The following is a 57,671-nucleotide window of genomic DNA, read 5'->3' on the forward strand; positions in this document are numbered from 1 at the left end:
GAAGTAAGCCTTCAATCTCTTCAAATTTTATAACATCGAAGTATTCGATTAAGTATTCAGGCAATAATAACTTGAGTAGGTCTTCTGTTTTCATCCTCTGCAAAAATATCAATTTTTAATATTAATCCCCAACTTTTGAAACTGATCCAAAAACCTTGCAAATGCTTTATTTGCAAGGTTTAATATAATAATAGTCTGGAAATTTTTTAAGTTTTGAAAACTGCAGTAACAAAAAGATTATCTTGATCTTCAAACATGTAATGAATGCAGATAGGGAAGTTTTCAGAATGATACATTTGCATTTCTTTGCTTTTAATATGTTTCTGTTCGGATTCTTTTATAATTTGCTGTACAGAATCTTTTAGTTCTTTTAAAAATAAACGATCCTGATCTTTTTTTTGAGCATTGAGCACTCTCATCAGAAGCTGAATGTCATTCTTTGCCATGGAAGAAAGTAAGACTTTCATTAGGCACAGTTTTTTTCAAGTTCAATAATGTTTTCAAAAAAATCTAGTTTTGTGGAAGGGTTTTCTGTATGGAAGCTGATTCTGTATTGCAATTCTTCCTGATAAAATTGTGGAATATCAACAGTTGCTAATTGATTCATGCTTTCAACTATTTTAATGAAAGCTTCAATTATTTCTGGACTGAAACTTTCAATTTTGCTTTTTAAAAAATCAACTCTTGAATCCATTTTGTATAATTTTAAGTATTACCCTTATTTTTGATGAGGTAAAATTACAAAAAATAATTTATTTTCAAAACTAACCCCTTTAAATTTGAATAAAAACTTTAAAAATTAATATAAAATTAAATTGTACCCCTATTTTTTTAAGGTGTATTAAATGAAAAAGCACTTATTGTAAGTAAGTGCTTTGTTTTTTGGTTTTATACAATGTAAAAATCCTGAAGTTTTTCTTCACATAAAGTTTTAATAACCGAAATCCATCGGTCTTCATCATTCAAACAGGGGATATAATGGAAGTTTTCTCCACCTGCATGTGTAAATTGCTCTTTTCCTTCTACCGAAATTTCTTCTAATGTTTCCAAACAATCTGAAACAAATGCAGGGCAGACAACAGCAAGATTTTTTATTCCTTTCTTGGGGATGGTTTCCAGGGTTTCATCGGTATAAGGTTCAATCCACTTGTCTTTACCTAATCGTGACTGAAATGAGACGATTGTTTTTTCTTTAGAAATTCCTAGTTTTTCGATCACCATGTTGGTAGTTTTGTAACATTGATGACGGTAGCAGAATGAGTGACTCGGATTGTTTTCCCGAGAACAGCAGTCGTTAAGATTGCAGGTTTTTGTAGGATCTGTTTTATAAATATGTCTTTCCGGAACTCCGTGATAAGAAAACTGTAATGCATCAAAATTTTCCGGAAGTTTTTCTTTTATGCTTTCCGCTAAACAGTTGATGTAAATTTCCCTGTTATAAAAAGGCTGTATATAATTAATTTTAATGCCCGGAAACTTAGCTTTTCTTACTTCTTCTGCTTTTTCAATAACGGTTTCCGTTGTGCTCATTGCATATTGCGGGTAGAGTGGAAAAAGAACAATTTCCGTAATCCCTTTATCAACAAGTTTTTGAATTCCGCTTTCAATACTTGGTTGTGCATACCGCATACCTATTTCTACAGGAACATCTACAAGCTTCTGAAGTTTTTTCTGAATTTGCTCTGTTATTACAATGAGAGGAGAACCTTGGTCTGTCCAAACTGTTTTGTAAGCTTCTGCAGATTTGGCAGGTCTTGTATTTAAAATAATTCCGCGAACCAATAGTGCACGGAAAAACCAGCGGTAATCAATCACTTTTTCATCCATAAGAAACTCATCAAGATATTCCTTCACATCGGGTACGGATGTAGATCTTGGTGATCCGAGATTGACTAATAATATTCCTTTCATATAATTTAAAAGTAATTGGTAATAAGTATTTTGCTATATTCAGCGAAGATTATCCGTTTACGGCTTCTACTTTTTCTACTAAATCGGGAATGAATTGTTTTAAAATATTTTCAATTCCGCCTTTAAGCGTTGCGGTAGAACTTGGGCATCCGGAACATGCTCCCTGTAAAAGCATTTTGGCTGTTTTGGTGGCTTGGTCGTATTCCATTAAAGAAATTTTTCCGCCATCATTTTCTACGGCAGGAGCAACATATTCGTTCAGAATGTCTGAAATTTTCTGCTCATCATCGGTATATTCTCTGTTGATGATTTTTTCTACAGGATTCTCGTGTTTATGAGCTTCTATATTTGAAATTTCTCCTCCATTTTGAAGGTAATCTGCGATAAGTGCTCTTACTGTAACCATTACCTGATGCCATTCTACACTGTGGTCTTTCGTAACAGCAACAAAATTGTCGGATATAAAAACTTCTGTCGCGAAATCGAATTCTTTGAAAATTGCCTGTGCTAATGGAACTCCTTCTGCTTCGTTTCTGGATTTTACTTCAACAAAACCTTCTAAAAGTAATTTGTTAGAAACAAACTTCATCACATTCGGATTTGGTGTCATTTCAGCATAAATCTGATACATTTCCTTTTTCTTCTGCAGATAAATTCTTGGGTTGGCGAGAAGCTCGTCCTCAATTGCGTTTTTAAGACTTTCGGCAACGTGTTCCCATTCTACGGTATCTTGTTTGGCAACTGCAACAAAATTGGCTGTAATGAAAATTCTTTCCACAAATGGATAATTGAAAAGTTCCTGCGCCAAAGGAATTTCGGATATATCTGAATCTCTGTCTAACTCCAAAGAACCCGGAATTAAATTGTAATCGGCTACAAATTTCATCACTTTTGGGTTTTCTGTTGGTTCTATAAGGATTGTACGCATTTTTTATTTAAATTTGAGAGTACAAAAGTACGGATTTAGAAGTTAGAAGCCAGATGCTGAGATTTAGATTTTTGCTATCGCTGTAATTTGTAATGACAAGATTCGATTTCAAAAATGGCTTATGATTAAATTTTTTAAAATATGGCACTTATAAAAGAACTTTTAGGGAAAACTCCGCAAATCGGTAAAAATACTTATCTGGCTGAAACTGCTACAGTGGTAGGAAATGTGGTAATGGGAGAAAATTGCAGTATTTGGTTTAATGCGGTAATTAGAGGAGATGTTAATTATATAAAAATGGGGAATAAAGTAAATGTGCAGGATAATGCAATGCTTCACTGTACTTACGAAAAATATCCATTAGAAATTGGCAATAATGTTTCTATCGGTCATAATGCGATAGTTCATGGTTGTACCATTAAAGATAATGTTTTAATCGGAATGGGTTCTATTGTGATGGATAATTGTCTTGTTGAAGAAAATTCTATTGTAGGAGCTGGTTCGGTGGTAACACAGGGAACGCATATTAAATCCGGTGAAGTTTGGGGTGGGGTTCCTGCCAGAAAAATAAAAGATATTTCTACTTCCTTATTAGAAGGTGAGGTTAATAGAATTGCAGATAATTATGTAAAATATTCTTCTTGGTACAAAGAATAATCAGGATAAAACAAAGCTCCACAATATTCTAGAGCTTTGTTTTATTTATTGATAAATTAAAACTGCATTACCGTTATCGCATCTCACACCAGTGGGTTCTGTGGTCATCATACAATCGGAAGTAATGTTGTATTTCTTATTATATTCAGACATTTTTTGGGTATAATTGCTGATTTTGGGTTTGATGGTGTTTTCGAGTTTTCTAGGATAGGCAATATATTTTGTGGGTCCGCCACATGCTTTCGATCCCATTGCAGAAAACGTCCATTCAGAAGATTTTGTGCAGTTATCTTTAGAAATAATAGATTCTATATCATTTCGGAGTTCGTCCAGTAATGCTTCATCGTATTTTTTACTGTTTTCGTCTGAAGGTCTTTCGGAAATATCTTTTGGTAGAGTGGAATCGTCCAGGTTGCTGGTAGATTTACACGAGACGAATATTGCTAAAAGAAAAATAGATAAAAATGTGGCTGTAAACAGTTTTTTTTTCATAATTAAAGAATGAATTGTGTGCAAAACAGGTTTCTGGAAATTGTTTTTCTTCAGGATATACAAAAATGATAATATTTTTTAATTGAATCAAAATTTATTCCCTAAATACTTTTTCTGTAATTTTGTGGATGATGAACAATCATTTTTTTGAACTCATAGAATTTACCAGCAGAAGTGTTTTTTTAACCGGAAAAGCAGGAACGGGTAAAACAACTTTTCTCAACGAATTTGTAAAAAAAACGAAAAAAAAGCATATTGTAGTGGCTCCTACCGGGATTGCTGCGATTAATGCGGGTGGAGTAACCATACATTCTATGTTTGGTCTTCCGCTTCGTACTTTTTTGCCGACTTCAGAGCGTATAGACAGCAATATTGCGAATAATATTGTAGATCTTCAGCAACATTTTAAGTACCGTAAAGATAAACTGAAGCTTTTGCGTGAAGTGGAAGTTATTATTATTGATGAGGTTTCTATGTTGCGTGCAGATGTTTTGGATATGATGGATTTTTCTCTTCGTTTCATCCGCAGAAATAATCATCGTTTTGGAGGAGTTCAGATGTTGTTTATTGGAGATTTATATCAGCTTCCGCCGGTGGTAAGAGATGAACATGTGTTGAAGATGTTTTATAATTCGCCATTTTTCTTCGACAGTTTGGCAATTAAAGATATTCCGCTTCTTACGATTGAACTTACAAAAGTTTACCGTCAGACAGATGCTCATTTTCTTGAAATTCTGAATGCAATTCGCGATGGTGATGTCGCAAATATTGATTTTGATGAGTTAAATACAAGATATAATCCCGATTTTAAAACCGAAGATGAGCCTTATGTTTATCTCTGTTCTCATAATAAAATGGCAGATGATATCAACCAGGAAAAGCTTAAAGATATTAAATTAACATCCGGAGTTTACGAAGCGAAACTTTTTGGTGAGTTTAAAGAAAATCAGTTTCCGAACGAGCAGTATCTTGAGCTGAAAGTTGGAGCTCAGATTATGTTTATCCGTAATGATATTTCGGGAGAGAAAAAATACTATAACGGTAAACTTGGTGAAATTTCTGCTTTAGATGATAATGAAATTAAGGTTGTTTTAGACGGAAGTGAGCGGGAAATTACGGTAAAACGAGAGGTTTGGGAACAGAAAAAATATTCTTTAGATTCTGATAAGATGATTAAAGAAGAGGTTTTGGGAAGTTTTGAGCAGTTTCCTATCAAGCTTGCATGGGCGGTTACTATTCATAAAAGTCAGGGACTTACTTTTGATAAGGTGATTATCGATGCCGGTAGAAGTTTCACTGCGGGACAGGTTTACGTGGCTTTATCCCGTTGCCGTACGTTAGAAGGAATCGTTTTGAAATCCAAAATTACTCCCGAAGTTATTTTTAAAGATAATAGAATCCTGAAATTTCAGGGAGAAACCCAAGCGAATGATCATATTGAAGATATTCTGAATCAGGAAAAATATGATTATTCTATTCGGAAGCTTTTGCGAACATTAGATTGTAAATGGATGATGAAAGAAGTAGAGCATTGGAATAATTTATCTCTTGTAAGCAAAGGTGTAGATCGCAATAAAGCCAATCAGCTTTATTTGCAGCTAAAGCATGAAGTTCAGAATCTTGCTAAGATTTTTGATAAGCTCGAAAGGGTTATTTTTCAAAAAGTGCATCTTTTTATTCAGAAAAAAGAAGAATGGATAGAGATTGAAAATAAATCGAAAGGAGCGGTTAATTTCTTTTTCAGAGAGATAAATGATAAGATTTTTAGTCCTTTAAAAGATTTTTATTCAGAAATTAAGGGTTTAAAAGGTTTAAAACAATACAACGAAGAACTTAGAACCTGGTTGGAGGATATTGAAGATTATCTGAATGGTTTAAAAGAATTATATCTTCTCGAAACAAAACTTTTAGAGGAAAAAAACAATAAAGAAGTAAGCATGAAAATTGCAAAAGTTCCTTCTCAGGTTCTTACTTTTCAATTATTTGAAGAAGGGAAAACGGTTTCTGAAATTGCTCTGGAAAGAGGTTTAGTAAAAGAAACTATTTTGGGGCATCTTGCTAAATTTGCAGAACAGGGTTTGTTGAATATTTCCAGAATTATTACTTCAGATAAAATTAAAGCTTTTGAAGTTGAGTTTTCTCAAAATTCCCATGAAACACTTAACGAATGGAAAAATGCTTTGCCAAAAGATTTTGAATTCAATGAGATACGCATTCTTATCAATCATTTTACTTATCAAAAGACAAAAAATAATGCTTAGTTAATTATTAGGTTGCTTTTTTATAAAATTTTCTAAATTTTCAATTCTTTTCAGGATGTCAGAAAATACATTTTTTTGATGGAGCGAGAGATGTCCTGCTATTTTGTAAATTTCCTTTTCTTTCCATTTTTTTTCCGGAATTTCGGAAAGGTTATGGATGTTTTCATTTTCTAAAAAGAAAAGTGTTTCGTTTCTTTCTGAATTAAAATCGGCTTTTACTAAAAAAAGAATATCTCCAGAATTGTAAAAAGGAAGAGTTTTTTTCTCATCGGTAAATTCATATATAAAATCAACGGTTGCTAATATTTTTTGCAAAATTTTATTTTTTGATGAATTTGCATCACTCAGATTTTGCTCTGTTTGGGTTTTCTTAAAATTTTCGATAGGAGAAAACATTAAGGTATCTATCACCGATCCGCTTACTAAATCGTTTACCTGTAGTGGTTTCGTTAGAAAATCGTCAATATCTAAATTGAAGTAGTGGGCAACTTTCAGCAAAGTTTCAATCTTGGGTTCTGCTCTTCCTTCTTCGTAGGCACTTATTACACCTCTGTTGAGTTCAAACAAATCTCCGAAAGCTTTTTGGCTCAAACCTTTAACGTGCCGTATTTTCTTAATATTGGTTCCGAAAAAACTCATAAGTCTAATCTTTTTTGCAAATGTAAGTTTATTTATAATAAATTTTGCTAAAAATATTTGCAAATTGTATTATTTTTATTATTTTTGTGGAACTAAAAGCTAAAACTCACGAAATATGGGAGAAGATAATAAAATATTTAACAGAGTTAAAGAATGGTTGTTGGATTATGAATTCAATATCAGTTTTGAAGATGAAAATCAAAAAGTGCTGATTATCGAAAAAGAATCGAATGGTATTAAAAATATGATTCTAATTGTTTCAGATTCAATTTTAATTATGGAGCAGTTTCTTTTTGAAATTAAAAATCCTTCGTTAGAAATTTATAAAACCTTACTTCAGAAAAACAGAGATATTGTGCATGGTGCTTTTGTTTTGGATTATTCCGGGATGAAAGTGATCTTCCGAGATACTTTGCCAACCGATAATATGGCACAGAATGAATTAATGGCTTCGATAGATTCTCTTGGGATTTTGGTGGGCGAATTTAATAGTGAAATGATTAAAATGAGTAAATAAAATCTCTACGGAGTGGCGAAATCTAATAAACATCAAATTATAAAACAATAAAAATCTAGTTATGAATATTTTTAAAAGATTATACGCAATAGGAAAAGCTGAAGTTAATTCGGTATTAGAAAATTTTGAAGATCCTATAAAACTTACAGAAGCAGGAATTGCCGATATGAAAGATCAGCTTACCGAAAGTGTCGAAGCTTTAGCTCAGCTGAAAGCACTTTCTATTCGTAAAAAAAATGAGGCGGAAGCAGAAAGTCTATCGGCGAAAGATTACTATGCAAAAGCAGTACTTCTTATTCAGAAATCTGAAAAGGGTGAAGTGGATGCGGCAGATAGTGATCGTTTAGCGAAAGAAGCTTTAAAAAAACAGACTGAAGCCCAGAAAAATGCTGAACTTTTAAGATCAGAAACTGAAAAACTTCAGGACGAGTGTGAAAAAATGCAGACCAATATCCACCAATTGAAATCTAATATTTCGAAATGGGAAAATGAACTCCGCACTTTGGAAGCAAGAGTTCAGGTAAGTGAGGCAACTAAAGATATTAATCGTAAAATGACTCAGATCGACAGTAGCAGTGCAGTTTCTATGTTGGAAAAACTAAAGGAAAGGGTAGTGCAGCAGGAAGCTGTTTCGGAGGCTTATTCCGAGTTGGCAAAAACTGATAAGTCTGTGGATGAAGAAATAGACAGTCTTGTAAATAATGCAGATACTGAAGCGGAAAAAGCTTTACAGAAATTGAAAAAAACACTTAAAAAAGGCTAAAATATGACCTTTCAGGAATTTTTACATATCGCTTTTACTCCGGTAAATACTGTTTTAAGTGTTCTCCTTATTCTGGCGGTAATCTATTGGATTTTTACCATTATAACGGGTTTGGATATTGATATTGGCATCGATGCTGATTTCGATGCAGATGCACCTGATGGTCATGTACATGTTCCTGATGATCCGTCTTCATGGATTCAGTTCTTGAAATTCCTGAATCTGGATATTGTTCCGGTAACTTATTTCCTCACAATTTCTCTACTTTTTACGTGGCTTACTTCATTTTACATCGAAGTATTTATTTCACCGGCTTTTTGGCTTGCGGCAGTATTGGTAATTCCTTCCTTAATCATCAGTATTTTGATTACGAAAATTATTTTGAAACCATTAAATCCTTTTTTCAAAGAAATTAATCATAAAGGTGAAAAAGCACACGATTTTTTAGGACGCGAAGGAAGAATGAAATCTACAATTCATGGAACTAAAACAGGGATTTTAGAGGTTTTTATCGGAAGTGATCCTATGACTTTAATGGTGAAAAGCAAAAATGGCAAAAGAATAGAACACGGAACGAAAGTCATTATTGTGGATGAAGGTCCTCAAAAGAAATTTTATTATGTGGCTACAGAAATTCAATTTTAATAGAATGAAAATATGATTGCCTTTTTTATAATGATTTTCAGTTATATTCTTGGAGTAATGCTTGCATGAAATAATGGTCTGTGAAGCAGGTTCTCATCATAACTAAAATAGAAAAGCTTTGTATAAAGCAAAAAAAATAAAACACATTACAATAAATAAACTAAAAAAATATGAACACCACTTTAATTGCAGGAATTGTTGTTATAGCAATAGCTTCTATAGGTTTAATTTTCTGGATTTTATCCATGTACAAAAAAACCGTACAGGGAATTGTTATTTTACGTACAGGATATGGAGGAACCAAAGTATTCTTTAATGCAGGAATAGTTATTCCGGTCATTCACCGAATGGAATCTATGGATATTTCCGTAAAAAAACTGGAAATTGCCAGAGAAGGAAGAGCAGGATTAATCTGTAAAGACAACATGAGAGCAGATATTCAGGTGGCTTTCTTTATCAGAGTTAATAAATCGGTGGATGATATCGTGAATGTTGGACAGACAATCGGCTGTCAGAGAGCATCAGACATTAACACGTTAAGAGAGTTGTTTGAAGCTAAATTTTCTGAAGCTCTAAAAACCGTAGGTAAAAAATTTGAATTTATAGAATTGTATGAAGCGAGAAGTGAATTCCGTCAGGAAATTTTAGATATTATCGGGACAGATCTCAATGGATATGTTTTGGATGATTGTGCGATTGATTATCTGGAACAGACTAAAATTGAAAATCTAGATAAAGACAATATCTTAGATTCTGAAGGGATTAAAAAAATTACAGAACTTACAGCAAATCAAAATATTAAAGCCAATCAGGTTCGTAGAGATGAAGAAAAAACAATTACAAAACAAAATGTAGAAGCCCGTGAAGCGATTTTAGAACTCGAAAAGCAATTGGCTGAAAAAGAAGAATCTCAAAAAAGAGAGGTTGCGAATATCAAAGCCCGTGAAAATGCAGAAATTCTAAAGGTGGAAGAAGAAGAAAGGCTGAAATACGAAACCGTACGTATATCTACAGAAGAAAAACTTCAGATTGCAGAAGAAAATAAACTGCGACAGGTCGTTATTGCTGCTAAAAATAAAGAGCGTGCAGATTTGGTAGAAACCGAAAGAGTTCAAAAAGATAAAATGTTGGAGGCAACCGAAAGAGAGAGAATTGTTTCTTTAGCTCAGATTGAAAAAGAAAAAGCCATCGAATTAGAAAAGAAAAATATACAGGATGCTATTCGTGAGCGTTTAACAATGGAAAAAACGGTGGTAGAGGAGCAGCAGGGAATTAAAGATCTAGAAGCTTTCAAAACTGCAGACAGAAATAAACAGGTAGAAATTACTTTGGCAACTCAGGAAGCAGAGAAAAAATTAATTGAAGAAACCAGAGCTGCAGAAGCCAGAAAATTGGCGGCAGAGAAAGATGCTCAAAAGTATGTTATCGAAGCTCAGGCGAAAAGAGATGCTGCAGAAAAAGAAGCGGAAGCCAGAAAAATTATTGCGGATGCTAAAGCTAAAGAAGAAGCTACTGTTGGTTTGTCTGAAGCACAGGTAATGCATGCTAAAGCAGAAGCGCATGAAAGACAGGGGATTGTAGAAGCGGTTGTTATCGAGAAAAAAGCGGATGCTGTTAAAAAAGAAGGAATTGCTCAGGCGGAAGTTATTAAAGAAAAAGCTTTTGCGGAAGCTGCGGGAATTACCGAAAAGGCAGAAGCGATGAAGAAATTAAACGATGCAGGAAAAGATCACGAAGAATTCCGATTGACTTTAGCGAAAGAAAAAGAAGTAGAATTGGCTCAGATTTCAATCCAGAAAGATATTGCTCAGGCACAAGCTGGAGTTTTGGCGGAAGCATTCAAATCTGCAAAAATTGATATCGTTGGCGGAGATAATACATTCTTTGATAATGTAATTCGCCAGGTTTCTGCAGGAAAAGGATTAGACAAATTCATTAGTCACAGTGAAAATGCCACCTTGTTAAAAGAAAATCTTTTAGGCGATGGCGAAAATATCATCGGAAAAGTGATGGGAATGGTAGAGAAATACAATGTTTCTTCGGAAGATATCAAAAATATGAGTATCGCAAATCTTATTTTTAAGCTCAATGGTGTTGCAGATCAGCAGGAAAGAGGAATTCTTGGAAGAGCGATGGATATGGCAAAACATCTTGGAGTAGATCAGAAACCTATCCGATAAAAAAGCAAACTATATTATATTGTAAAACTCTCTTTGTATGATTTTCAATGATGCTTAGAGAGTTTTTTCTAAGAAAATAAATGGTTTAAAAAGCATTTTACAGTACGATGATAGTCTAAATCTAGCATCTAACATCTAATATCTCAAAATATGTCAGAACAATTAAATTCAGGGACATACGAAATTATACAAAACCGTCTGAATGAGCAGAAAAACGATCTTATTCTCAGGCTTTCTAAGTTAAATGAAAATCGGAAAGAAATTTTTGGCGGTGTAGATTTTTCACTCATAGCCAACGAAAGAATTTCTACAGAGCACAACTGCATAGCCAAAGACATTTTTTCGTTGAAAGATGTGCTGATTTTCGGATCGAATGCTCATCTGGGATTGCAGACGGAAATTAATGTTTCCGATGTTTTTTCGGTATATAAGATAAATAACAAACGTTTTGAACCTCAAAATGATTCATTAATTAATGATGAAATTTTCGTTGATGAATTTAAAAATTTATACAAATATTACAGAAATACATTCTTTGCACGTTTCCATTTTAACGAAAACTATCTGTATATGGTTTTTCAGTTATCAGAAAGTTCATCTGATATCAAAGCGTTCAAATGGCTGATAAAAGACGGTAAATTAACCTACATCGATTCTCGAAGTGCTTCGGAAGTAAACTATCCGCCGCAACATGGTTTTTCGTGGACAAAAGCAACCAGAGATATGCAGCGAAGCGGTAAATTTCCGCATGTTTCTTTAGGAGATAAGGTGTTTGTTGAATCTATTGGCGGAGATTTAACCATTAAGATTGAAGATAATACCGATACCGGAAAAGGAATTTATTCTGAGGATGTTATTCACAAAGATCAAAATCTGGATGATGCTGAAATTCATTTCTGCGATCTGGATAACTTGGTTTTGTTTAAAATTAAACCTTATCAGGAAACCGAAAGGTATTTTATTTACAATCATAAAGAAAAAACGGTTTCCAGAGTAGATACTTTAAAATATTCGGCAGTTTTGCTTCCCGAAAATCAAGGGGTTTTATTTTCGAATGGTTATGCTTTGCAGACGGGAGGTTTGAAGGTGATTTCTCAGGATGCCAACAGGCTTCATTATCTGAAAACGATTTCGGAGCCCAATGGTGAAAATTTCATGTATGTTTTCTACGATGATAAAACCAATAATTATCAGCTTATTTCATATAATATCATTTCTCAAACCATAGAAACGCCTATTCGTTGCAGCGGATTTTCTGTGTTGAATGATGGTAAACTTATTTATCTAAGAGAAAGTGTGGAAGCTACCAAACATCATTTGGCTCAAATCTGGCAGACTCCGTATTCTAAAGAAATGCTGCCCAATACAGAAAAGTCGAATACGCTTCTTTATAAAATAGGAAATAAGGATATTGTAAGAGTAATGGCAGAAAGCCAGGAGCTTATAACACTTTTGAATAAAAAAGATTCTTATAGCGGTTTGTATGATGATATTGTTAAGCTTTCTACCACAATTCTGGATGCATATTATTTTCTTGGAGATAAAGAGGTAGAAAATCTGGAACAGCCGTTAAAAGAAATAAGAAAAATTGCTCATTCTGCTATTAATGAATACGAAAAAGTTGTAGAGCAGAAAAAAAATACCGCCGAGGCTGTTGAAAAAATAAAAATTGCCTGTGAGAAAATTTTAGATGAAACTAAAAGAATCAGCTATTCTCAGCTTACGGAATATATCGATATGCTTTCTCAAATAAGGGTATTACGGGGAGAATTTACCGGAGCAAGAGATTTGAAATATGTTGATACTGCTATTCTGGATTCGTTAGAAAAATTATTGGCTGAAAGGTCAGAAGAACTTTCCAATGCTTGTGTTAATTTCCTGTTGCAGGATGATGCGCTGCTTCCATATCAAAACAGAGCACAGCAGATTTCAGAAAATATCATCAGTTTACAGAAAGCAATCGACGCAAAAACGATTGAAGAAGAAATCAATAATTTATCTGCACAGCTTGAGCTTTTGGTAGATATTGTCAATAATTTAAAAATTGAAGACACTTCACAGTCTACTCAGATTATAGAAAATATTTCGGTAATTTTTGCAAGATTAAATCAGGAAAGATTAGAACTTTCAAAAAGAAAAAGAGAAATTTCGGGAAAAGAATTATCTGCAGATTTTCAGGCACAAATGACTTTGTTTGACCAGTCTGTTATTAATTTTCTTGAGCTTTCTCAAACTCCAGAAAAATGTGACGAATATCTTACCAAACTTTCCATTCAGCTGGAAGAAATGGAAACAAAATTTGTCGATTTTGATGAGTTTATCCAAATAATTGAAGAAAAAAGAGAGGAAGTTTACGGTCATTTCCAAAACAAAAGAGTTCAGTTAACCGAATCCCGAAACAAGCGTACTCAAAGTTTATACGATTCTGCCCAACGAATTTTAAAATCTGTTCAGACAAAATCTGAGTCTTTCGATTCTGAAAATGAAATCAATGGCTATTTTGCGACCGATTTAATGGTTGAAAAAGTTCGTGATATTTCCCGACAGCTCATGGAAATGGAAGATTCTGCAAAGGCCGAGGAAATTCAGACTTTGCTGAAAACTTCGCAACAGGAATCGGTAAGAAAACTTAAAGATAAGAAAGAAATTTACGCAGACGGAGATCAAGTAATTGCTTTGGGCGATTATAAATTTGCAGTAAACCGTCAGAAATTAGATCTTACTTTAGTGATGAAAAATGCACAGTATTATTATCATTTAACGGGAACTGCATTTTATGAACCATTGAATTTTGAGGCGATTTCAGATTACAAAGAAGTCTGGAATCAGGAATATATTTCTGAAAATTCTAATGTAAAACGTTTTGAATATTTAGCTTGGAATATTTTTTCAAAAAATAAAAATATCAACACCGAAGAACAGAACCGAAATGCCATTCAGCAATTTATGACAGAACATTTTGGAGAAGGTTTAGTGAAAGGAATTCATGGTGAAGACGCTCTGAGAATTGTTTCGAAATTGCAGCAGATGCATAACGAATTGGGTTTGATGCAGTTTACCCCGAAAGAAAGAGCTTTAGGACAGTTATTTTGGTATTTCTTGAATCAGGAGAAAAAAGAATATTATCAAAAGCAGTTTGAAGCAGCAGATTTAATCTCGAAATCGTTTACAACAGATAGAGGTTTTCAGTATCTTAACGAAGAATTGTCGAATGAAATAAAAACTTTTGCTCAGAATCATCATCTTTTTGTGGATGTGAATTTTTTGAATGCAGCAATTTATTTAAAAAGAGAGAATAAATCTGCATTCTTGGTTTCGGAAAAAGCGGGTTCGTTGTACAATACTTTTTTAAGGAACTTAAAAGAAAAAGGAAAAGATTTAGAATTTATCGACCAGCTCAATGTTCTGAAACAATATCCTGCGGCTTGTTTTTCCATTGCTGAAAGTGCTTTAAATGCATTTTTATCAGGTTCACAATCGGATTTTGAAGATGAGATTAAGAAAGAAACAGCAGTATTTTTTGTCACTCAGAGCTTTAATGAAAAAAATATCCATCATGTTACTTATGAAATAGTTCTTAAAGAATTAAAATCATTAGAAAAAGAGGTAAATTATACTTTGAATTATTATGAATTCAGTTCACGTTTATCCAATTTCAATGAAGTGGTAGTTCCTAAATACAGACAATTTCAGGAGTTGAAAGCAAAATGGGTGAATGATAAAAAGAAAGCCCTGAAATTAGACACTTTCAAGTCTCAGGTTTTAAGCTCTTTTGTAAGAAACAGATTGATTAATGATGTATATTTTCCTTTAATTGGAGCTAATTTAGCCAAACAATTAGGAACTGTCGGAAACGACAAACGTACCGACAGAATGGGAATGTTGCTTTTGGTTTCGCCTCCGGGTTATGGTAAAACAACGTTAATGGAATATATGGCGGACCGAATGGGATTGGTTTTTATGAAAATCAACGGTCCTTCAATTGGTCATGATATTGTTTCCACAGATCCGAATGAAGCAAAAAATGCCGGTGCAAAACAGGAGTTGGGAAAAATGAATTTAGCTTTTGAAATGGGTGATAATGTAATGTTGTATCTGGATGATATTCAGCATTGTAATCCTGAATTTTTGCAGAAATTCATTTCTTTGGCAGACGGACAGAGAAAAATTGAAGGAATTTATAACGGCGAAAGTAAAACCTACGATTTACGGTCTAAACGGTTCTGTTTGGTAATGGCAGGAAATCCTTACACCGAAAGTGGTGATAAATTTCAAATTCCGGATATGTTGGCAAACCGTTCCGATACATATAATTTAGGTGAAATTTCCGGGAGTAAAGCAGAATTGTTTGATTTGAGTTTAATTGAAAATGCTTTAATGTCGAATGATTATCTTTCCCGATTGACGCAATACGGAATGGGAAATCTCTATAATTTGTACGACAGCATTCAGTCTAATTCGCCAAATGTGGATTTGGCTGGAAACTTCAGTTCAAACGAAATTTCCGATTTCAGAAAAGTGCTTGAAAATACTTTGAAAGTGAGAAATGTTGTTTTAAAAGTCAATAAACAATATATCGCTTCTGCTGCAATGTCCGATGAATACAGAAGTGAACCTTCATTTAAGTTGCAGGGATCTTACCGAAATATGAATAAACTTATTTCACTGATTCAGCCTATTCTGAAAGATGAGGAGATTATTCAGATTATTGTAAGTCATTACCAAAATGAATCCCAGACTTTAACTTCCGGAGCAGAATCTAATATGCTAAAACTGAAAGAATTAATGAATATTATTTCTGAAGACGAGAAAATCCGCTGGAAAGAAATAAAAGAAACTTTTGTTAAGAATAAAATGAGAAAAGGATTGGGTGAAAATGACCGTATGTCGCAAATTGTTGCATTGTTGGCACAATTCAGCGAAGGTCTGGATGGGATAAAGAATGTTTTAAATAAAGACTAAAAAAATACTACGCCGAAAAGCGTAGTATTTTTTTGTTGATAATTTTTTATAAATCTTTTTCAAATATTTTTTTCCATTTTGAGAAAGTGGTGCGGCTTATTTTGTGTTTTCTAGACATATAGCTCGTAGATAATCCGTGTTTTTTTTGATATTTTAGCAGTTTCAACATTGTTTTTTTATCGTAAGTTTTTAGCTGCTGATTAGTTTTTGCAGTTTCGTGTGTGGTTTTAAAAAGACTTTCATTAAGCTTTAAAATTTCTTCTGTAGAATTTAGCTTTTGAAGTTGCTCTCTAATTTTCGGGCATTCCAGCTTTTCAGGATACTTTATGCTCAAAAGATCATGATAAATTTTGTGGTAATTAGGTCTCATAAAAATATAATATTTTGATTTTGGTGTCAGCTTTTCTTTAAAATCCAGCGGTGAAGTGTGCTTTTTGGGATAGAATATTCTTTAATAACATCTGCTTGAGTCATTTCTCCGGATTCTATTCTGCCAAGAATAAAATCTTTAATTTCCTGCGTATAGATGTTTTTTCTGAATTGAGGAATGGAATCATTTTTTTTATCTGTTTTTCTGCCCACCGATGATGGTGGCGAATACAAGATTAAATGTGAAGTGTATAATCTGAAAAAATCGAACTCCAGAAGTTTGCTGAATCTTAAAAGAATATCGGTATCCAGTGAGGGTCTTTTGTATGTATCTTCTACGAAATCTTCGTCTTTCCCTAAGAAATTGCAGATTCTTTCCAAAGAAATTTCTTTACTTTCTACCATTTCTTTGATGTACTTCCCTATATGTATGTTTTTATATAACATTTTTATTAAAAACTGATTATTTTTAAATTTATCGTATTTAATAAAGTAATAGCGTGATTATGAAAGCTTTTAAATAGGGAAAGTGAATTATTATAACCTTAATTATAGATAATTATTTTAAAGCTGTATCATTCTTTTACAATATTAAATTTACATTCAACTGTAAAACTTTGATTTTCAGCATTTTGTGTTTGCGTGATTTGTGGTGTTAAAAGTAAGAATTATTTTTTTACTTCAAAATAAATTTTCAAATTTTATAGGGTTGTCTCTTTTTTGTGAATAAAAAAACTACCTTAAATTCTGATTTTCAATTAAAAAATATGCTTTTTAAAATTTAAAAAATTTATTAGTTGATGATAAAAGATTGCTTACCTGTTTTCAAATTTAAGAAAAAAATATTACAAATAAGTACTTTTTGTAATTATTAAATTATTAAAAATACTAATCATAAATTATTTTATATTTATGCATAAATATTTATGATTGAATTATATGATTTTTTAATAGATTTTAATCCAAAGAATTCCTCGAGACATGTCTCGGGGTGAAAAGAGGAAAAGTTTGAAAAACGGATGGTTTTTCATCAAACAAAAAAAATTAAATTCCACTAATACCTCGTGGGCTTGCCCCGGGGTTATTTATTTAAAAATAGTTTATTGTTTATGTTTTGTGGTATTATTATATTTCTTTTATATGCACATACATTGGTGGTTTATTAATGGTAATTTTACCACAGATATAGAACTTCTTTATTATTCTGATAGTTTTGTTGGTTTTTTAGAGTAGGTTGAATTTATATCATTTGTATTAATAATCAATTATTATTTTATTTATTGTAATTTATAATGGCTTCTCTATCAATATTTAATATTTCTCAAAAAATTAATCTCAAGAATGAACTTTTGGCGGGTCTTACTGTAGCGATGACTATGATTCCTGAATCTTTGTCTTTTGCAATTCTGGCAGGTTTGTCTCCATTAACCGGACTGTATGCCGCTTTTATGATGGGATTGGTAACTGCTGTTTTGGGAGGAAGACCGGGAATGGTTTCTGGTGGAGCGGGGGCAACGATAGTTGTTTTAATTGCTTTGATAAAATCTCATGGAGTGGAATATCTTTTCTCGGCTATTATTCTTGGTGGTCTTTTGCAAATATGTGTGGGCGTTTTTAAGCTTGGTAAATTTGTCAGGCTTATTCCTCAACCGGTAATGTATGGGTTTTTAAACGGCTTGGCGGTGATTATTTTCATGGCTCAGGTGGAACAGTTTAAAATTATAGATGCTAATGGTAATGCAGAGTGGATGCAAGGTTTGCAGTTTTACATCATGGCAGGTCTTACGATCCTTACGGTAGCTGTCGTTTATTTTTTTACGAAAATCACAAAGATTGTTCCTGCATCATTGGTGGCAATACTCGTTATTTTTGGGTTGGTGTCCGGTTTGGGAATTAAAACTAAAACTGTGGCAGATATTGCAAGTGTAAGCGGAAGCCTTCCTTCTTTTCATATTCCGTCTGTTCCTTTTTCTCTGGAAACTTTACAAATTGTTTTTCCTTATGCTCTGGTTATGGCAGGTGTGGGTCTTATAGAATCGCTGCTCACTCTTTCTATGGTAGATGAGATTACAAATACTAAAGGTAATGCCAACAAAGAATCTGTAGCTCAGGGCTTAGCAAATATAACCAACGGGTTTTTTGGCGGAATGGGCGGCTGTGCTATGGTTGCACAAACTTTGGTTAATCTAAATGCGGGTTCCAGGGCTAGAATTTCGGGCATTATTGCGTCTGTTACTATTTTAATTATCATTCTTGTGGGAGCTCCATTTATTGAGAAAATTCCTATGGCGGCCTTGGTTGGCGTAATGATGATGGTGGCAATAAGTACGTTTCAGTGGGTGTCGGTAAGAGTTGCTAATAAAATGCCCAAGTCCGATGTTTTTGTGGGAATTACTGTTGCACTTATTACCATTGTTCTTCATAATTTAGCTTTGGCGGTTCTGGTGGGTGTCATTATTTCTGCATTGGTCTTTGCGTGGGATAATGCGAAAAGAATTCGTGCAAAGAAAAGTGTAGACGAAAATGGGGTAAAGCATTATGAGATTTACGGGCCTCTTTTTTTTGGTTCGGTAACTGCTTTTGTTGAGAAGTTTGATCCTGAAAACGATCCCGAAAACGTGGTGGTGGATTTTAAAGAAAGTAGAATTGTAGATATGAGTGCTATTGATGCTTTAAATAAGCTATCAAAAAAATATGCTCAGCAAAATAAAAAACTGCAACTGAAACATTTAAGTGAAGATTGCAGAAGAATGCTTAAAAATGCAGAAGCGGTAATAGAAGTAAATATTCAGGATGATCCCACTTATAAAGTGATGCCCGAAAAATAATGTGAATTTCAGGAGGTTGAAGAAAAAATTCTTCCTGAATTACCGGAAATTTTGTAACTTACCTAAGTAGTTAAGGATAAGGATTTGTTAAAGGTAAAGCTAATAGCTTCTTGTCCTGAACTCAGGCTAAGTAAGATTTTTATATAAAGATTAATATGGAAAATCAGGAAAACGATTTTGAATTGGCAAACGAAAATAGTGGATCACAAAATTATCCTTCGGTGGTTATGGATAAGGATGGAAACGTAGATTTAAGCCGATTAAACGAAAAAGATCTTGAAAAATATACATCGGTTGCAGCATCTATAGAAGAGGGTAATGCATCGTCTGTAGTAAATTATGGTTCTGAACTTCAAAAAACATTAGCTAATCAGAGTGACAGTTTTTTGTCGAATATAAGAAAATCGAATTCAGAGGAAGTGGGTGAGTTGATTAATAATCTTTTGGTTGAGCTGAATTATATTGATATAGACGAACTTCAGGGAAATAAAGTGAAAGGGTTTTTAAGTAAACTTCCTTTCATGAAAAAGGTACTTACAGAAGTAGATAATCTTTTTGCAAAGTATGATAAAATAACGAATAATATCGAACAGATTTCCCATAAAATAAAGGCAGGAATTATTATTTCTACTAAAGATAATGCTGTTTTGCAGACGGTTTTCGATAGTAATATCAATTCCATTAAAGCTATTGAAGATTTGGTAATTGCGGGGTATGTAAGAATTCAGAAAGCTGCTGAAGAATTAGCTGAAATGGAAAAGAATGCCGAGCATTATGCAGATTATCAGATTGCTGATAAAAGAGATTTTATTTCACGATTAGACCGTCGGTTAGCAGATCTAAAAGTGGTGCGTTTTATTTTATTGCAGTCGCTTCCGCAAATCCGATTGGTGCAAAATAACAATATTTCGATTGCAGAAAAGGCTCAGACCATCCTCAATACAACTTTGCCGGTATGGAAAAATCAGCTTTCGTTAGCTGTTGCCATGCACAGACAACAGCAAAGTATTGAAGTTCAGCAAAAAGTTTCTTCTACAACTGAAGAAATTCTAAGAAAAAATGCAGAACGGCTTGGGGAAAATTCTAAAAATGTGGCAAAAGCTAATGAACAAACCATTGTTTCTGCTGAAAAACTCAGAGAAACTACAGGAATGCTTATAAATACCCTAAATGAGGTGAAAGGAATTCAGAAGCAAGGCAGCGAAAGTCGAAGAAAATTAGATCAGGATCTTCAAAATCTGGAAAATGAGCTTAAATCTGTAGTGAAAGGTAAACAATAAGCATAGGTAATCATAAGATTTCTTTTGAAGCAAAATTTACCAATATCATAAATTATAAACCGAAAATACTTACAATAGCTGTATCTTTACGGCTGTTGTTTTTTATGCAATAAATTTTTTATAGTGGATCAGCATCAGAATATTTTAGATATACACCCAGGTTTGGTATGGGGTTTTGCAGTAACGGTAGTTGTCATGTTACTTTTAGACTTGGGAGTTTTCAACAAGAAAAGTCACGAAGTTTCTTCAAAGGAAGCTACAATCTGGTCTGTGGTGTGGATTTCTCTTTCCATGATATTTTCAGGAGTAGTCTATTGGGTTTACAATTCGGATTTAGGAGCAGAAAGCCATGCGATTGCCGTAGAGAAGTTTACCCAATATCAGGCTGCGTATTGGATTGAGAAAGCACTTTCTGTAGATAATCTTTTTGTCTTTATTTTGGTTTTCGGCTTTTTTAAAGTTCCGAAATACCTGCATCATAAAGTTCTTTTCTGGGGGATTATCGGAGCGCTTATTTTTAGAGCAATTTTCATTTTTGCGGGAGTTGGTCTCATTAACCTCACTTATCTTCCCGAAATGGAAATTTTTGGAGAACCTGTAAAGATTAATGTCGTGATGGCGCTTTTTGGGTTGTTTTTGGTGTATGCAGGGATAAAATCCTGGGGTGGTGGCGACAAACATGAAGATGAAGATTACAGTAATACGCCCGGTGCAAAACTTATTAAAAGATTTTATAAAGTTGCAGATAAGTATGATGGAGACAAGTTTTTTACGATTCAGAATGGTGTAAAAATGGCAACGCCTTTACTGGTCGTAGTGAGTGTAATCGAATTTACAGATGTTCTTTTTGCAGTAGATTCTATCCCTGCGATTTTTGCCATTTCTAAAGATCCTTTTATATTATATACCTCCAATATTTTTGCGATTTTGGGTTTAAGATCCTTATATTTTCTTTTGGCGAATTTTATTCACATGTTTAGCAAATTGCCTTACGGTTTGGCAATTATTCTAACTTTTATTGGGTTTAAAATGCTTATAGCACCTTGGGTTCATATTCCGTCACCTGTTTCTTTGGGGATTGTGGGAAGTGTTTTAATAATTTCGGTTCTTTCATCCGTAATTTTCCCGGATAAAGAGCAGAAACATTAATTTTTTATTGATATTTCAGCAGTTTATTAATCTTTTTTCTAGCTTGTAAGGAAGTTTTGTACGCTTCATTTCTCAGCTGTTGAATTTTTCCTACGGGCTGAAGTATTTCAGCACTTTCAAAAGGATTGAAAGACAATAATTCATTTTCGCAGCTTTTAGGGTTGAGAATCGAGTTTTTGTTGAATTTAATTACTCCTAATTTCAAATATGGAGAATTTTTCCACTCCCGATGTAGTTTGTCAATGGGTTGGTTTTTTAAATCATAACAAAACTGTACAAGAACTTCAGCTACATATTCATTAGAAGCAAAAAAATTTTCGAGAGATTCTTTTACAGAAATTTCCTGCTCAAATTTTTTTGGTACTGAAACCGGACTGATTTTAATTTTAATCATTTTATCGTCAAAGCGATACGCTCCTACGGAATAAAAATCTGAAGAAAGAATAAAATCTTTTCTTTTCAAAAGTAAATTCCAGCAATGTTTGAAGAAAGAGAATCTTAAAATAGCATGAATATTACAGCCAATCTGTTTTAAGAGAGGTAAAATTCTAGTCCAGCCTTTTATCTGATAATGATTCATTGCGATAAGAATCTTCAAAAGACGAATTGGCGAATTTACGGGCAATAGTGGGAAATTAACCAATGGATAATTAGCAATGGTTTTATCTTGTTCGTTTTTTATTTTAAATGCAAATCCGTAAGCCGGAAATACATTTTTTTGATTGTTTATTTTGGGATTGGCATGGGAAAGTCTGGCTGTAACCGTATATTTTTCATCACCGAAAATTTTACGGAAATTTTCATCCAAATCTTTATTAATTATCAATTCCCCTTTCAAAACAGCATAAGTTTTGGCGTGTACATTTCTGGTTGCATATTCCACATCACTTAGCAATGCAGAGTTTTCTACAAAGTCGGATATGCTTTTTTTAGCCTTTTCTAAAATTTGTATTTCATTGTAAGAAAGTTTATCATAGTTTTTGCTGTACGATAAGGGTTCGCTCATTAATTAATCGGGTTTAAATTATAAAGTCATTACTGGCTTGTTCTTTCAAAATTTTTTTTTCTGATATTAAAATTTCAATAATACCGACAAGTTTTCAATTGTATGTTAATATATTATTAATCATTTTTGAATATTTGATGTGTTTTGTGATGAATACGTAAAAATGTGTTGATTTTTCTATTGTGTAGTATGGCATTGAGTAATGAATTCAATAATTTTATTTTTTTTAAATGTTTATCTGTTTTATTTTAAAGTTGAATACCTTATTATATCACAATTTTACATTCATACATAAACCTTATCTTTGCTAAAAAAGAAATTATGGGAGTAGCAGATATGTTATTTAAACGCAAAAAAGAACAGGCAGAAAAAAATCTGAAAGATGGAGCAGAGTACATGGCAGAATATGGTAAGAGAGAATCTGTTGTACAGTTACCAAGCGGACTGCAATATGAGATTATTACAGAAGGTGACGGCGAAAAACCTGGTCCAAAATCGATGGTAAAATGTCATTATCACGGTACGACCATTTCCGGAAAAGTTTTCGACAGTTCTGTAAAGAGAGGAACACCGGCTTCTTTCCCGTTAAATAAAGTTATTAAAGGCTGGACTGAAGCTTTGCAACTAATGCCTGTAGGAAGTAAATGGAAGCTGATTATTCCTCCGCATCTTGCTTATGGCGATCAGCAGATTAGCAAAGAAATTGGGCCAAACAGTACATTGGTTTTTATTGTTGAGTTGTTGGATATTAAATAATCTTTTTTTGAGCTATATTCAAAAAATTCAACTCTAACAGGGTTGAATTTTTTTGTTTTTATAAAAGTTTGTATATTTATTTTCAAAGGTTTTTATGAAGAAGCTTATTTTCATTGTATCGGTTTTATGTCTGTTTCAGTCCTGTGTTTCCAAAAAAAATCAGGCTATAAAGCAGAATATTCTCACTTTAAAAGACAGTTATTGCAAAGCGCCCTTCAAATATAATTATGAAAATAAACTGCCTTCGTATAATTCAGATTCTATTCTCAATGCGAATAAGCATCTAAAATCTATTTTTACAGATCAGAGTATTTTAATCCTCAATGCTTTAGATAATCTGGATGAGGTTGATGAAATTTTAAAACTAAAAAAAGATTCTTCTTTGCATTCTCAGGTTAAGGTTTTACAGTTGAAAAGTAAAATTAACAGTAAAATTACCATTGCCCTTACAGAGTTAGATGCGGTAGCTGCGGAATTCGACTGTGAAGGTGAGCGTGTAGCACAGATTGGTAATTATGTAGATAATCTTAACCAGTCTAGAAACAACAAACTTATTTTGTATTCTATTGCAGCAGGTGCGGTAGCTTCCATTGCCGGAGGAATTGTAAAAGATGAAGGATGGAGCAGTGCAATAGATATTACCGGAGGGGCTTTGGGAGCGGGTTTCGGCTTGGCTACACTCAACCCAAAAGGCAAAAAAGTAGAATTTATACACCAAAGAAATCTGTTGCGTGACATTTGGCATGAAAAACTAGAATCACCTAACTTTCCTCCATTTATTTGGTATATGTACACTGAGAAAAGATTTTCCAATAAAGAAGATCGGTCTATCATTCAGCACATGAAGGAAAGATGGCTTCATTATCAGTTTGATGATGATAAAAATGCAGCAGATCATTCTGTTATCTTTAATGATGGTGGCTTTTATAGATATAATGACCTTCAGAATCGTGCTGCAATGCTCAATCAAATGCAGTCTGCGACTAGAACCATCAATCAGACAATCAATTATTTACTTTTAGATTTGGATAAGTTGATTTTGTAAGAGAACTTCATCCAATTTTTTAAAAAGGAATTAATTTTAAATTTAATTGTAATTATTTTTGTTACATTTAAAAATTGTAGTATATTTGCATCATGAACAATACAAGATTTGCCACCGCAATACATATTATGACTCTCCTTGCGAAAGATTCGCAGGCGTGGTTAACATCCGATTGGATTGCCGGAAGCTTGAACGTAAATCCTGTTATTGTTCGCAAAGAATTGATTAATCTTAAAAAATCTGCTCTGGTAGAAAGCCGTCAGGGAAAAGAAGGAGGAGTAAGAATTGCTAAAAATCCTGATGAAATTTATATATCTGATATTTACGAATCGGTAAAAAATTCTGAAGTTTTGGGAAAGAAAAATCAGAACCCGAATCCTCTTTGCACTATCGGAAAAGACATCAACAAAAATCTTCAAATTTTATTCTGTGAAACAGATGAATTGGTTTTTCAGTTTTTGAAAGCAAAAAAATTATCAGATTTTACGGGGCAATTCCAATAAAAATTTTTTAAATATAAATGTAACAAAATATATTACAATTAATTAAAATTATCATTATGAGCAAAAAAGTAGCAGTAATCGGAGCAACAGGCTTCGTAGGAAAGCAAGTTGTAAATGAATTATCTAACAGAGGTTATGAAGTAAATGCCATCGCAAGAGATAGTTCTAAAATTGAAACGAAAGATCATGTAACGCCAATTAGTGCAGATGTAAATAACGTGGAAGAATTGGCAGAAGTTCTTAAAGGGAATGATGCGGTTATCAGTGCATTTAATGCAGGTTGGACGAATCCGAATTTGTATAATGACTTTTTGAACGGTTCAAGAAACATTGAAAAAGCGGTTGAAGAATCTGGTGTTAAAAGATTTATTACTGTTGGAGGTGCAGGAAGTTTGTTTATAGACGGACATCAATTGGTAGATGGTGCAGATTTTCCTGCAGATATTAAACCGGGTGCAACTGCCGCGAGAGATTACATGAACGAAATTAAAAAGAATGATACACTAGACTGGACTTTCTTTTCACCCGCGATTGAAATGCACGCAGGAACTGCAGGAGTGAGAAAAGGGACTTACAGAACGGCTTTAGAAAATCCTGTTTTCGATGAGAACGGTAGAAGTGTTCTTTCTGTGGAAGATGTAGCGGTAGCTTTAGTAGATGAGTTAGAGCAAAATAATTTTGTTAAAAAACGTTTTACAGCAGGATACTAAAACTAAGTTTATTTTTTGAGTTATTTAAATAAAAAGTTAGAAAAATCGGCGAAGCCAAAGGCGTCGCCGATTTTTTAATATTTTAGAATAAAGAATTTAATCAACTAAATGAATTTTTTTAACGTATTACATTCCCATAAACAATTTAGGATTTACCGGAATATTGTTTTTATGAACTTCATAATGTAAGTGAGGACCGGTAGATCTTCCCGAATTTCCTGATTTTGCAATTAATTGTCCCACCTTTATTTTATCATTTGTTTTAGCAATAAGTTGCGAAAGGTGACCATAAAGAGTTGCTAAACCATTTCCGTGAGAAATAATTACGCAGTTTCCGTATCCACTTTTCTGTCCAGAAAAAATTACTGTTCCTGCCGCAGTTGCCAAAACATCAGAACCTGATGGCAAAGCAATATCTAAACCTTTGTGAAACTGCATCTGATCTGGTTCTGCAGGAGCATTGTTTTTCTCAATATTTTTCTGAGGAGAAGGGTTTTTGTTGACTGCCATTTCAGGTGTAGGATTACTTGCTTTTGGAGTAACCAATACTTTTACTTCTCTTTTATTGCCGTAGCTGTCTGTAACTTCTATAATTTTTTCGTAAGGTTGGGCTTTTACTTCTGGTTTTGGTGTAGAAACGGGCGTGCTTACAGTAGATTCTGGCGATTTTACAGAAGCATAAGCTGTTTTGTAAGGGATAGGATTTTTTCTGATTCCGAAATTAGAAGATATAGATCCGCCACTGGGCATTCCCAGCGGAACATAAATTAATTTCTTCTGAAGATCCATTAAATATTGGCTGTAGCGGTTAGATTGCTTGGCAAGATAAATAGAGTTGGATATACTGTCCTGATCCAAAACCATCAGCTTTTCGTTAGGAATATTCTTTGCTTTTAGAAAAGAATTCAGCTGGGTAATCGTTTTATCTACCAAACCAAGATCAGATTTTATTTTCAGATAGTCTATACTGTCTTTCTCGGTGTTTATTTTTACCAGATTTACTTCATAGTTTTTGTCATCTTTTTCCGAAAATAATTTGGCTATTATGATGCTTTGAGCAAAAACGATGGTTAACAGGCTTCCTAAGATAAAAGTTACTTTCTTTTTGCTGCTTAAAAATTTCTTCATTTTTCTTTTTTAGAATTTAATAAAGGTTTTAAGGGGGCAAATTTAATTAAAAATAATTTTTTTCGATTATTTCCAATAAAATTCAGACCTCAAATAGGTGTAAACGTAATAATTTTAAAAAAATTGTATCAATAAGTTTTTTTTTCTCCTAAAAACTATCTCATTGCCATAATTTTTATATCTTATGGTTTTAATATATTTGCATTTCACATCATAATTATGGCGAAGAAGAAAAATAATTCAGACAACTCTGTGGGTAAAAATGCCAAAATAGATACTGCAGTTGGAGTTGTGGGAAGTGGAAGTTTTGCTACAGCAATTGTAAAAATGTTGGTAGAAAACTGCAAAACTGTTCATTGGTGCGTGAGAAATGAATTTGTAAAAGGAGCCATAGAACTCCGCGGTCATAATCCTACTTATCTCACGGCGGTAAATTTTAATCTGAAAAGTCTTAAGCTTACCACAGATATTAATGAACTTGTAACAGCTTGTGATATTGTGGTTTTGGCAACACCTTCCATTTATTTAGCAGATACTATGGAAAAAATGAGTTGTGATTACGGCAATAAAATTTTTGTCTCTGCCATCAAAGGGATTATTCCTAAAGTTAACGATGTGGTGGCTCATTATCTAAAAGAAGAGTTTCAGATTGGTTTTAGAAATCAGGCGGTAATTGCAGGCCCTTGTCATGCAGAAGAAGTTGCGATGGAAAGATTATCTTATCTTACATTGGCAACCGTTGAAGATGAAGTTTCACAGAAATTGGTGGATATTTTTAATTCAGATTTCATTAAAGTTCATTCCAGTAAAGATATTTTAGGGAATGAATACAGTGCAATTCTAAAAAATATTTTTGCAATTGGAGCGGGAATCGCTAGTGGTTTGGGTTATGGAGATAACTTTACAGCAGTTTTTGTTTCTAATGCTATTCGCGAAATGGAGATTTTTCTTGAAGCAATTTATGAAGCACCAAGAGATGTTAATGAAAGTGCTTATTTGGGAGATTTACTGGTAACTGCATATTCATTGTTTTCAAGAAATAGAAATTTAGGAAACTTAATAGGGAAGGGTTATACGGTGAAATCTGCCATTCAGTCTATGAATATGGTTGCCGAAGGTTATTATGCAGCAGACTCCATTTATAAAACAGCAAAAGATAAAGGTTTAAAACTTCCTATTATAGATACCATTTACGGAATTCTCTATGAAGGAAAAAATGCCGAAAAACAATACAAAAAATTAACAGCAAAACTCAATTAAACCTGTAAATATTGAATGTTACAGACTGCAAAAGTTTGTCTTTAATATTGGCATGATAAAAGTCTTACTATTAATGAATCTTTTTAAAAATAATAAAATTTATCTTTAGTGAGCGAAGAATGATAATGAAATTCTATGGATAAATTTATAAGTGCTGAAGAAGCTATCTATACTGTAAAAAGTGGTAACCGTGTATTTTTTCATGGTAGTGCCTGTACTCCTAATTACCTGATTGATGAGTTGGCAAGACAATCTCACCGGTTAGAAAATGTAGAAATAGTTTCTATTACCCAACAAGGGAATGTAGAAGTGGCAAAACCTCAGTATAAAGGTAGTTTTTTTGTTAATTCTCTCTTTGTTTCATCTCCAGTGCGTGATGCTGTAAACTCGGATAGAGGAGATTTTGTTCCTGTTTTTTTAAGTGAAATACCTATCCTGTTCAGAAAAAATATTCTACCATTAGATGTTGCGTTAATTACGGTTTCTCCGCCAGATAAACATGGTTTCTGTACTTTAGGAACTTCTGTGGACGTGGCAAGAGCGGCTGTAGATACGGCAAAAACAATTGTAGCTATAGTAAATCCTTTAATGCCAAGAACCCATGGCGATGGGATGATTCACATGAGTAGAATTCATAAAATGGTATGGCATGAAGAAGAACTTCCGACGGTAGATTATGGAGCAAAAGTTAGGGCTGAAGAAATGCAGGTGGGAAGAAATGTAGCAGAATTAATCGAAGATAAGTCTACTCTGCAAATGGGTATAGGGACAATACCGGATGCTGTTTTGAAGTGTCTTGGAAATCATAAAGATTTAGGAATTCATACCGAAATGCTGAGTGACGGTGTGGTAGATTTAATTCAGAATGATGTTATTAATAACAAATATAAAGGCTATAATGACAATAAAACGATAACCAGTTTCTGTTTTGGTACACGAAAATTGTACGATTATGTAGATGATAATACTGTTTTCTCGTTTGATGATGTAAGTACGGTGAATTTTCCTATCAATATCATGAGAAACAAGAAAATGGTTGCCATTAATTCTGCAATTGAAATTGATCTTACCGGTCAGGTTTGTGCAGATTCTATCGGTACCATGCAGTATAGCGGAATTGGCGGACAAATGGATTTCATGCGGGGTGCGGCACTTAGTGAAGATGGTAAACCTATTATTGCCATCACTTCCAGAACGAAAAAAGGCATTTCCAGAATTGTACCTTTCCTTAAACAGGGAGCGGGTGTTGTAACAACAAGAGGCCACATCCATTATGTGGTTACCGAATACGGAACTGCATATCTATACGGTAAAAATCTACGCCAGAGAGCGCAAGAACTCATAAGTATTGCTCATCCTGATGATCGGGAAATGTTGGAAAGAGCAGCTTATGAAAGATTTAATTCAAATTAATTCTCTGCATTAAGTGATTTGGTCATCTTTTTGTTCAGAAATTTTTATAGATAATATTTTTGAAAACAATTTATAATTCAATAAAAGAAGATATTTTAAAACATTCAAAAGTGTCTAATTCTGTATTGGGCAATTCTTTTGAATGGAAAAGAAGTCATTTTGTTATTTTATCTGAAATAATTAAAAATGAACTTGCAACTTCTCCTGTACTTAAAGATGGTAAAAAGTTTGAAGTAGGAAATACGATTTCTCATGTTACTTTACAACGTTTTTTTGAAAATGAATATCATGAAAAAACGCATAATGATCTTCGGTTTTTAAAAACTCTGGATAAAATATGCATTTTTTTGGGTTTCAAAGATTTGAATTCATATATAGAAAACTATAAAAAATCTTCAACAAATTCTAATAAGTCTATTTCTGATAATATTACAGAGGATATTGTTTATCGTTATTGTGCAACAGTTTTTGAACTTTACAAAAATTTTCCGGTTCTGAAGATGGAGTTGTTTGATGATTTGGTTTTTGATAATTCTCCCTTTAAAGAGCGTGCATCACTATTCAGTAAAGAGCTTTGCGAAAGAAAATTTGAATTGATTACTAAAAATAATCGTTCCAATTATGAAGTTTTTGATATTAATGTTCTTACCGACGAGCCCGATAAAAAAATTTTAGAAGCACAGGAATTTTGGAATCTACTCTTCAAAGTGGGTGAATCTGGGGAAGAACATTTCGTTAATCAGCTAAATATTCAGATTTATTTTATTCGTAAAATTGATAACGAGTGGAAAATTTGGGATAATTATAACCCTGATGCCGGAGTGTTGAATAATAAAAAGTAAAAGCCGTAATTAATTACGGCTTTTTTAGATTTAAAATAATTTCTCTTCAACATCTATCTTCTTTTACAAATGTATTATTTTAAATCTATTAATATTAAACTTAAAATAACTTAAAAAAAACTTTTAAATTTTTTGTTTATTTCGTAAATGTGTATCCTGTTTTTCTACATTATTTATTATTTGCAGGAATTTTGTAATTTGCAATCATAATAAAAGTAAAAATAGAAAATATGTCAACACTCACATTTGCCGAGAAAATTGCTCAGGCAGAAAATTTTTTGCCAATCAACGGAACAGATTATATCGAATTTTACGTAGGAAATGCAAAGCAGGCTGCACATTTTTATAAAACAGCATTCGGATTTCAGTCTTTAGCGTATGCTGGCCCGGAAACCGGTGTTAGAGATCGTGCTTCATATGTACTTCAGCAGGGAAAAATCAAATTGATTCTTACTACAGGCTTAAAATCTGACTCTCCCATTAATGAGCATGTAAAAAAACACGGAGATGGAGTGAAAATTTTAGCACTTTGGGTGGATGATGCTTATTCAGCATTTGAAGAAACTACAAAACGAGGGGCTAAATCTTATTTGGAGCCGGTTACTTTAAAAGATGAACACGGTGAAGTAAGAATGTCCGGAATCTATACTTACGGCGAAACTGTTCACATGTTTATCGAAAGAAAAAATTACAGCGGAACTTTTATGCCAGGTTACGAAAAGTGGGAAAGCGATTATAATCCTGAAGAAACAGGTTTGCTTTATGTAGATCATTGTGTAGGAAATGTAGGTTGGGACAGAATGATTCCTACCGTAGAATGGTACGAAAAAGTAATGGGATTTGTAAATATTCTTTCTTTCGACGACAAACAGATTAATACAGAATATTCTGCTTTGATGTCTAAAGTGATGTCTAATGGGAATGGATACGCAAAATTTCCTATCAACGAACCCGCTGAAGGTAAGAAAAAATCTCAGGTAGAAGAATATCTGGATTTCTATGAAGGAGAAGGAGTTCAGCATATTGCAGTAGCAACTAAAGATATTATACATACTGTTACAGAACTGAAAAAAAGAGGAGTAGAATTTCTTTCGGCACCTCCGGAAGCTTACTATGACATGGTTCCTGAAAGAGTTGGGCATATAGATGAAGATTTAAAAAAGTTACAGGATCTTGGTATATTAATTGATCATGATGAGGAAGGATATCTCCTTCAGATTTTTACAAAACCTGTAGAAGACCGTCCTACATTGTTTTTTGAAATTATCGAAAGACATGGAGCTCAGAGTTTCGGGGCAGGAAATTTCAAGGCATTATTTGAAGCCTTAGAAAGAGAGCAGGAAAAAAGAGGGAATCTTTAAAATTAATTTATAATACAAAGTTTTGTCAGGATTAAAGTCTTGGCAAAACTTTTTTTAATACCACAATAATGAAAAAACTTTTTATCGGGATGCTTTTTTGGGTAAGTATTACTTCTTTTGCTCAAAATTACAGTGCTATTAACGATATTCTCACTTTGTTTGAAGAAAAGAGAGGAATTAATCAAAATCTTGAAAATCTAAGTGTAGACAATAAAAAATTTGTACTGATAAAAGATTTTCCGGATCATACCGAAAGAAGTTTTATCATTATAAAAGGTAAAGATGCAACGTATGTTGAAATGTTTGATGACAAATCTAACAACGAAACTACTTCTAATGTTTTCAGTGGAGATATTCTCAGAAAAAAGAATATTGTTTCTTTAAGAGCAGATAAATTAGAAGGAAAGAAAATTCCTATTCCTGTTACCAAAACACTTCTTCTTACGAAGCAAAAAGAAATTCTTTATCTTATAGATATCAACTCCCGCGAACGTTGGATTGACGAAAAAGCGTATTCAAAAAAATAAAAAAACAGATTCTGTTTTTAAGAATCTAAAACTTTAAGAATTATGAAATCATTTGTAGAATATTCATCAGAATCAGACTTCTCTATCCATAATATCCCATTCGGTGTTGCCGTTTTCAACAAAGAATTTATTGCATGCTGTACCAGAATCGGCGATCAGGTAATCGACCTTGCAACATTGTACGACTTGGGATATTTTGAAGAAATAGATAGCTTAGACGATAATATTTTCGAAGCCTATACTCTTAACGAATTTATTGAATTAGGTAAACCGGTTACTAATTTGGTTCGCCTTAAATTACAGGAATTACTGTGCGAAGGCTCTACACTTTCTAAAGACGAAAAAACAATTGAAGAAGCTTTCTATAACCTCGATGAGGTAAAAATGATGATGCCTGTTCATATTCCGAATTACACAGATTTTTACAGCAGTATAGAACACGCTACCAATGTCGGGAAAATGTTCAGAGATCCTGCAAATGCTTTGCTTCCCAACTGGAAACATCTTCCTGTAGGCTATCATGGTAGGGCATCTTCAATAGTAGTTTCAGGGAGTGAAATAAACCGACCTAAAGGTCAGATGAAACCTGCAGATGCAGATAAGCCAGTATTTGGAGCGTGTAAACAGCTGGATTTTGAGTTGGAAATGGCATTCATCATCAATAAAAATACAGAAATGGGCGAAAGTATCTCTACTAAAGAGGCAGAAGATGCCATTTTCGGAATGGTTATTTTCAACGATTGGTCTGCAAGAGATATTCAATCTTGGGAATATGTTCCGCTAGGACCATTTTTAGCGAAAAATTTCGGTTCGTCTGTTTCTCCTTGGGTGGTAACTCTGGAGGCTTTAGAACCATTCAGAACAGCTTCGCCTACCCAAGATCCGGAAGTTTTAGATTATTTAAAATTTGAAGGAGATAAAAATTATGATATTAATCTTGAAGTGTATCTGCAACCTGAAAATGGTGAACATAATTTAATTTCTGAAAGCAATTATAAATTCATGTACTGGAATATGACTCAGCAATTGGCTCATCATACCGTAAATGGCTGTAATCTTGAGGTTGGAGATATGTATGCTAGCGGAACTATTTCTGGAAGCGATCCAAAATCTTTCGGTTCTATGCTGGAATTAACCTGGAGAGGGCAAAATCCTATCCAGTTAACAAATGGGGAAGAAAGAAAATTTATTAATGATAATGATACGGTAACCATGAAAGCTTGGGCAGAAAAAGACGGAGTGAGAGTTGGTTTCGGAGAAGTTTCAGGAAAAATTATTCCTACTAAATAAAGGTAATACCATCTTAGGATTATTATAATTCTAAAAAATATTTTTTTTAAAATTGATTAATGATAGAATTAATATCAGCATGAAAACTATTATTCCATCCGAAATTACTCCCGTACAATTACAGACTGTTATGCAGACAGCAGTTTCTCCGCGTCCTATTGCTTTGGCTTCTACCATAGACAAGGAAGGAAATCCTAATCTGTCTCCGTTCAGTTTTTTTAATATGTTTAGTACTGTTCCTCCGGTTTTAATTTTTTCACCTTCCAGAAGAGTTCGAGATAATACGACAAAACATACTTTAGAAAATGTGCTGGAAACTTCGGAAGTAGTTATTGGGACGGTAAATTTTCCTATTGTTCAGCAGATTTCATTGGCGTCTACAGAGTATGGTGATGGTGTTAATGAGTTTATTAAATCTGGACTTACCATGAAAGATGCAGATTTGGTGAAGCCCAAACTAATTAAAGAATCTCCAGTAAATTTTGAATGTAAGGTTTTAGAAGTTAAATCTTTGGGAAACTCAGGCGGAGCCGGTAATTTGGTGATTTGCGAAGTTGTTAAAATCCATATTAGAGAAGAATATTTGGATGAAAATGGTAATCTCAATCAGGCAAAATTAGATATGGTTGCAAGATTGGGAGGAAACTGGTATTCAAGAAACAATAAAGCTAATCTTTTTGAAGTTCCCAAACCTTTGGTTACGAAAGGAATAGGATTCGATTTGCTTCCTAATTCTGTAAAATACAGTAAAGTTTTTACAGGTAATGATTTGGGAATGCTTGCAAATGTGGAAGAACTTCCATTTGGAGAATTTCATGAAGATGAAAATATACACCATTCTGCACAGCAGTTTCTTATTCAAAATAATGTTGAAGAAGCCTGGAAAATTTTAATGAAATAATCTTTTATACAGGAAATAATACAATAAATGGCTTGAGAGAATCAAGCCATTTTTATTTCGTCATAATTTCTGAAGCCGTTCAGGAAATCTTTAACATTCATTCTTTTTTTACCTTCAAGCTGCAATTCTAAAGGATAATAAATACCGTCGTTTGTATAAATTCTGAATTCATTCTTAGAAATTTCAAGGCTTCCTGCATTTTTACTATGATTTAAAATTTCATATTTTCCTCCGAAAATTTTTAAACCTTTTTCTTCTTCAGCAATATGTATGGTTGTAAAAGCGGCAGGGTAGGGAGACATTCCCAAAATAAACTGGTGAATTTCTTTAGAATTTTTTTTCCAGTCTATTTTTGTATCATCTTTAAAAATTTTAAAGGCATTTTTAGGAAATTCAACTTGGGGCTGAGGTTTTTCTTCAATAGAATTTTCTGCCAACCCGTCTAATGTTTTTACTACAAGATCGGCTCCCACAGACATCAGTCTGTCGTGCAGACTTCCGGCATTTTCATCAGGTAAAATCTCCAGCTCTTCCTGAAGTAGAATATTACCTTCATCTATTCTTTCATTAATGAAAAATGTTGTAACACCTGTTTTTTTCTCGCCATTAATAACGGCATAATTAATAGGAGCAGCACCTCTGTAATCGGGAAGTAAAGAGGCATGAAGATTAAAAGTTCCCATTTTAGGCATTTCAAACAAAACTTTAGGCATCATTCGGAATGCTACAACCACAAATACATCTGCATTTAAGTTACGAAGCTCATCAAGAAATTCAGGATTTCGAAGTTTTTCTGGCTGAAAAACCGGAATATCATTTTCTACTGCAAAAATTTTCACGGGAGACTGATTGATTTTCTGCCCTCTTCCGCTTGCTTTATCTGCTACGGTTACTACACCCACCACTTTATGATGAGATTGATGAATGGCTTTTAATGAATTTTTCGCAAACTCTGGAGTTCCTAAAAATACAACTTTCAGTGATTTCATGCTGCAAAGATAAAAATCTTGATTTACAGTGGGAAATTCTATGATGCGAATTTCTGCGAATCGTTGATAAATAAATTAAGTTAAAGAATAAGTTCTGAAATTCAGCATTTTTACTTTTCCAGAATCTAAAAGATAAATAAGGTGTTCTAATATTTTTTCTTTTGCCTGAAATTGAAGCTGAACAGAAATTTCTTCAATAGTCGATGCTTTTTTACTTAAAACTTTTACAATATCGTCAGAAATATCTTTACCGAATAGCGTTCGTTTATTTTTCTCACAAACAGTACATTGTCCGCAGTTTTTTGTGTTTTTTTCTCCAAAATAAGATAAAATAAGCTTCATTTTGCAATATTGGCTGTCTTCTACAAAAAATTTCATCTCTTCCCATTTTTGTATCTTATTTTTTTGGATGTGTTCAAAAAGTTTCCAGTAAATTCCGCTATTGGCTCTTTCGTCCCTCGGTTTTAGAAATTTTACGCTTGCCAATGCCCCATCAATATATTCAAGATAGTTTTTCTGCTGCATTTCCTTTAATCTTTCTTTGAGCAAAGGGACGCTTACTCCAATTTTATTGCTCACATTCTGTTCGCTGAACATCACTTTATGGGTTGTAATGCCAGAAATGGAGCGCAAAAGTAATTCTATAAAATAAGCATCTTTTGCAGGGAGCTGATCTATTTCCTCTGCATTCATCAGAAGTTCTACAGAGGAAAGACTTTTGTTGTTATTGTAAAAAATAATTTCCTGTGTATGAAGAAAATTCAAAACATTTTTAATTTTTGCTGTAGAAAGTTTTGTAAAATTCTGTATTCCTGAAGTGTTGAGCTGAAATACCTTCTCCGGAAGTTCAAATTCAGCAACTTGAAATTTAGAATATAAATAGCTTATAATTTTTAAAAATTCTGCTTTGTTGGGAATCTGATTTTTTAAAATCTGATCGAAATTGCTTATTTCCTGCTTATTCCAAAGCATAAAAGCAAAACTTTTTTTTCCGTCTCTTCCTGCTCGTCCAATTTCCTGATAGTAGTTCTCTATAGATTGTGAGGGCGAAAAATGAATGACAAAGCGGACATTATCTTTATCAATCCCCATTCCGAATGCATTGGTGGAAATTAAAATATTTTTATCGCTATTGTTCCAGAAATTTTGTTTTTCGTGTTTTTCTTTTGTTGTAAGACCGGCATGATAGAAATCTACATTCTGCATCTTATTCCGATGAAGATATTCTGTAAGCAATTCTGCTTCTTTTCTCGTTCTCACGTATATAATTCCGGATTCTTTGGCGTACTGCAGAATATGGAAAACTTTGAGGTATTTGTCTGATATTTCTTCAGAGAAAATTTTAATGTTATCTCTTCTAAAGCTTTTCTGGAAAACAACAGGTTTTTGGAGATCCAGTTTATTTTTTATCTCTTCCAAAACTTTTGCCGTTGCCGTTGCCGTTAAGGCTAAACAAGGAATTTCAGGATTATTTTTTCTGAAATCTTTGATGTTTTGATAGCTTGGTCTGAAATCTTGCCCCCATTCTGAAATACAATGTGCTTCATCTACTGCAATAAATGAAAGTTCTATTTCTGCAATATTTTGTAAAAACTGTTTATTGGTAATTCTTTCCGGAGAAATGTACAGTAGTTTAGTTAGTCCGTCTTTGCATCGGTTATAGATTACTTCAGCATCAAATTCGTCCAATTCTGAGCTAAGATATTCAGCTTCAATTCCTCTAAATTTTAACTGGTTTACCTGATCTTTCATTAACGCAAGTAAGGGCGAGATAATTAGGCAGGTTCCCTGCTGTAAAAGTGCAGGTAATTGATAGCAGAGAGATTTTCCCGCTCCGGTTGGCAATAAGACTAAAGTGTCTTTTCTCTGAATGATTGAATCTATAATTTGTTCCTGACTTTCACGAAAATAATCGTAACCCCAAAAGTGTTTTAGGGTTTTATTTTTTAGTTCATTAAAATCCTGAGAAAAAATCATAAGGTAAATGTAAGAAAAGTATTTAAACAAAAAAAGCCACGCATTACGTGACTTTTTATATGAATAAAATAATTTTAAAATTATTTAGCTTCGAAATAAACCCTTCTATTTGCTCTGTTTTTCCATTCAGGGCATTTAGTTGCTGGATCACATTCTGGGTATTTTAGGTCTTTTTTACCTCTACCTACAGCATTTAATTTGGATGCATTTACTCCGTTGCTGATTAAGTAATTTTTAACACTGTTCGCTCTTCTTTCAGAAAGTTTCTGGTTGTACTCTTCAGATGCTCTTGTATCTGTTGCACCGATAACTGTATAAGAACCGTTAGAAGAATTAATATAGCTTACAGCATTATTAAGAATAGGAGTATTGTTTGGTAAAATTCTGTCAGAATTCAAATCAAATTCAATTCCTTCAAGATTCATTTCATTAACAACAACTGGTCCTGTAGCAGGTGGTGCAGTAGGAGTAAGTGGACATCCTTGGTTTTCTACCGGTCCTGGAACTGTTACACATTTGTCGTAAAGGTCTATTACACCATCTAAATCTGTATCCAGAGCAACCCCTGCACCATCTACTCTTGCACCAGCAGGAGTGTCAAGTTGTCTGTCCCAATCATCGCAAACTCCGTCGTTATCAGCATCTCCTTTTTTACAAACTTCGATATCCTGATTTTTATTAGCTAACACATCAATTTTGTAATATAATTCTTGAAGAGGATCATGCCACATTAAATGAGATTCGTGTTTTCCCAATTTTAAAGACATCCCAACTGTTGCATTGAAGAAATTATCAGAAACTTGTTCTTCACGCTGATTAATTGCGCTATACTGTGCACCTCCACCATCAAATTCATCATCACCCGTATAAACGTACATTAATCTAGTTTCCAGATCAATTCTTCTGTTAACTTTAAATTTAAGACCTGCACCTGCCTGAGCAAACAGAGATCCAAATTTAAAAGGTTTTACTTCGGTCATCAATCTTTGTCCATTAGCATCTTTCTGATAAGCTCTGTAAGCTAAAGTTCCTACACCTGCATAACCGTGAATTGCCCATCTGTTAGTCGACTTATTATCAACCCTTCTTAAAAGATTTGATAAGTTAATATCTCCCAATAAAGATATTGCATCATATTGTGTTCTTGCTCCAACTAAGCTTAAATCTGCAGGAGCAGCATCTTTTGTATTAAACCAACCTTGTCTTGTTTCTCCTCTGTCATATTGTAAATTGATGCCGAAAGCATGAGTAATTGCCTTATCAATACTTACATAAGCAGAATATCCGAATAAGTTTTTTCCGTTACCATTTTTAATAGACGTTAAATCTGCAGATTGCATCAATGGTACTCCCACACCAGCAGAGATCGACCAATCGTTGAATCTTTTAGATTTTTGCGTAAATGGTGAAACATTTGCAGAACCTGAAGAAAATGTATTAGGATATTGATCGGAAGATGTTGTATCTTTTAAGTCTTGTGCAAAGCCTACTGTAGGAACAGCTAATGCTAATGCAACTATTGCTAAACTTAATTTCATAGTGTATTTTATTTAGTTATATTAATTGGTTTTAGGGTGATGTATTATTTAATAGGACATCCATTATTTTCTGGAGAACCAGGAACTGTTACACATTTGTCGTAAAGATCTATAACGCCGTCAAGATCCATATCCAGAGCAACACCTGCACCATCTACTCTTGCTCCTGCAGGAGTATCGAGCTGTCTGTCCCAATCATCACAAACACCATCATTGTCTTTATCACCTGATTCGCAAACAACAAACTCCTGTGTTTTGTTTTCTAAAACGTTTGTTTTATAATAAACTTCTTGTAAAGGATCGTGCCAAGCAAGGTGAGAAATATGTTTTCCTAATTTAAAAGATACTCCTAAATTTACTGTTAACATGTTATCGGATCTTTTATCGTTAATCATGTTATATTTAGAATTGGAACTTTTTGGATCGTAATCATGAGGACCTGCATATCCGCCGCCATCAAATTCATCGTCACCGCTTATAATATACATTGCTCTCGCTTCTATGTCAATAAGTTGAGAAACTTTAAATTTCAGTCCGGTTCCGAATTGATAATAAAGTGAATTGATATCTAGCTTTTGATCAATGAATAAAGGAACTCTTCTAGGGTTAGTACTCCATCTGAATTCATCATTATCATGTAACGAAGTATTAAAATTTTGAAATCCTAATCCTCCATAAGCATGAAGTGCCCATCTGTAAGGAGAATGATTGTCTACTCTTCTTAAAAGATTTGAAAGATTTAAGTCTCCCATTACAGCTATTTGGTTGTATTTAGTTTTGGCAACACCAACACCTGCCAATTGCCCACGAAGACCATCCTGCATTCCTTTTTGGTTGGTTTCTCCTCTTTGATATACTATGCTAACTCCGAAAGTATGAGAAATTTGTTTGTCAATACTTACATAAGTGTTATATCCCCAGTTGATCTTCCTATCATAAAAGGATGTAAGATCCGCATTAGTCATAAAGGCACCTCCACCACCTACAGAAATAGCCCAGTCATTAAATTTTCTTGCCTTATTATCAAATCTTTTAATATCTGCAGATCCTGAAGAAAAGGTATTAGGGAACTCATTAGTAGAATTTACGGCGATACTGTCCTGTGCATATGTTGCAATAGGTAGAGCGGCCAATAATAATAAACCTAATTTCATACAATATGTTTTATTTGTTGTTTTTAAATAATATCTTTTAATAGAATTTTAGAAAATTCTCGTTCATTAAGATGTCTCGTGTGAGGGATTGTTAATCTTTCTGATGAGAATTTCAATTCATTAAACTTCACTATATCAATGTCAATAATCCTGTCAGTGTAAACTTTTGAAATTGTTGAGTCATTTATTCTACCCATGGTAACTTCAATTCTTTTCACATAATCAAGCAGTTGAACAGGTGATAAGTGAGTCTGTATTATCGTTGCAATATTACAAAAAATATTAGAACTGGCAAACTCTACGGGCTCTGATAATAGATATTCACTTTTTCTTAAAATAGTACATTTCTGTTCTAATGCTTCAAGGGCTTTATCTATATTATATTTTGTATCCCCAATATTACTTCCGAGTAACAAAACCACTGTATGTTGCGACATATTGAAAAATGATTGTTTATGAAGGGTTTCTTTAAAAATGTATTAGCAAATATAGTGGCTATTGTCATACTATGCTTCGTATTTTTCTTCTTTTTTATCATAATGATTGCTTTCGGATCTATGAGTAGCAGCGAATCTGTAAGCGTGAAGAAAAATTCTGTATTAACCATTAATCTTAAAACGGATATTATAGATAGTCCTACCGAAGAAAAACAGGATATCTTCAATATTAAAAATAAAAACACAAACATTCTTATTTACGATGCAATAGAGGCTATTCATAAGGCAAAATCTGATGATAATATTAAAGGAATTAGTATTGAGGTAGATCATCTGAATGCAGGAATTACCCATATTGATGACTTACGTTCAGCAATAGAGGATTTTAAAAAGAGTGGGAAGTTTGTATATGCTTATGGGAACGGAGTTTCTCAGGCATCGTATTATTTGGGTTCAGTTGCCGATCAATATTATTTGAATCCTTCGGGAGGTATTGAGCTTAAAGGTCTTGCTACCGAAGTTACTTTCTTTAAAAATTTTGCTGAAAAATACGGAATCGGAATCGAAGTTATCCGTCATGGGAAATATAAAGCAGCGGTAGAGCCATTCCTCAGAAATGAAATTTCTCCCGAAAATAAAGAGCAGTTAAGCACTTTACTTAATGATATTTGGGCAAATACTTCATCGAAAATTGCGGCTTCAAGAAAAATGAGCTCGGAGGATTTTAAAACAGCAGTAGATAGTTTGTATGGTATGATCCCAGATTTAACCTTGAAATATAAACTGGCAGATAAGCTTATTCAGAAGACGGAATATGATGATATTATCAGAAAAAAACTTAACCTTTCAGAAAAAGATAAACTCAATAAAATATCTTTACACAAATATGTGGATTCTTTTAAAGATAAAGATTCTGATAGCGAAAAAATTGCAGTTTTATATGCTTCGGGTTCTATAAACAACGGAGATGAGTATAACGAGATTTATTCCGAGAAATATGTTAAGTATATTAAAGAACTTCAGGATGATAAAAATATTAAAGCTGTTGTACTGAGAATTAATTCTCCAGGCGGAAGTGCCAATGCATCAGACGAAATATTATTTGAACTTCAGCAGCTGAAGAAAAAGAAACCTCTCATTGTTTCTTTTGGAGATTATGCGGCTTCCGGCGGTTATTATATAGCGATGGCAGCAGATAAAATTTATTCTGAACCTAATACTCTTACTGGTTCTGTCGGTGTTTTCGGAGTTCTTCCATATTTTAAAGATATTGCCAATAAAAACGGTATTCGCTCAGATATTGTTGCTACAAATGCCAATTCTGCATTTTATTCATCACTTCAAGGTCTTACTCCTTATGGTGTAAATATGATGACTAAAAGTGTGGAAGGTACATATAAAAGATTTGTATATTTTGTTACTCAAAACAGGAAAAAAACTTTTGAACAGATAGATAATGTCGGCGGAGGTAGAGTATGGAGCGGAACAAGTGCTAAGAATATTGGTCTGGTAGATGAATTGGGAACCTTGCAGGATGCTGTAAAATTCGCAGCTCAAAAAGCTAATTTAAAGTCTTATAGTGTAGATTCTTATCCTAAAGCATTGAATGCTTTCGAAAAGTTTTTCGGAAATATGGATGAAGATGAAATTTCTGCAAGAGTGATTAAGAATAAAATAGGGAAAGCGAATTATGAAATTCTGGAACAGCTTACCGATGAAAAACTGAAATCTGAAGTAAAAATGGAAATGCCTTACAAAGTAAGTATTAAGTAAAATAAAACCCGGTTTGAATTTCAAACCGGGTTTTATATAAGTGATTGAAACTAATCTATTTTTTTGTCACCATTCTGTAAATTGCTAAAAGCAAAACAGAACCTCCAATTGCAATAAGGAAGCTAGAAAAATTAAATCCTGTTACATCCACACCGAATATCAGAGATCCTAGCCATCCTCCAATCATTGCACCTAAAATACCAATGATGATGGTTACAAGCCATCCTCCCGGATCTTTACCTGGGTGTAAAGCTTTTGCAATTGCTCCTGCGATAAGTCCGAAAATTATCCATGTTAAAATTCCCATAGTTTAAAATTTAATGTTAATAAGTTGGTTTATTCTATTCTAAGAAGAAATTATCTCTTCTTGAAGAACGAATCTACAAACTCTGTACCATTAAAAAGTTGAAGGTCCTGCATTTTTTCTCCAACTCCAATATATTTTACAGGAACTTGAAACTGATCTGAAATTCCAATTACAACACCGCCTTTCGCTGTTCCGTCTAGTTTGGTAACGGCCAAAGCATTTACTTCGGTGGCTGCAGTAAATTGTTTTGCTTGTTCAAAGGCGTTTTGACCAGTTGAGCCATCCAAAACTAAAAGGATTTCGTGTGGAGCGTCCGGAATTACTTTCTGCATTACTCTTTTAATCTTAGAAAGTTCATTCATTAAATTAATTTTGTTATGAAGTCTTCCTGCCGTATCAATAATAACAACATCAGCATTTTGTGCTACCGCACTTTGAACGGTGTCAAAAGCAACCGAAGCAGGATCCGAACCCATATCCTGTTTTACAATAGGAACGCCAACTCTTTCACTCCAAATTACAAGCTGATCCACAGCGGCGGCTCTGAAGGTATCTGCGGCTCCTAAAACTACTTTTTTACCTTCAGACTTAAACTGATGAGCCAGCTTTCCGATAGTTGTGGTTTTTCCTACACCGTTTACGCCGACAACCATAATAACGTATGGTTTTTTACTTGTATCAATGTTTCCGCTTCCTGCATGAGGGTTTTCCAAAAGAAGCCCGGAGATTTCTTCACGTAGAATTTGGTCTAATTCGTTTACGCCGACATATTTGTCTCTTGCAACACGTTCTTCAATTCTCTCAATGATTTTAATGGTCGTAGAAGCGCCAACGTCTGAAGCAATAAGTATCTCTTCCAGATTATCCAGAACCTCGTCATCTACTTTGCTTTTGCCGACTACGGCTTTAGTCATTTTTTCAAAGAAACCCTGATTAGATTTTTCCAGACCTTTATCTAAAGTTTCTTTTTCTTCTTTTTTGAAAATATTTTTAAACCAACTCATTGTATGAATTATGGAATTTTAATTAATGATGGAAGCTGGGCGTAGGAAGTTGGATGTTAAAACCATAATGTCTTATTTTGTAAACATCCAGCATCCAACATCTGACTTCCAGCTCAGAAAGCAAAGATAACAAAAAAACTACCCAAAATATGAGTAGTTTTTTGTATTGTAAATAAAGTTGTGAATTATTTTTTCAAATAACCGTCAACTTCGTCTGCATTCATTACTTTTTCTTCGAAAACGTAAGCATCAGATTTTGATGACTTCACCATTTTCACCACTTTAGTCATTTTTTTAGACTGTCCGCTTTGTAGGGTTGCTACTACTTTCTTTGCCATGGTAAATTATATTTTATAAATTACTTGATTTCTTTGTGTACAGTTACTTTCTTAAGAACAGGATTGTATTTTTTCAATTCCAATCTCTCTGTAGTGTTCTTTTTATTTTTTGTAGAAATGTATCTAGACATTCCTGGCATTCCGCTTTCTTTATGCTCTGTGCATTCTAGAATTACTTGAACTCTGTTTCCTTTTTTTGCCATGATTTAGTTTTTTTTAATCAATCCGTTTCTAGTAGCTCTTTCGATAGCTTCCTCGATTCCAATCTTGTTAATTACTCTCAATCCGTGAGCAGAAACTCTTAGTGTTACGTGCTTATCTTGCTCTGGAAGGTAAAATTTCTTCTCTAATAAGTTAATTTCAAAACGACGCTTCGTTTTGTTATTAGCGTGAGAAACGTTGTTACCAACCATTGCACGCTTTCCTGTTATCTGGCAAATTCTTGACATATCTCGATGTTCTTATTTGTATAATATTTGAGGTTGCAAAATAACGAAGAAAATTTTAGATAGACAAGTTTTGTATATAATTTTTTGCAATAAATATTTAATTTTTACGCTTCTTTGCCAAAATATTTTTCTGTGAAGCCTTTATTGTTGGTGTTTTGAGCATTTATATATACATTTCTCTTCCAAAAATTATTCTAGTTTTTCTTTTTCTGAGTTTTAGCCTGAAACCATTTAATTAAAAAATAGAACAAGAGAAAACCAAGAGAAAACATAGAAATTCTCGAGAGAAAATCTCCCGATCTTACATAAAATGTTTCGCCATCGTAAAGATTTATTTTAGCAAACAAAGCTGTTTTATCTCCATAAAATGTATCTTCCAAAATTTCTCCTTTCGCATTAATGTGTGCAGAAATTCCGCTGTTTGCCGATCTTGCAATTTCTCTTCGGGTTTCTATAGCTCTTAGTTTTGCGTAAGAAAGAAGCTGCTTGTGTCCTTCCGTAACTCCCCACCAAGAGTCATTCGTCATAATTGCGAGGAAATTAGCCCCTTTTTTTACATATTCAGTGGTGAATTCTCCATAAATACTTTCGTAGCAGATAATGGGAGCTAATTTTCCTTTGTTAAAAGGGTTTGAAAAAGCAGTCCGCTCTTTATCTGTACCTAACGAAGCTACAGTACCACCTAAATTAAGCATTGCATCGCCTAAAAGAGGTTTCAAAACGTTCATATAAGGGAAAATTTCTACTCCGGGAACAAGTTTTCCTTTATGATAAACTGCTACTTTGTGATTCGGAATGATTTGCACTGCAGAATTATAGCTTTCCACCCACATCCTGTCATTGATGGCATAAGCGTCTTTTGGCAAATTATTTTTGTCTAAAAAATAACGGTGCGAAGAAATTCCTGTTGCGAAAACCGAACCGGGGTGTTTCGTGAGAAAGCTTTTTACATTATTTAAAAGTTCACTTTTCTCAAAGGCAGTTTCAGAAATAGATCCGCGTCCGGGAATGGCTGTTTCGGGAGCAATATAATAATCAATCTTTCCTTTTGAGTTGTTTTCTGCCAAAGCTAGAAGCTCTTTTAGGATTGTAATGCTGTCTTTGGAGTATTTTTCACCATAAGGATTAAGATCCGGCTGCAGCATGAGTACATTAACTTCTCCTATCGATTTCTCATTAAATTGATTGTATTTTACCAAAGAAATAATCATTGGAAAACCTATAAGAAGAACGATAATTAAACTGTTGATTATTAAACTTTTTCTTTTTCTTCCGGCTTCCCAAATTCTTACCGTATAAAAAATTAAAACATTAATTAGTAATATCCAAAAGCTTCCTCCTGTTGCTCCTAAAGTATCGTACCATTGTATAATTTTAGGATAATCTGAGAAAACATTACCCAAATTCAGCCAAGGCCAAGTTAGCTCCCAGTTCAGATGGAATTTTTCAAAACTCATCCATATTGCCACAAAAAAAGCCAAACCCCAATATGTTCCCTGAGCGTTTTTATACCAATGATAACACTGGAAAACCAAAGAATACAAAAGTGAGTTTATTAAAACTGGAAATAAAACCGCTAATAAAGAATGACTTCCGTCCGGATTTTTGGATCCATATAACCAACCTGTGGTTACGATATTCCAAATAATGAAACATAAATAAGAAAGTCCGAAAACCATCCAGCTTTTTCTTTTATATTGTGAAAATTTAGAAATTCCGTGTTCCATCATCAAAAGAGGAACTAAGGCGAAAAATATAAAAAAAGGAACTCCGTAAGTTGGCCAGGAAACCGAAAGCAACATCGCAGAAATCAGCGTAAGCAATAAGTATTTCATCTAAAGATTTTAATACACAAATTTACTACTTTTGAAATGAATATTTTTGCAGTTGATGTTAAAGAAAATTTATAAACTATTAATCATTCCGTACACCCTTTTTCTCTTGTATCTAATGTTTTTAGGAATGGGGAGAAGTCAGTATAGCGATAATGTAATAAGAGTACAGCCTATCTTTGCAACATTGGGTTTTATAAAAAATACAATTCGTTGGTGGGATAGTATGAGAATCGTGCTTGGGAACATCATCATGTTCATGCCTTTTGGGTTTTTAGGTTGGATTTTTCCTAAGTTAAATGATCTGAAAAGCAATATTTTTACTTTCATTTCGGCAATAACCATCGTAGAGGCTTTGCAATATTTTACAAGATTGGGAATTTTTGAAGTTGATGATATTATCCTTAATACATTTGGCGTTTTTCTCGGATTTTTATTAAAACAAGTAGCCGAAAAAAGATTCTTGAATTGGGTTTCTTACTAATATACTTTTAAAATTATTTTAAAACATCTGCTTCAATGGCGCTGTCTTCAAAAATTTTTATAAAAGCTTTGGTGTAATCTTCCTTTGTGGCAGAGTTTGGGTTGTCTAAAAACTTTTGCGGATTGACACTGAAAAGAGGAAACCAAGTTGAACTTATCTGAATCTGTATTTTGTGCCCTTTCTTAAAAGTATGAACCACATCCTGCAACCTAAAATCGACTGCCGTTTTTTGGTTGGGAACTAAAGCTTCAGCTTTTTCACGGGAATTTCTGAATCTTGCAGGCATAATCTCACTTCTTACCATCTGATGGTAATTTCCGTAAATAACGCCTTCTTTCTTTTCTGTAGGCTTGAAATCTTCAGGATAAACATCAATTATTTTTACCGCAAAATCTGCATCTGTTGATGTAGACGCAATATTTAGCTTCGCCAAAATTTCTCCGGCAAAAGTAAGGTCATCATTAAGAATATCTGTCGTAAAAGTAAGAACATCCGGTCTTCCAACTGCAAACCGCTGATCTTCTGACATATAATTTCTTGGCGTAAATCCATTAAAATCTTTTAAGTTTTCCGAACTTAAAACTGGGTTTTCCGGATCGCTGTAATATTCTGAAAAGCCATTTTCGGGAGTGTTTTTTAATGTTTTTTCAGATAAATAAAATCTGATTTTTTGGGATTCTTTTGGAGGATAAACCGAAAATTCACGCCATTCTTTAGAACCTGTATCATACATTAAAGCTTCAGGTAAACCGGCATCTTTCGTGCTGTTACCTTTAAGATAATGGTTGAAGAATTTTCGCTCAATATTTTTTTGATAATATGTTGCAATGCTATCTCCGAAGTATATCTGATTGTGAAAATGCTTTCCTTCTTCTCTAGACCAGCCTCCGTGAGAGAAAGGACTCATTACGATTGTGTTTTTTGCCTTTGGACTCGTCTTTTCTATGGTTTTATAAATGTTTAAAGGTCCGGAAAGATCCTCTGCATCAAACCAGCCTCCAACAGTCATTACGGCATGCTTAATGTCTTTAAGATGAGGTAAAAGACTTCTTTTTTGCCAATATTCATCATAATTGGGATGGTTCATTATTTCGGTCATGAAAAAGTTGTTTTTATAATATTTTTCATAACCATCTTTTAAAGTACCCATTTCTCTGTAGAATTTCAATCCGTCTTCAGAAGTTGTTTTAATCATAGAATCGGTATACCATGCTTTAGTTTCCGGCTTTGTTTTCTGAACACCAAATACAGGAAATGTTTTGAAGTATCCGAGCATAAATTTTCCATTATGAAGAAAATCATCATTCCAGAAATCTGAAATAGGAGCCTGTGGAGAAGAAGCTACCAATGCCGGATGCTGAGAAAGAGTTCCTACAGCAGTATAAAAACCCGGGTAAGAAGTACCATATTGCCCAACTTTACCATTGTTGTCTTTAATGTTCTTTAAAAGATATTCTATAGTATCATAAGTGTCTGTACTTTCGTCTACATCTTTTTTTGTTTTATGATTTACCTGAGGAGTCATATTGGTAAAAGTTCCCTCACTCATATACCTTCCTCTTACATCCTGAAAAACAAAAATATATTTGTCATTCATAAGGTATTTATTGGGGCCTATACTTTTTCGGTATTCATTTTCACCATAAGGAGCAATACTGTAGCAGGTTCTCTGCATTAAAAAAGGATATTTATTTTTTCTTGAAATATCTTTTGGGATGTAAACTGCCGTAAACAATTTTATTCCGTCCCGCATTGTGATATAAAATTCTTTCTTTGTAAAGTTATCTTTTACGAAGCTGTCTTTCGAATTGTCCGACTGCGATTTTCCAAAAAAGAAAAACAAAGTAAATAGCAAAGAAAAGTATATTTTCATTGGAAAAATTTGATGCTAATTTATTGATAAAATATGGCATTCTGAAACGCAGTCACAAAAAAAGCACCCTTCATAAAAAGGATGCTCTATGTTCTGAAATATTGTCTTATTATTAAGCTCTCAAATATCTTGAATAAGCATAACCTTCTTCTCCATCGGCAGTTTTAATTTTCCACCAGTCATCAGAAGTTTGCTCTACCAAAGTTACGGTCTCTCCTTTAGCTGCTTTTCCAACGACAGCAGCATCTGTAGAAGGCTCTTGTCTGATGTTCAGATTAGATTCTTCAGTAGCAACAGTTAAGCTAGCTCCTGCAGCCAAACCTGTAACTTGTACATCGATATTGATGTCTGTAGCAGAATAAGTAGAATCAATAGCTCCTAAAGCATTCCATACTGCATCTTTAGTAGCTGTATTGGCTGCACCTCCGGAGATATAAAGAATTCCGTCTTGTTCCTGAACCTGAAGATTGGTAACACCTGCAGACTGAGCCGCAGAAACTACGCTTGAATATTTATCTTGTAATGTACTCATAACTCCTTATTTTACAACTAAATTATTGTTATACTTTCCGATTTTTAAAGCATCAACAGATTCTTTGATTTTTCTTGCCTGTACAGAAGAAACATTTCCTGTTAAAGTTAATTCTCCGTTCACAACTTCCACTTTTACAGATGGGAAATCTTTTACAGCATCCTGTACTTTTTGCTGAATAGCAGGATCAACAGCAGAAGTAGTCTGTACTGGTGCAGTTGCAGCCTCTACTTTAGCCATATCATGAACATCTTTTACGCCTTTAATTTCTTTTAATGCTTTAATGGCAGCATCTTTCTCTTCCTGAGAAGCGAATGTTCCGCCAAGATGTGCAACACCTTCTTTTACTTCAACAGTTACTCCCGGATTAGAAGTTACTACTGTTGTTGCCTGAGTCTGAAGATCGGCATCAGAAACTTTCTTTTTACACGAAATAGATCCAAACGATACTGCCAAAGCTAGAGCAGAAATAGCGATTGTTTTTTTCATAATTGATTGTTTTAATGTTTTAATTACAACCAAATGTAATAATAAAAATTATACCAACAGATTAAAAATTCAATAAATATCCAAAGGGAAATTGTTAAGGTTTTCATTTTCTGAATCTTAATTTTATATGTATAGCGTTTTTCTATTTTCAAATAAAATCTTAAGCTTAAATAATTAAAGCATTATATTTGTGTTTCTTGAATTATTTTTATGAAAGGACAAAACAAATTATTTATTGCAATTATTGCAGCACTCATAATAGGAGTAGGAATTGGAGGACTGGTTCATATACAGTATCCTGAAAGTGCAGAGCCGTTTTCTAAAAACATCAAACTTCTGGGGACTATTTTTATACGTTTGGTGCAAATGATTATCGCTCCATTGGTATTTACAACACTTGTTGTAGGAATTGCCAAAATGAGTGATATTAAAATGATTGGCAGAGTAGGAACAAAAGCAATGCTTTGGTTTATCTCTGCTTCTCTGGTTTCTCTTTTCATAGGCTTGATTTTGGTAAACTGGCTGGAACCGGGACACGTTACCAAACTGCCGATTCAGGATGTGACTTCTGCCGACGAACTGTTGAAATCCAGCAAAGGATTTTCTTTGGAAGATTTTGTAAAACACGTTATCCCAAAGAGTTTGTTTGAAGCTTTTGCTACAAATGAAGTTTTGCAGATTGTTGTGTTTTCTATTATGTTCGGGGTTGCGTTGGCAAATTTGGGTGATGATTATGCACAGCCGGTAATAAAACTTTTTGATGTTGTAGCACACGGAATTTTAAAAATGGTAGGCTACATCATGTGGTTTGCCCCTTTAGGCGTATTAGGAGCCATTGCAGCAGTAGTTGCGACCAACGGATTTGAAATTTTTAAAGTATATGCAATTTACCTCAGAGATTTTTTCTTTGCATTAGGAATTTTGTGGCTGGTTTTGCTTTTGGTAGGCTACATGATCTTAGGAAACCGTCTTTTTGATCTTTTGAAAAGAATAAAATCGCCTTTACTAATTGCATTTTCCACAACAAGTTCCGAAGCAGTTTTTCCAAAATTGGTGGAAGAACTAGAAAGATTTGGTTGTAATAATAGAGTAGTTTCTTTTATTTTACCATTAGGATATTCTTTTAATCTTGATGGAAGCATGATGTACATGACCTTCGCTTCTATTTTTATTGCTCAGATTTACGGAGTAGAAATGACGATTGGTCAACAGATTACCATGCTTTTAGTTTTAATGCTTACATCTAAAGGAATTGCTGGTGTTCCAAGGGCAAGTTTGGTAATTATTGTGGCAACTTGTTCTATGTTTGGGATTCCTCCGGAAGGAATTGCACTAATATTGCCTATCGATCATTTCTGTGATATGGGAAGAAGTATGACAAACGTTTTAGGGAATGCATTGGCAACTTCTGCTGTCTCAAAATGGGAAGGTCAGTTGGAAAGTCATGGCGGAGATATGTAATCGCTAATTTTGTTTGAATTTAAAGAATTCTTCTTCACAACAGGCGAATAATTTACAAAATCATAAAACAAAACCTCCTTCAACTGAAAGAGGTTTTGTTATTTAAAACTGAGAATTATTCTATTTCACAGAAATTTCATCTACAAAAACATAGGCTTCACCGCCTGCGCCTTGGTGCCATTCTGGAAGTTTACCATAATGATAGGCTTTTACTTTTAAGAATCGGGCTTCGGTCGGCAAAATATCCGTTGAAAAATCTTTTATCTGAACTTTTTCATCTTTAGGATCGATATTATTTTCTACAGTTTTCAGAAGAATAAATGTTTTTCCGTCCATTGAAGCGTTGTATTCTACTTTTTTAGGCATTAAAATCCATGCACGGCTGTCTTGTAGATAAGTTGAAGAAATATGGCTGATTTGTTGTGGAGACAGGAAGTCAATAACCGCTTCAAATGTTTGTCCCTGATAACCTTGCCATTCTCCTTTTCTCCAGTTGACATCACCATTTATCCCGTCAATAATCGCAAGTTTTCCACCTGCTGTATACTGAGGATGAACATTTGCATTAATTGTTACGTTCCAATGGTTAGATCTCCTGTTGAAATTTGAAGTGGTAATTCCGCTTTTCTCGCCATTTCTTTCTGAATATGCCGAAACCTGAGTAGTTTTACTGATGATGAATGGTTCTTTATATAGTTTATACGTTTTTTCAGTATTTTTATCATCTTCATCCCGTGTTATGTAGTAAATTTTGTCCTTTTCATTCAAAGGAGTTATTTTTACCTGAGTGGTAAAGTCAAAAAGTCTGTCTGCTACAATAATAGGAGAAGCTGTTTGCTGAGGATATTTTAGATCTTTAAAAGCTTTTACATTTTCAAATCCTAAATATTTAAGCTCATTTTGGGAGGTGTTTTTCGTAATTGTTTTGGTGGTTCCGTCTTCCAGATGTATTTTAATTTCATCAAAATAAGGCGTTGTAGTCTGCCATTCCGGAAGTCCGGGTGTCACGGCATAAATTCCCATTGCGCTTAAAATATACCATGCACTCATCTGTCCGCAATCTTCATTTCCTATTAATCCGTCTGGCGAATTTTTATAGAAATTATCCAGTATATATTTAATTTTTTCATTGGTTTTTTCAGGCTTATCAACATAATTGTAAAGATAAGCGATGTGATGGCTTGGCTCGTTTCCCTGTGCATATTGACCGATTAAGCCTGTAATATCAACTTGTTCTCTACCTGTAGTTTTATCGGGTGCCGAAAAAATACCATCAATAAACTGCTCGAATTTTTCTTTCCCGCCGTGTGCCTCAATTAATCCCGGGATATCCTGCGGAACAAAATAAGAGTAATGCCATGAATTTCCTTCTGTGTAATTATTATTCACTTCTCTCGGGTCAAAAGGTTCATACCAGTTTCCGTTCTTTCTTGCCTGTATAAAACCATTGTTCGGGTTGTAGAGGTTTTTCCAGTTCTGAGAACGTTTCATAAAATATTGATAATCTTCTTTTTTACCTAAAATTTTCGCCATTTGAGCAATACACCAGTCATCATACGCATATTCTAATGTTTTGGAAACACTTTCATGCTCATCATCAATGCTGATGTAGTTTTTCTGCTTGTAAGCGTCTAAACCAAAAATATCAAGCATTGCAGAGTTTTTTGCGGCTTCATAAGCCTTTTCGTAATCAAAACCTGTAATACCTTTTGCCATTGTGTCTGCAATTACAGAAACACCATGATAGCCGATCATACATTCTGTTTCGTTGGAAGCAAGCTCCCAAACCGGAATTCTGCCGCCCTGTTCTCGTTGTTTAATGAACGTATTGATAAAATCTGCTGTTCTTTTTCTGTCGATAAGCGTCATTAAAGGATGTGCAGCCCGGAATGTATCCCAAAGCGAGAAAACAGAGTAGTAGTTAAAATCTTTAGCATAGTAAAATTTGTTATCTCTGCCTCTGTATTTTCCATCCACATCCATATTGATGTTAGGCTGCGTAAAGACATGATACATTGCGGTGTAGAAAATTGCCAGTTTGTTTTTATCGTCAGATTTTACTTCAATTTTAGAAAGTTCTTTATTCCAGTCTGCAACTGCCTGATTTTGAATTTCGTTAAAATTATTTGATTTTCCTTCTGCCAGAAAGTTTTTGGCTGCACCATCATAATCTGTAGGTGAAAGACCAACTTTTACCAATATTTTTTCACCTTTTTTCACTTTCGAAGAGAAAGCGAGAGCCAGTTGAGTACCGGAATAAAAATTATTTCTCTGAGTTCCGTTTGCAATTGTAGAGACAATTTTCATGGGTTTAGAAAACTCAATTCTTGCATAAATGTATTGGTTGGTTGCCCAAGCTTCACTTCTTCTGAAAACTTCAATCGTTTTATCGTCTATAATTCTTACTTCGCCTTCCAAAAGTTTATCACGATGGTTTAAGTCTAAAATAATATTGGCAACACCAGCTTTGTTGAATGTATATTCATGATAACCGACTCTTTTGGTTGCTGTTAAGCGAACATCTATATTGTGCTTATCCAATTTAACAGAGTAAAATCCTGCAGATGCTTTTTCATTTTTATGCGAAAATTTTGATGAATATTCTTTTGGGTTGAGTTGTGCTATTCCCATAGTTGGCATAAGCATAATATCCCCATAATCGGAAACTCCAGTACCATTAAGGTGTGTATGAGAAAATCCGTAAATTACCGAATCGGAATAGTGATAACCACTGCAGCCATCCCAGCTTCCGTCAATTCTTGTATCCGGAGAAAGTTGTACCATCCCAAAAGGCACGATAGCACCGGGAAAAGTGTGACCGTGACCACCAGTTCCAATAAAGGGATTTACATATTGCGAATAATTTTGCGAAAATACATTATGACTAAGCAACCCTAGAAGGATGAATAAAAATTTCTGCATGAGTTCAAATTTAAAATCGTCCTAAAATACTACAATATTTTGTTCTACAAAAGATTTTGTCTATAGGTGTGTTTATTGATTCTAAATAATTAAAATTTCCGTAAATTTGTACTCAATTTATATTTGTATGTTGAATAAAGAAAAGGTTCAGAGTTTCCTTAAAGAAATAGAAGTAGATGATTTGGTAAATAATTTTCAGATAATGGGGAATGATGTGTATATTGATATGACTGCACATTCGCCTGCCATGCATGAAAAGAAAAAGCTTGAAGCTGCCATGAAACAGGCTTTCGCTAGTGAATTTGGAGAGGAAATTAATTTAAAGCTTAAAATTGTTTCTCCTGAACCAAGCGAAATTCAACAAAGTCAAATTAAAGGGAAACAAATTCCTGGAATTCAGAATATTATTGCTATCGCATCAGGAAAAGGGGGAGTAGGGAAGTCTACTGTTTCTGCGAATCTTGCGGTAACTTTAGCCAAAATGGGTTTCAAAGTAGGTTTATTAGATGCAGATATTTATGGTCCCTCTGTTCCTACCATGTTCGATACAGAAGGTCAAAAGCCAATTTCTGTAGAGATTGATGGTAGAAATTTAATGAAGCCAATTGAGAATTATGGCGTGAAAATGCTTTCTATCGGATATTTTTCGGGAGCCAATCAGGCGGTAGTGTGGAGAGGTCCAATGGCTTCTAAAGCGTTGAACCAAATGATTAGAGATGCTGCTTGGGGAGAATTAGACTTCTTATTGATTGATCTTCCTCCAGGAACGGGAGATATTCATTTGTCTATTATTCAGGAAGTTCCGGTTACCGGAGCTGTAATTGTAAGTACACCTCAACATGTTGCTTTGGCAGACGTTAGAAAAGGTATTGCAATGTTCCAGATGGAAAGTATTAATATTCCGGTGCTGGGATTGGTAGAAAATATGGCATATTTTACTCCGGAAGAATTACCGGACAATAAATATTATATCTTTGGAAACCAGGGAGCACAATATCTTGCAGATGATTTGGGAATTCCTGTTTTAGGAGAAATTCCTCTTATTCAGAGTATAAGAGAAGCGGGAGATGTCGGAAGACCTGCAGCATTACAGGAAGGTTCTAAGATTGCTGAAATTTACACTGAAACTGCTAAAAAAATGGTGGAAAGTCTGGTAGAAAGAAATAAGTTTTTGCCTCCTACTGAAGCTGTGAAAATCTCAACAATGGCAGGTTGCTCACCAAAAAAATAATTAAAATAATTTCAAAAATATTTTTGAAAACCAAACTCAAATATGGAAATAAAGACCACCCACGAAGATACAGTAACCCGAGTTATAGAAGCTTTAGACAGTATTCGTCCTTTTCTGAATAAAGATGGGGGAGATATTGAGTTGATTGATGTGAAAGATGAAACTGTTTTTGTGAAACTTTTAGGCAATTGTTCGGGCTGTTCTCTTAATTTTTCTACATTAAAATTAGGTGTGGAAAATACTATTAAACAGCATGCTCCCGAAATTGAAAAGGTAGTAAATGTAGAATAAAAAGAATACGATATATTTTTTCAGACAGATCTCTTGAGGTCTGTCTTTTTTTATAAAAAAAGCCGCAATTATAAAAACTGCGGCCGAAAATAATAAAAACTATAAATTGAAAAAACTATTTAGTTAAGAAATGAGTCAAGATTTCATTAAGCTGCTTAGAGTGTGTTACGTTTAGCCCGTGAGGAGCATCTTCAATGGTGATAAAATCATTATCTGAAATGCCTTTTGCTGCTTGTTGTGCAGAGGTTTCAATAGGAACAATCTTGTCATTGTCACCATGTACAATAAGTGTTTTTACATTAATATTGCCAAGTTCTGGTCTAAAATCTGTATTTGCCCAGCTTTCTGCGCATTTTAAGGTTGCAATAGGTGATGCTGATGATGCAATATTCCAATCATAATCCAGTTGTTTTTGGCTTACCGTTTGAGAAAGCATTCCGTAGCCGTAAAAATTTTTATGAAAAGATTCTAAAAAGGTAACACGGTCGTTTTTAAGGTTTTTCATTATTTCATCCAAATCATTTTGTGGTACACCATCAGGATTATCATCTTTTTGCTTAACTAATGGAATGATAGAAGATATGAGGGCAATTTTATCAACATTTTGCGAACCGTAATTGGTAATATATCGAACTACTTCGCCTCCGCCCATAGAAAACCCTAAAAGAATTACATTTTTTAATTCCAGCTGAGAAACTAATTCATGTAAATCGGCAGCAAGACCATCGTAATCATATCCATCTAATGTAGGGGTAGATTTGCCAAATCCTTTTCTGTCGTAGGTTATTACTCTGAAGCCTAAGTCTAAGAGAACCGGTACCTGAAGTTCCCAAGATTTTCCGCTTAACGGCCATCCATGGATTAAAATAATCGGTTGTCCCGATCCGAAATCTTCATAATAAAGCTCAAAACTTTTATTGTCTTGTTTTTTAATATAAGGCATATATGTATTTTTTGGTGTGATATATGGTACACAAAATTTAAGCCATTAAAATATATTGTGGTATATTTAATTTTTTGAAAAATTGTAACAAAGAAACCAAACGCTGTACTAATCATTACAGCTTTTAAAAATATCTTTACTGGAAAAGGAATTTCTGGAGAAAATTAATAAGCATAAAGGGGTTATCTTCAAAATCTCCAAAATGTATATGGATAATCCCGACGATCAAAATGACCTCTATCAGGAGATCATCTATCAGGCATGGAAATCCTACGGCGAATTTCAAAATAGAAGCGAATTTTCTACCTGGCTCTACAGAACAGCTCTCAACACTGCAATAGTATTTCTCCGAAGCGAAAAAAAACGTGGTTTTATACAAAACCAAATTGTGGAAAATATTAATATACATCAGGAATCTTACAACGATACAGATGATGAGAATATGAAAATGATGTATGAAGCTATTTATGAACTCAGTTCTATTGATAAAGCCCTTATTTTCTATTTTCTTGAAGGTTTTTCGGGTAAGGATATTGCACAGCATTTAGGGATTACAGAAGTGAATGTGAGGGTGAAACTGAACAGGGCAAAAAGTAAACTGAAAGAAATTATCGAAAGAAAAAAGTTTTCTCAACATAAATAATACACTATGGAATTAGAGAATTTAAAAGAATTGTGGAACAAAGGAGAGCAGGAGCTTCCGGAAATATCTTTAAAAAAACAGGATGAAATTCATTCACCTTTGGAAATGATAAGAATAAATATGCAAACTGAATTTTGGATACTACTTCTTACGCTTCCAATGCTGTTAATAGGTTTTCCTTTTGCTACAAAAGATATCAGTATTAGAATAATTTCTTTTTCTATAGCTTTTCTCACATTACTAATAATTATTTATTTTTATTCGAGACTGCTGAAACTGTACAAGTTGCTTAAAAAGAGAGGGGTTAATACAAATTATGATCTTTTTAATATTAAAACCCAGCTTTTGGTTTCCAAGGAGATTTATATATCCTATTATATATCCTATATTCCTTTAGCTTTTTTATCTTGTTTAGAACGCATTCATTTCGAATTTAATTCCGGGTATAATATTGCTATTTTTATAGGTAGCTTTTTAATTACAATACTTCTCTTGTGTTTTCTCATTAAATATTGGACGTATTATATGTACGGAAAATACATACAACAAGTTGTAGATCTTGTTGATGAACTTAACGGATTGGAGGTGATCCCCAATAGAAAGAAAAATAATTCTTGGTTTGAGCGTTCGCAAAAATATTTTATGAAGAAGTTCGGAATTAAAGGCAATGTTCTTAATACC

54 protein-coding genes (1 of these 54 running past the window's edge) are annotated in these 57,671 nt (G+C 33.7%); 28 read left to right on the forward strand and 26 right to left on the reverse strand.

What is annotated here, in order from left to right; genetic code table 11:
- Window positions 1-206: 206 nt before the first annotated feature.
- The 4 genes from IV513_RS02035 to IV513_RS02050 form a co-directional block, all read right to left on the reverse strand.
- Entirely contained in the window at window positions 207-467 is a 261-nt protein-coding gene (locus IV513_RS02035) for a hypothetical protein (RefSeq protein WP_209388851.1), read from the reverse strand.
- Window positions 467-694 carry a hypothetical protein gene (locus IV513_RS02040; protein WP_209388852.1) on the reverse strand — a complete coding sequence of 76 codons (228 nt, stop codon included), beginning with the start codon at window positions 692-694 and terminating at the stop codon, window positions 467-469. Before IV513_RS02040 ends, IV513_RS02035 begins: the two co-directional genes overlap by 1 nt.
- A 194-nt stretch (window positions 695-888) precedes the next feature.
- Window positions 889-1,911 carry a ferrochelatase gene (hemH, locus tag IV513_RS02045; protein WP_209388853.1) on the reverse strand — a complete coding sequence of 341 codons (1,023 nt, stop codon included), beginning with the start codon at window positions 1,909-1,911 and terminating at the stop codon, window positions 889-891.
- Between the two features lie 49 nt (window positions 1,912-1,960).
- Window positions 1,961-2,839 (reverse strand): NifU family protein, encoded by an 879-nt coding sequence (locus IV513_RS02050; protein WP_209388854.1) that lies wholly within the window; start codon window positions 2,837-2,839, stop codon window positions 1,961-1,963.
- A 141-nt stretch (window positions 2,840-2,980) separates the two neighbouring features.
- Between IV513_RS02050 and IV513_RS02055 the strand changes: the two genes are divergently transcribed.
- Window positions 2,981-3,496: a gamma carbonic anhydrase family protein gene (locus tag IV513_RS02055; protein WP_209388855.1), complete on the forward strand. Its 516-nt coding sequence runs from the start codon at window positions 2,981-2,983 to the stop codon at window positions 3,494-3,496.
- 45 nt (window positions 3,497-3,541) lie between these two features.
- On the opposite strand, the gene IV513_RS02060 is transcribed toward IV513_RS02055, so the two are convergent.
- Window positions 3,542-3,988 carry a hypothetical protein gene (locus IV513_RS02060; protein ID WP_209388856.1) on the reverse strand — a complete coding sequence of 149 codons (447 nt, stop codon included), beginning with the start codon at window positions 3,986-3,988 and terminating at the stop codon, window positions 3,542-3,544.
- Window positions 3,989-4,119: 131 nt separating this feature from the next.
- Here IV513_RS02060 and IV513_RS02065 point away from each other — a divergent pair, with 131 nt between their 5' ends.
- The gene (locus IV513_RS02065; RefSeq protein ID WP_209388933.1) at window positions 4,120-6,249 is read left to right on the forward strand and encodes a helix-turn-helix domain-containing protein; all 2,130 of its coding nucleotides are present in this window, start codon (window positions 4,120-4,122) and stop codon (window positions 6,247-6,249) included.
- On the opposite strand, the gene IV513_RS02070 is transcribed toward IV513_RS02065, so the two are convergent.
- Window positions 6,250-6,888 carry a helix-turn-helix domain-containing protein gene (locus IV513_RS02070; protein WP_209388857.1) on the reverse strand — a complete coding sequence of 213 codons (639 nt, stop codon included), beginning with the start codon at window positions 6,886-6,888 and terminating at the stop codon, window positions 6,250-6,252.
- A gap of 115 nt (window positions 6,889-7,003) precedes the next feature.
- Between IV513_RS02070 and IV513_RS02075 the strand changes: the two genes are divergently transcribed.
- The 5 genes from IV513_RS02075 to IV513_RS02095 all read left to right on the forward strand — a co-directional run bounded on the left by IV513_RS02075 (window position 7,004) and on the right by IV513_RS02095 (window position 15,955).
- Window positions 7,004-7,405: a YbjN domain-containing protein gene (locus IV513_RS02075; protein WP_209388858.1), complete on the forward strand. Its 402-nt coding sequence runs from the start codon at window positions 7,004-7,006 to the stop codon at window positions 7,403-7,405.
- A gap of 61 nt (window positions 7,406-7,466) precedes the next feature.
- Window positions 7,467-8,168, forward strand: a complete 702-nt coding sequence (locus IV513_RS02080) for a PspA/IM30 family protein (protein ID WP_209388859.1) — start codon at window positions 7,467-7,469, stop codon at window positions 8,166-8,168.
- A gap of 3 nt (window positions 8,169-8,171) precedes the next feature.
- Window positions 8,172-8,813, forward strand: coding sequence for a hypothetical protein (locus tag IV513_RS02085; protein WP_209388860.1), 642 nt, complete (start codon window positions 8,172-8,174; stop codon window positions 8,811-8,813).
- 170 nt (window positions 8,814-8,983) lie between these two features.
- On the forward strand, window positions 8,984-10,993 hold the full coding sequence (locus tag IV513_RS02090; protein ID WP_209388861.1) for an SPFH domain-containing protein: 2,010 nt from the start codon (window positions 8,984-8,986) through the stop codon (window positions 10,991-10,993).
- 150 nt (window positions 10,994-11,143) lie between these two features.
- Complete coding sequence (locus IV513_RS02095) at window positions 11,144-15,955, forward strand: DNA repair ATPase (protein WP_209388862.1); 4,812 nt, start codon at window positions 11,144-11,146, stop codon at window positions 15,953-15,955.
- Window positions 15,956-16,001: 46 nt separating this feature from the next.
- On the opposite strand, the gene IV513_RS02100 is transcribed toward IV513_RS02095, so the two are convergent.
- The gene (locus IV513_RS02100; protein WP_209388863.1) at window positions 16,002-16,325 is read right to left on the reverse strand and encodes a helix-turn-helix domain-containing protein; all 324 of its coding nucleotides are present in this window, start codon (window positions 16,323-16,325) and stop codon (window positions 16,002-16,004) included.
- A gap of 26 nt (window positions 16,326-16,351) precedes the next feature.
- Entirely contained in the window at window positions 16,352-16,771 is a 420-nt protein-coding gene (locus IV513_RS02105; protein ID WP_209388864.1) for a transposase, read from the reverse strand.
- 845 nt (window positions 16,772-17,616) lie between these two features.
- Here IV513_RS02105 and IV513_RS02110 point away from each other — a divergent pair.
- The 3 genes from IV513_RS02110 to IV513_RS02120 all read left to right on the forward strand — a co-directional run bounded on the left by IV513_RS02110 (window position 17,617) and on the right by IV513_RS02120 (window position 21,581).
- Entirely contained in the window at window positions 17,617-19,152 is a 1,536-nt protein-coding gene (locus IV513_RS02110; protein ID WP_209388865.1) for a SulP family inorganic anion transporter, read from the forward strand.
- A gap of 227 nt (window positions 19,153-19,379) precedes the next feature.
- On the forward strand, window positions 19,380-20,432 hold the full coding sequence (locus tag IV513_RS02115; protein ID WP_245168830.1) for a toxic anion resistance protein: 1,053 nt from the start codon (window positions 19,380-19,382) through the stop codon (window positions 20,430-20,432).
- A gap of 123 nt (window positions 20,433-20,555) precedes the next feature.
- The gene (locus IV513_RS02120) at window positions 20,556-21,581 is read left to right on the forward strand and encodes a TerC family protein (protein WP_209388867.1); all 1,026 of its coding nucleotides are present in this window, start codon (window positions 20,556-20,558) and stop codon (window positions 21,579-21,581) included.
- Between the two features lie 4 nt (window positions 21,582-21,585).
- Here IV513_RS02120 and IV513_RS02125 read toward each other — a convergent pair whose 3' ends face one another.
- Complete coding sequence (locus IV513_RS02125; protein ID WP_209388868.1) at window positions 21,586-22,587, reverse strand: catalase; 1,002 nt, start codon at window positions 22,585-22,587, stop codon at window positions 21,586-21,588.
- Between the two features lie 321 nt (window positions 22,588-22,908).
- On the opposite strand from IV513_RS02125, the gene IV513_RS02130 reads away from it, so the two are divergent.
- From IV513_RS02130 to IV513_RS02145, 4 genes are all read left to right on the forward strand, one after another.
- Entirely contained in the window at window positions 22,909-23,343 is a 435-nt protein-coding gene (locus IV513_RS02130) for an FKBP-type peptidyl-prolyl cis-trans isomerase (protein ID WP_209388869.1), read from the forward strand.
- A gap of 94 nt (window positions 23,344-23,437) precedes the next feature.
- The gene (locus IV513_RS02135; protein WP_209388870.1) at window positions 23,438-24,388 is read left to right on the forward strand and encodes a hypothetical protein; all 951 of its coding nucleotides are present in this window, start codon (window positions 23,438-23,440) and stop codon (window positions 24,386-24,388) included.
- A gap of 92 nt (window positions 24,389-24,480) precedes the next feature.
- The gene (locus tag IV513_RS02140) at window positions 24,481-24,891 is read left to right on the forward strand and encodes an Rrf2 family transcriptional regulator (RefSeq protein WP_209388871.1); all 411 of its coding nucleotides are present in this window, start codon (window positions 24,481-24,483) and stop codon (window positions 24,889-24,891) included.
- A 56-nt stretch (window positions 24,892-24,947) separates the two neighbouring features.
- Window positions 24,948-25,601 carry an NAD(P)-dependent oxidoreductase gene (locus IV513_RS02145; protein ID WP_209388872.1) on the forward strand — a complete coding sequence of 218 codons (654 nt, stop codon included), beginning with the start codon at window positions 24,948-24,950 and terminating at the stop codon, window positions 25,599-25,601.
- A gap of 126 nt (window positions 25,602-25,727) precedes the next feature.
- Here the strand turns inward: IV513_RS02145 and IV513_RS02150 are convergent, their stop codons facing one another.
- Complete coding sequence (locus IV513_RS02150; protein ID WP_209388873.1) at window positions 25,728-26,729, reverse strand: M23 family metallopeptidase; 1,002 nt, start codon at window positions 26,727-26,729, stop codon at window positions 25,728-25,730.
- A gap of 219 nt (window positions 26,730-26,948) precedes the next feature.
- On the opposite strand from IV513_RS02150, the gene IV513_RS02155 reads away from it, so the two are divergent.
- The 7 genes from IV513_RS02155 to IV513_RS02185 all read left to right on the forward strand — a co-directional run bounded on the left by IV513_RS02155 (window position 26,949) and on the right by IV513_RS02185 (window position 34,323).
- The gene (locus IV513_RS02155; protein ID WP_209388874.1) at window positions 26,949-27,989 is read left to right on the forward strand and encodes an NAD(P)H-dependent glycerol-3-phosphate dehydrogenase; all 1,041 of its coding nucleotides are present in this window, start codon (window positions 26,949-26,951) and stop codon (window positions 27,987-27,989) included.
- A 135-nt stretch (window positions 27,990-28,124) separates the two neighbouring features.
- On the forward strand, window positions 28,125-29,402 hold the full coding sequence (locus IV513_RS02160) for an acetyl-CoA hydrolase/transferase family protein (RefSeq protein WP_209388875.1): 1,278 nt from the start codon (window positions 28,125-28,127) through the stop codon (window positions 29,400-29,402).
- A gap of 110 nt (window positions 29,403-29,512) precedes the next feature.
- Window positions 29,513-30,244 carry a hypothetical protein gene (locus IV513_RS02165; RefSeq protein ID WP_317196394.1) on the forward strand — a complete coding sequence of 244 codons (732 nt, stop codon included), beginning with the start codon at window positions 29,513-29,515 and terminating at the stop codon, window positions 30,242-30,244.
- A gap of 230 nt (window positions 30,245-30,474) precedes the next feature.
- Window positions 30,475-31,605, forward strand: coding sequence for a 4-hydroxyphenylpyruvate dioxygenase (gene hppD, locus IV513_RS02170; protein ID WP_209388877.1), 1,131 nt, complete (start codon window positions 30,475-30,477; stop codon window positions 31,603-31,605).
- Window positions 31,606-31,673: 68 nt separating this feature from the next.
- Entirely contained in the window at window positions 31,674-32,132 is a 459-nt protein-coding gene (locus tag IV513_RS02175; protein WP_209388878.1) for a hypothetical protein, read from the forward strand.
- A 42-nt stretch (window positions 32,133-32,174) separates the two neighbouring features.
- A complete protein-coding gene (gene fahA, locus IV513_RS02180) occupies window positions 32,175-33,422 on the forward strand; it encodes a fumarylacetoacetase (protein WP_209388879.1) in 1,248 nt (415 codons plus the stop codon).
- Between the two features lie 79 nt (window positions 33,423-33,501).
- Entirely contained in the window at window positions 33,502-34,323 is an 822-nt protein-coding gene (locus tag IV513_RS02185; RefSeq protein ID WP_209388880.1) for a flavin reductase family protein, read from the forward strand.
- Between the two features lie 41 nt (window positions 34,324-34,364).
- Here the strand turns inward: IV513_RS02185 and fmt are convergent, their stop codons facing one another.
- The 5 genes from fmt to folK form a co-directional block, all read right to left on the reverse strand.
- On the reverse strand, window positions 34,365-35,312 hold the full coding sequence (fmt, locus tag IV513_RS02190) for a methionyl-tRNA formyltransferase (protein WP_209388881.1): 948 nt from the start codon (window positions 35,310-35,312) through the stop codon (window positions 34,365-34,367).
- 75 nt (window positions 35,313-35,387) lie between these two features.
- The gene (locus IV513_RS02195; RefSeq protein WP_209388882.1) at window positions 35,388-37,289 is read right to left on the reverse strand and encodes an ATP-dependent DNA helicase RecQ; all 1,902 of its coding nucleotides are present in this window, start codon (window positions 37,287-37,289) and stop codon (window positions 35,388-35,390) included.
- Between the two features lie 80 nt (window positions 37,290-37,369).
- Window positions 37,370-38,827, reverse strand: coding sequence for an OmpA family protein (locus IV513_RS02200; protein ID WP_209388883.1), 1,458 nt, complete (start codon window positions 38,825-38,827; stop codon window positions 37,370-37,372).
- A 44-nt stretch (window positions 38,828-38,871) separates the two neighbouring features.
- Window positions 38,872-39,981 (reverse strand): OmpA family protein, encoded by a 1,110-nt coding sequence (locus IV513_RS02205; protein ID WP_209388884.1) that lies wholly within the window; start codon window positions 39,979-39,981, stop codon window positions 38,872-38,874.
- 23 nt (window positions 39,982-40,004) lie between these two features.
- Window positions 40,005-40,418: a 2-amino-4-hydroxy-6-hydroxymethyldihydropteridine diphosphokinase gene (gene folK, locus IV513_RS02210; protein ID WP_209388885.1), complete on the reverse strand. Its 414-nt coding sequence runs from the start codon at window positions 40,416-40,418 to the stop codon at window positions 40,005-40,007.
- An 18-nt stretch (window positions 40,419-40,436) separates the two neighbouring features.
- On the opposite strand from folK, the gene sppA reads away from it, so the two are divergent.
- Window positions 40,437-42,191, forward strand: a complete 1,755-nt coding sequence (sppA, locus tag IV513_RS02215; RefSeq protein WP_209388886.1) for a signal peptide peptidase SppA — start codon at window positions 40,437-40,439, stop codon at window positions 42,189-42,191.
- Between the two features lie 55 nt (window positions 42,192-42,246).
- On the opposite strand, the gene IV513_RS02220 is transcribed toward sppA, so the two are convergent.
- From IV513_RS02220 to lnt, 6 genes are all read right to left on the reverse strand, one after another.
- Window positions 42,247-42,498: a GlsB/YeaQ/YmgE family stress response membrane protein gene (locus IV513_RS02220; RefSeq protein ID WP_209388887.1), complete on the reverse strand. Its 252-nt coding sequence runs from the start codon at window positions 42,496-42,498 to the stop codon at window positions 42,247-42,249.
- A gap of 50 nt (window positions 42,499-42,548) precedes the next feature.
- A complete protein-coding gene (ftsY, locus tag IV513_RS02225; protein WP_209388888.1) occupies window positions 42,549-43,502 on the reverse strand; it encodes a signal recognition particle-docking protein FtsY in 954 nt (317 codons plus the stop codon).
- A gap of 185 nt (window positions 43,503-43,687) precedes the next feature.
- Window positions 43,688-43,840, reverse strand: coding sequence for a DUF4295 family protein (locus IV513_RS02230; RefSeq protein ID WP_209388889.1), 153 nt, complete (start codon window positions 43,838-43,840; stop codon window positions 43,688-43,690).
- A 20-nt stretch (window positions 43,841-43,860) separates the two neighbouring features.
- Window positions 43,861-44,043 (reverse strand): 50S ribosomal protein L33, encoded by a 183-nt coding sequence (gene rpmG, locus IV513_RS02235; RefSeq protein WP_027379950.1) that lies wholly within the window; start codon window positions 44,041-44,043, stop codon window positions 43,861-43,863.
- Window positions 44,044-44,046: 3 nt separating this feature from the next.
- Window positions 44,047-44,289: a 50S ribosomal protein L28 gene (rpmB, locus tag IV513_RS02240; protein ID WP_209388890.1), complete on the reverse strand. Its 243-nt coding sequence runs from the start codon at window positions 44,287-44,289 to the stop codon at window positions 44,047-44,049.
- Window positions 44,290-44,483: 194 nt separating this feature from the next.
- Window positions 44,484-46,124 (reverse strand): apolipoprotein N-acyltransferase, encoded by a 1,641-nt coding sequence (gene lnt, locus IV513_RS02245; protein WP_209388891.1) that lies wholly within the window; start codon window positions 46,122-46,124, stop codon window positions 44,484-44,486.
- Window positions 46,125-46,179: 55 nt separating this feature from the next.
- Here lnt and IV513_RS02250 point away from each other — a divergent pair, with 55 nt between their 5' ends.
- A complete protein-coding gene (locus IV513_RS02250) occupies window positions 46,180-46,605 on the forward strand; it encodes a VanZ family protein (protein WP_209388892.1) in 426 nt (141 codons plus the stop codon).
- 13 nt (window positions 46,606-46,618) lie between these two features.
- Here IV513_RS02250 and IV513_RS02255 read toward each other — a convergent pair whose 3' ends face one another.
- From IV513_RS02255 to IV513_RS02265, 3 genes are all read right to left on the reverse strand, one after another.
- The gene (locus tag IV513_RS02255; RefSeq protein WP_209388893.1) at window positions 46,619-48,478 is read right to left on the reverse strand and encodes a CocE/NonD family hydrolase; all 1,860 of its coding nucleotides are present in this window, start codon (window positions 48,476-48,478) and stop codon (window positions 46,619-46,621) included.
- A gap of 112 nt (window positions 48,479-48,590) precedes the next feature.
- Window positions 48,591-49,010 carry an SH3 domain-containing protein gene (locus IV513_RS02260; RefSeq protein ID WP_209388894.1) on the reverse strand — a complete coding sequence of 140 codons (420 nt, stop codon included), beginning with the start codon at window positions 49,008-49,010 and terminating at the stop codon, window positions 48,591-48,593.
- 6 nt (window positions 49,011-49,016) lie between these two features.
- On the reverse strand, window positions 49,017-49,499 hold the full coding sequence (locus IV513_RS02265; RefSeq protein WP_209388895.1) for a BON domain-containing protein: 483 nt from the start codon (window positions 49,497-49,499) through the stop codon (window positions 49,017-49,019).
- Window positions 49,500-49,709: 210 nt separating this feature from the next.
- Between IV513_RS02265 and IV513_RS02270 the strand changes: the two genes are divergently transcribed.
- Window positions 49,710-50,960 (forward strand): dicarboxylate/amino acid:cation symporter, encoded by a 1,251-nt coding sequence (locus IV513_RS02270; RefSeq protein ID WP_209388896.1) that lies wholly within the window; start codon window positions 49,710-49,712, stop codon window positions 50,958-50,960.
- Window positions 50,961-51,080: 120 nt separating this feature from the next.
- Here the strand turns inward: IV513_RS02270 and IV513_RS02275 are convergent, their stop codons facing one another.
- On the reverse strand, window positions 51,081-53,882 hold the full coding sequence (locus tag IV513_RS02275; protein ID WP_209388897.1) for a GH92 family glycosyl hydrolase: 2,802 nt from the start codon (window positions 53,880-53,882) through the stop codon (window positions 51,081-51,083).
- 127 nt (window positions 53,883-54,009) lie between these two features.
- Here IV513_RS02275 and IV513_RS02280 point away from each other — a divergent pair, with 127 nt between their 5' ends.
- The gene (locus tag IV513_RS02280) at window positions 54,010-55,113 is read left to right on the forward strand and encodes an Mrp/NBP35 family ATP-binding protein (RefSeq protein ID WP_209388898.1); all 1,104 of its coding nucleotides are present in this window, start codon (window positions 54,010-54,012) and stop codon (window positions 55,111-55,113) included.
- Between the two features lie 42 nt (window positions 55,114-55,155).
- Window positions 55,156-55,404, forward strand: a complete 249-nt coding sequence (locus IV513_RS02285; RefSeq protein ID WP_209388899.1) for a NifU family protein — start codon at window positions 55,156-55,158, stop codon at window positions 55,402-55,404.
- A gap of 115 nt (window positions 55,405-55,519) precedes the next feature.
- Here IV513_RS02285 and IV513_RS02290 read toward each other — a convergent pair whose 3' ends face one another.
- Complete coding sequence (locus tag IV513_RS02290; protein ID WP_209388900.1) at window positions 55,520-56,347, reverse strand: alpha/beta fold hydrolase; 828 nt, start codon at window positions 56,345-56,347, stop codon at window positions 55,520-55,522.
- Window positions 56,348-56,477: 130 nt separating this feature from the next.
- Here IV513_RS02290 and IV513_RS02295 point away from each other — a divergent pair, with 130 nt between their 5' ends.
- Together IV513_RS02295 and IV513_RS02300 are read left to right on the forward strand one after the other, a co-directional pair.
- Window positions 56,478-56,990 carry an RNA polymerase sigma factor gene (locus IV513_RS02295; protein ID WP_209388934.1) on the forward strand — a complete coding sequence of 171 codons (513 nt, stop codon included), beginning with the start codon at window positions 56,478-56,480 and terminating at the stop codon, window positions 56,988-56,990.
- A 6-nt stretch (window positions 56,991-56,996) separates the two neighbouring features.
- Window positions 56,997-57,671: the 5' portion of a hypothetical protein gene (locus IV513_RS02300; RefSeq protein WP_209388901.1), read on the forward strand. The gene runs 135 nt beyond the window's last position; the window shows 675 of its 810 coding nt (coding positions 1-675); the start codon lies at window positions 56,997-56,999; its stop codon lies off the right edge, out of view.

This window comes from Chryseobacterium sp. RR2-3-20 (assembly GCF_017808115.1).
Taxonomy (GTDB): domain Bacteria; phylum Bacteroidota; class Bacteroidia; order Flavobacteriales; family Weeksellaceae; genus Chryseobacterium; species Chryseobacterium oryzae.

Excerpts from the sequence above, each read along its gene's own strand:
- IV513_RS02075 (WP_209388858.1), top strand. The coding sequence starts at position 7,004 with ATGGGAGAAGATAATAAAATATTTAACAGAGTTAAAGAATGGTTGTTG.
- IV513_RS02290 (WP_209388900.1), bottom strand. The coding sequence starts at position 56,347 with ATGCCTTATATTAAAAAACAAGACAATAAAAGTTTTGAGCTTTATTAT.
- IV513_RS02115 (WP_245168830.1), top strand. The coding sequence starts at position 19,380 with ATGGATAAGGATGGAAACGTAGATTTAAGCCGATTAAACGAAAAAGAT.
- IV513_RS02095 (WP_209388862.1), top strand. The coding sequence starts at position 11,144 with ATGTCAGAACAATTAAATTCAGGGACATACGAAATTATACAAAACCGT.
- IV513_RS02080 (WP_209388859.1), top strand. The coding sequence starts at position 7,467 with ATGAATATTTTTAAAAGATTATACGCAATAGGAAAAGCTGAAGTTAAT.
- hemH (WP_209388853.1), bottom strand. The coding sequence starts at position 1,911 with ATGAAAGGAATATTATTAGTCAATCTCGGATCACCAAGATCTACATCC.
- rpmB (WP_209388890.1), bottom strand. The coding sequence starts at position 44,289 with ATGTCAAGAATTTGCCAGATAACAGGAAAGCGTGCAATGGTTGGTAAC.
- IV513_RS02070 (WP_209388857.1), bottom strand. The coding sequence starts at position 6,888 with ATGAGTTTTTTCGGAACCAATATTAAGAAAATACGGCACGTTAAAGGT.
- IV513_RS02140 (WP_209388871.1), top strand. The coding sequence starts at position 24,481 with ATGAACAATACAAGATTTGCCACCGCAATACATATTATGACTCTCCTT.
- IV513_RS02085 (WP_209388860.1), top strand. The coding sequence starts at position 8,172 with ATGACCTTTCAGGAATTTTTACATATCGCTTTTACTCCGGTAAATACT.
- sppA (WP_209388886.1), top strand. The coding sequence starts at position 40,437 with ATGAAGGGTTTCTTTAAAAATGTATTAGCAAATATAGTGGCTATTGTC.
- IV513_RS02280 (WP_209388898.1), top strand. The coding sequence starts at position 54,010 with ATGTTGAATAAAGAAAAGGTTCAGAGTTTCCTTAAAGAAATAGAAGTA.
- IV513_RS02055 (WP_209388855.1), top strand. The coding sequence starts at position 2,981 with ATGGCACTTATAAAAGAACTTTTAGGGAAAACTCCGCAAATCGGTAAA.
- IV513_RS02220 (WP_209388887.1), bottom strand. The coding sequence starts at position 42,498 with ATGGGAATTTTAACATGGATAATTTTCGGACTTATCGCAGGAGCAATT.
- IV513_RS02040 (WP_209388852.1), bottom strand. The coding sequence starts at position 694 with ATGGATTCAAGAGTTGATTTTTTAAAAAGCAAAATTGAAAGTTTCAGT.
- IV513_RS02205 (WP_209388884.1), bottom strand. The coding sequence starts at position 39,981 with ATGAAATTAGGTTTATTATTATTGGCCGCTCTACCTATTGCAACATAT.
- IV513_RS02060 (WP_209388856.1), bottom strand. The coding sequence starts at position 3,988 with ATGAAAAAAAAACTGTTTACAGCCACATTTTTATCTATTTTTCTTTTA.
- IV513_RS02160 (WP_209388875.1), top strand. The coding sequence starts at position 28,125 with ATGGATAAATTTATAAGTGCTGAAGAAGCTATCTATACTGTAAAAAGT.
- IV513_RS02135 (WP_209388870.1), top strand. The coding sequence starts at position 23,438 with ATGAAGAAGCTTATTTTCATTGTATCGGTTTTATGTCTGTTTCAGTCC.
- IV513_RS02265 (WP_209388895.1), bottom strand. The coding sequence starts at position 49,499 with ATGAAAAAAACAATCGCTATTTCTGCTCTAGCTTTGGCAGTATCGTTT.
- IV513_RS02250 (WP_209388892.1), top strand. The coding sequence starts at position 46,180 with ATGTTAAAGAAAATTTATAAACTATTAATCATTCCGTACACCCTTTTT.
- IV513_RS02230 (WP_209388889.1), bottom strand. The coding sequence starts at position 43,840 with ATGGCAAAGAAAGTAGTAGCAACCCTACAAAGCGGACAGTCTAAAAAA.
- IV513_RS02130 (WP_209388869.1), top strand. The coding sequence starts at position 22,909 with ATGGGAGTAGCAGATATGTTATTTAAACGCAAAAAAGAACAGGCAGAA.
- IV513_RS02150 (WP_209388873.1), bottom strand. The coding sequence starts at position 26,729 with ATGAAGAAATTTTTAAGCAGCAAAAAGAAAGTAACTTTTATCTTAGGA.
- IV513_RS02270 (WP_209388896.1), top strand. The coding sequence starts at position 49,710 with ATGAAAGGACAAAACAAATTATTTATTGCAATTATTGCAGCACTCATA.
- folK (WP_209388885.1), bottom strand. The coding sequence starts at position 40,418 with ATGTCGCAACATACAGTGGTTTTGTTACTCGGAAGTAATATTGGGGAT.
- IV513_RS02145 (WP_209388872.1), top strand. The coding sequence starts at position 24,948 with ATGAGCAAAAAAGTAGCAGTAATCGGAGCAACAGGCTTCGTAGGAAAG.
- IV513_RS02110 (WP_209388865.1), top strand. The coding sequence starts at position 17,617 with ATGGCTTCTCTATCAATATTTAATATTTCTCAAAAAATTAATCTCAAG.
- IV513_RS02255 (WP_209388893.1), bottom strand. The coding sequence starts at position 48,478 with ATGAAAATATACTTTTCTTTGCTATTTACTTTGTTTTTCTTTTTTGGA.
- IV513_RS02105 (WP_209388864.1), bottom strand. The coding sequence starts at position 16,771 with ATGTTATATAAAAACATACATATAGGGAAGTACATCAAAGAAATGGTA.
- IV513_RS02275 (WP_209388897.1), bottom strand. The coding sequence starts at position 53,882 with ATGCAGAAATTTTTATTCATCCTTCTAGGGTTGCTTAGTCATAATGTA.
- fmt (WP_209388881.1), bottom strand. The coding sequence starts at position 35,312 with ATGAAATCACTGAAAGTTGTATTTTTAGGAACTCCAGAGTTTGCGAAA.
- IV513_RS02100 (WP_209388863.1), bottom strand. The coding sequence starts at position 16,325 with ATGAGACCTAATTACCACAAAATTTATCATGATCTTTTGAGCATAAAG.
- lnt (WP_209388891.1), bottom strand. The coding sequence starts at position 46,124 with ATGAAATACTTATTGCTTACGCTGATTTCTGCGATGTTGCTTTCGGTT.
- rpmG (WP_027379950.1), bottom strand. The coding sequence starts at position 44,043 with ATGGCAAAAAAAGGAAACAGAGTTCAAGTAATTCTAGAATGCACAGAG.
- IV513_RS02260 (WP_209388894.1), bottom strand. The coding sequence starts at position 49,010 with ATGAGTACATTACAAGATAAATATTCAAGCGTAGTTTCTGCGGCTCAG.
- IV513_RS02285 (WP_209388899.1), top strand. The coding sequence starts at position 55,156 with ATGGAAATAAAGACCACCCACGAAGATACAGTAACCCGAGTTATAGAA.
- IV513_RS02185 (WP_209388880.1), top strand. The coding sequence starts at position 33,502 with ATGAAAACTATTATTCCATCCGAAATTACTCCCGTACAATTACAGACT.
- IV513_RS02065 (WP_209388933.1), top strand. The coding sequence starts at position 4,120 with ATGAACAATCATTTTTTTGAACTCATAGAATTTACCAGCAGAAGTGTT.
- ftsY (WP_209388888.1), bottom strand. The coding sequence starts at position 43,502 with ATGAGTTGGTTTAAAAATATTTTCAAAAAAGAAGAAAAAGAAACTTTA.
- IV513_RS02175 (WP_209388878.1), top strand. The coding sequence starts at position 31,674 with ATGAAAAAACTTTTTATCGGGATGCTTTTTTGGGTAAGTATTACTTCT.
- IV513_RS02125 (WP_209388868.1), bottom strand. The coding sequence starts at position 22,587 with ATGAGCGAACCCTTATCGTACAGCAAAAACTATGATAAACTTTCTTAC.
- IV513_RS02035 (WP_209388851.1), bottom strand. The coding sequence starts at position 467 with ATGAAAGTCTTACTTTCTTCCATGGCAAAGAATGACATTCAGCTTCTG.
- IV513_RS02050 (WP_209388854.1), bottom strand. The coding sequence starts at position 2,839 with ATGCGTACAATCCTTATAGAACCAACAGAAAACCCAAAAGTGATGAAA.
- IV513_RS02090 (WP_209388861.1), top strand. The coding sequence starts at position 8,984 with ATGAACACCACTTTAATTGCAGGAATTGTTGTTATAGCAATAGCTTCT.
- IV513_RS02195 (WP_209388882.1), bottom strand. The coding sequence starts at position 37,289 with ATGATTTTTTCTCAGGATTTTAATGAACTAAAAAATAAAACCCTAAAA.
- fahA (WP_209388879.1), top strand. The coding sequence starts at position 32,175 with ATGAAATCATTTGTAGAATATTCATCAGAATCAGACTTCTCTATCCAT.
- IV513_RS02200 (WP_209388883.1), bottom strand. The coding sequence starts at position 38,827 with ATGAAATTAAGTTTAGCAATAGTTGCATTAGCATTAGCTGTTCCTACA.
- hppD (WP_209388877.1), top strand. The coding sequence starts at position 30,475 with ATGTCAACACTCACATTTGCCGAGAAAATTGCTCAGGCAGAAAATTTT.
- IV513_RS02155 (WP_209388874.1), top strand. The coding sequence starts at position 26,949 with ATGGCGAAGAAGAAAAATAATTCAGACAACTCTGTGGGTAAAAATGCC.